Here is a 57,671-nt window from a genome sequence, read left to right as displayed (position 1 = left end):
GGACGGGTATCAAACGCTGGGTGCGATGGTACCGTTCCACATCGATCCGGGTACTAGCCTGGTATTCATCGAAGGTCGCGGCTACGCCACGAACTCTGCCGAATACGGCGGCAACGTCGGCCTGGGCTATCGTCACTACAACGAAACGATGAACCGCATGTATAGTGTCAGCGGTTGGTGGGACTACGATGACAGCAACGAATTCAACTACGATCGCTTCGGTATCAGTTTGGCGTCATTGACCGATAACGGCCTCGATTATCGTGCGAACGGCTATATTGCCAGCGACACCGGCGGAGGATTCGTCGGTCGCACGACGGGCATTCCTATATTCTCCGGATACAACATCGCTCAAGCGACCGATTCACTGTATGAGGTCCCTTACTCTGGGTTTGATGCTGAAATCGGGATGCCGGTTCCCTTCTTGGGTGATTACGGTGTTAAAGTCTACGCCGGCGGATATTACATGGAAGCCGAAGGTGAAAAGGACGCTTCCGGTCCTAGAATTCGCTTTCAAGGTGACATCACACAATCGATCTGGGGCCAAGTGGAATGGACCAGTGACAGTGTCTTCGGCAGCAACGTGATGGGGTCGATTGCAATCGACTTCCCCGGTGGCGGACGGCGTCCGATCTTGACACGCCAGCCGACCAACATGATGCTCGCACAACAAGTCCAACGGCAGTATCGCGTTCCTGTGAACGAAAAAGTGGTTCGGGAATCCAGCGTCGCGATCAACCCTGTTGATATGGAACCGTTCATCGTCTATCACGTTGACAACACCGCACCTGACAGTGGAGACGGTTCGGCAGAAGCTCCTTATAGCACCCTGCCCGGTTCGGTGCCTTCCGCAGCCGACATCATCTTCGTCAACCGTGGCGATGGCACATCGTCGGGCATGACAGGCGACTTTTTACTGCAAGACGATCAACGTCTGTTGGGTGAAGGCACGGTTCACTTCTATACTTCTACCGCAGGCACGTTTGAGTTGCCTGGATTTACACCGGGAGTCAACCCGCTATTGGGTGGCACTGTCAGTATGCTCGGTGATCGAACCGAGATTGCCGGCTTCCGCTTTGCGGTGCCGGACGGTCAACCCGCTATCTTCGGATCCGGGGATGATTTCTTGATCCGTGAAGTCGCGGTCAGTGGAGGCGGTCGCGGTATCGATCTGATGAATGCCACCGGTGTTGGCCTGATCACTGATTCGACCTTTTTCGGGACAGGTGCCGACTCGATTCGTGCGGAAAACGCTGATGGCACGACCTTGGACTTGGCAATCATCGATACGATTATCGCCGACGGCGGTGAGGATGGTGTTTACGTCACTGTCGACACCGCTGCCACGATCAACTTGCTGATGGATAACGTGGATGTCTCGGGTGTGGCCGGCAACGGTTTCGGGACGGATGTCAGCTACTTCAATACAACGCTGGCGGTCGATGTGTTTGATAGTTCCTTCTCGGATAACTTCGGCGATGGTTTCCATGTGGAACGGGTCGATGACTCCGCATTCAGTATCGATATTGCCGACTCGTTCTTCGACAGAAACGGCGGCCACGGTGTAAATATCGATAGCCGCAACGGTCGCGTGCCGAATGGGATGGTCGACATCGTACGCAGCTCGATGTCTGACAATGCCGGCCTCGGTCTCCGCCTCCATGGCGAAGCGGACGTGACGCTGGATGTGGATCTGGCGGACAACTTCATCAACCGCAACGGCTTCGGCGGTATCCAAATGACATCGGCTGAGCGTATCCTGTTGCAAGGCGTCTGGGAACGCAACGAAATCAACGATAACGGATTCGATGATCTGGTCGGCGATGGCGACGGTATCTTTCTGCAGTCGAACCTGGATTTGGTGCTCACCGACAACGACGTCCTTGGCAATAACGGCGACGGATTGCAGGTTGAAATCTTCGGAGCGGCGAGTACGATCCTGGACCTAAACGGCAACCGGATCAACAACAACCTTGGTGCTGGTTTCGACTGGGAATCGATCTTCGGTGGCTCATTGTTGCTGATGGACGTCGATGCGAGTGCGACCCGGATCAGCCAGTTTAACAACAACAATGGCGACGGTATGGAATTCCGTGCAGACGGGCTATCTGGAACCGCTGACTTCATCGTTGCCACGATCAACGATACCGAGATCAACTTCAACGAAGGACGCGGTGTCGACCTGTTGACGCAAGAAGATGCTGATGCGGAATACTACATCACAGACTCGCAGATCTCAGCCAACGGCGAAGAAGGGGTCTATCTTGTCAACACCGCATCGGGAACTCAAACGCAAGATGTTTCCAGCTCTGTGGCCTTGGCTGACGATGGCTTAATCGACACCCGACCCACGACAACGGTGGTGATCGATAGTAGCGAAATCGATGCGAACGGCGACATCGGAACAATGGGCGGCGTTGTCCTCCGCGTGGGAACATCGGACGGCGGTTATGGTACCACCTTCGACGGAGGATATGCTAGCGACGGGTTCGGTGGCGTGATCGCCGGCTTGACCAACAGTATGTTGTCAGGGAACTACGGTGAGGATCTTGTCATCGAAACCTTTACGTCGACGGTTGCTCCGCCTGATTCGGCGGGTACCTGGACCGACGCGGAATTCACGGTGGACAGTTACGAGTCCGATCCGCTGGCGAGAATCGACGTGGTCTTCTACGGCAATACGGCGGACTCGATCGATGTCATCAACTCCGGAGCCTTCTACGACAACGCTGAAGCGGTCTTCAAGTCACGGGATGTTGATCAAACCGATCCGGGACCGTTTACCGATCCGGCAAGACGTCGAAACGCAGCTCGCTTGGCCGCCAGAAATGGTTTGCCGCCGGCAACACCAGGTGGAGCATCAGACAACTTCCTCTATTCAGGTATTGGGCTCAGTGCGATGCGGGTCGAAGGGCCGCTGCCGGGCATCGAAGATGGTGTCGACATCCTGGACCCCGGCTTCGGAGGTGCAGTCCTCTTGGGTGTCCTACCCGGGGAGCTTCCGTTTACCTGGCAAGTGGTGCCGCCGGGAACAATCTTCCCCTAAGCATGACCTAACGGTCGCCTGACCAAAGAAACTGAAAACGAAAACTGGGGATGCCGATTTGCCGGCATCCCCAGTTTTTTTTGTATCAGGCTCGCGAATCAAACCTGCTTGACCCGTGCGTAGGTCAGCGTGTCCAGAAACTCATCCCATTTCTTGATCGCTTGTAAGTGCCGACCCTCGTAGGTCAGCCCCGCTTTTTCTAGCACTCGCGCCGAAGCCGGGTTGTTGGCGAAGACCGAGGCGTAAATCCGGTTCAGTCCCAGATCTTCGAATCCGAACCGCGTGATTTCCATCGCCGCTTCGGTGGTATAGCCGCGGCCCCAATAGGGGACACCGATCCAATACCCCAGCTCGGCCCGTTCCCATTCCCGTTGCACGGTCAGTCCGACCGAACCGAGGAATTGGTCGGTTTCAGTCAGCACCATGGCAAAGTGGTAGGCATTGCCGCTCGCTGTTCTCTCCAGTGCACTAGCAATCCACTCTTCCGCAACACCATCCGCATAAGGATGCGGAATCCGCAACGTCGTGGCTGCAATCACTCGTTCTCCGGCCAATTGTTGCATCCGCGGCGCATCGGTCTGTTGATACGGCCGTAACGTGAGGCGTTTTGTTAGTAGCGTAGGTTGGCGCATGCGGGACCTTTCGGATTTCGGGCGCAGAATACGACGCCCAGCCGTCGGTTGGTGTGAGAGACAGGAACAGAAGCAAGCACGTCCGCAAGGATTCGCACCCTGACCTGCCGGGTTGGAGCCGGCAATGCTGCTATTACATCACGGACGTAAGTGAGGAATTGAGGCACGCCAGCGTACGGCATGCATTCCCAAACCGACCACGTGCAGTTGAAAGCGACGCGCCTCATAAAAAAGGCGCGCGGAGACTGGTCCAAAATCGGTTAGCCGTTCTCCACGCGCGCTACTCTTCCAACTCCACGTTCCAGTACGCTTCACTAATGAACTTGGACCAACTGTCGATCCGTTGTCCGTGCGTTGCGTACAGCGGCTTCCATTGGGGTCGTACCGGTTCCTTGCGCAACAACATGCGGGCTTCTTCCGGCGTGCGGTCCGCCTTGCGGGAATTGCACTCCACACATGCCAGCACGCAGTTCGTCCAACTCGAGCCACCCCCTTGCGACCGGGGCAACACGTGGTCGATGGTCAATTCGTTGCTGCCTGGTTGGCAACCACAATACTGACACGCATAGCGATCACGTTTGAAAACGTTGCGGCGGCTGAATGTGACGGCGTTGACTGGAACACGGTCGTACTGCACGAGCGTAATGACCTCAGGCACCCGCAAGCGCAATTGGCTAGTGCGGATGACCAGTTCATCATCTTCCGGCATGACCTCGGCCCAATCGGACCAGTCGTACGTCTGGTAGTTGGCCGGGTCGACGATGCGGGCGTTTTCGCTGAACACCTTGACCAATGCGCGAGCGACAGTCGCCACGCCTACTGGTTGCCAGTTGCGATTCAAGACCAGCGTCGGTCGATCTAAAACGGCAGCTACCATCGTATCCTCCTATGAGAAGTCCTTCGGCATGCGGTGTGAGACTGCAGCCTGATCCGTCGGCATACAACCTGTTGTTATTTTCTCAGGTGTGACCTGCGAGGTCAATTGTGACGGGAAATTGTTAAATTTTTACCAAGGGTATCCGGGGGGAATCGAACCCACCACCTCGACCTTCACAGGGTCGCATGCGAAGCCACTACACTACGGATACCATATGTCCGCTAGGACACGGACCGCCGACAGTCGGTTCAATCGTTTGCCGACATTTCGGTCTCAATTCTCCATGACTGCATTTGATTTAAGTGTCACCACCGGGCCGGGATGCGCGGAACTAGTCCCTCAATGGTCATCTCCGGCATAAATCCACATCGCTGCGGTATGCCCTGCTCGCTCGAATCCACACTTGCGATAAAAATCGATCGCCCCGCCATCGGCCACCAGCATCTGTTGATGCAAGCCGGCGTATTTGTCCATGAGCAACCGCATCAAGCCAGTCCCGATTCCCTGTCCGTGATACTCGGGCCATACCAGCAAATGTGGATAATAAACCACGAGGTGACCATCAGAAATCGCATTACCCAATCCAACCAACTGCTCGCCGTCCCAAGCGGTGACCAATGCATCGGATGCCAATAGCCCCTTGTGCAAGACGTCCGGTTTGTCCGCTGACGACCAATCATTGGCGCGGTAGAGCGGCAACAGCTCTTCGACCGTTAGTTGGCGATTGTCGCTGTATTGAATTGCGAGCGGTTCCATAAAACGTGTGTGTCCTATGAGAAAGGATTGTAGATCAGTAGTCCGGCAGTTACCTAGCGGGATGATAACAAAGTGGACCTGTTGGGAGTCGAACCCAACCAACCGGGTTGCAAACCCAGTTCGCCGCCAACGGCATGCAGGCCCCGTTTTCGTTGATGGTATTTTAAGGGAATGGCCAGTGGTCGGTGGCTAGTGGCCAGACATATGGGCGAAACCAAACGGCTGTTGAATGCCAACCCTACGTTCTACGGACTATGGTCGACAGCCTTTTCCCTCACGTCTGTCGCCTCAAGCCTCAAGCCTGTGCCCCCGCGCACAATGCAGGGCGTCCTTCATTTGCCAAAAGTGATCCCGGATGGATTTGAACCATCGTTGCCAGCATGTCGCGCTGGTGTCGTACCATTGGACCACGGGATCGGGAACAGAAATTCAAACGCGTTGAATCCCCGGATGTCGTCTCGCGCTGAAAAACAATTAAGTACCCCACCGAGGAATCGAACCTCGTCCAACAGTTTCGAAGACTGTCATGCATCCATCACAACCGCAGGGCCGGGTTAGTAGGCAGTAGGCAGAAAGGAGTGGCCAGTGGTCGGTGGCCAGAGACGGTGGGGTCTGCCAAACGGCAGTTGATTGCCAACCCTACGGTCTAAGGTCTATAGCCGAAAGTCTTTTTCCCTCAGGCCTCACGCCTCCAAAATAGCGGGTCCGGGAGTCGCACCCGGCGGTCGAGGCTTATGAGGCCCCGCTGAGCACTCGCTCACCCGCGTTGTTTTAGGCAGTAGACCATAGGCCTTAGACTGTAGGGATTTATTTCCTAAGGTCTATAGCCTACGGCCTTTGTCCCCCAAGCCTGTCGCCTCAAGCCTCACGCCTCCTAAAGTGACCAAGGGGAGAGTCGAACTCCCATGCCCTAAGGCACGGCGGTCTGAACGCCGCGTGTTTACCAGTTTCACCACTTGGCCGGTATCCGCCGATACAGACGTGCTCCCGCACATTTGACCGACGTTGGTTTCTCAAAAAATAGCCCGTACGGGATTTGAACCCGTGTCTCCGGCGTGAGAGGCCGGTATCCTTGGCCGCTAGACTAACGGGCCGTGTGCTAGTAGGCAGTAAAGAGTGGTTAGTAGCCGGTGGCCAGTGGCCAGAGACGGCGGGGGTAAACCAAACGGCAATCGATTGCCAACCCTACGGTCTAAGGTCTAAAGCCTACAGCCTCTTCCCTCCTCACGCCTGTTCCCTCAAGCCTCATGCCTCCCCAGTGCGTCGAGACGGAGTTGAACCGCCATAGTCCGTTGGGACGGGTGGGTTACAGCCACCGGGGCTCGCCAATGCCCAGCCGACGCATGTTGACGGCGGTGGGCACGTTGCGTTACGTCGTCTTGGCAATCCATGCTTCAAACCATTCGCGTCCTACTTGTGATTTGTCTCCTGTTTCATTGTCGCAGCGATAGAAGGCGCGATAGAGGTCGAGGTTGTTGCCTAATCGCTCGATCAAGCGTGTTGCCCGTGTTGTCGCTGTCTTCCATTTGCCGCGGCGGTCACCTGCGACCCATGCGTTGTAGGCCTCGTCGTGCAATTCAATAATTTCCAAAACTGCATTGTCGGTGATGTATTGCTCTGCGAATCTCCGGGCATAAGCGCCATGGTGATTCGGCCCGCTGCGCTGTTTGGTCGGATCGACTTGAAACTTAAACGTGTCATGAATCAGCGCAACGAGCCGTAATGAGTGGTAGTACGGCGATGGGGCATACCACTGCTCGATGTTTTGGATCACGGCGGCGATGTGGTTTTTGATCGCCCCCTCCGGATGCCCCCGCCGCGGCCGTCCATAATCGAGCCCCTGTCGAAAGAGGGGGTCGGCGGCGAGTGTCCGTTCGATTTCGTTGATGAGTATAAATGGGAATTCCTCCATGGTATTGTTTTCGATCACGTCTTCGCCGGTGGTGACGGGGTCATCACGTAACCGCGCGGACGCGGTCGTGGCCGTTCGGCGAGCATGCTGTCTCCTATAAATAATAGAACGCTGTGCAACCGCTCTTGGATCAAATTATCTCGCTCCGGCGGAGGTGCAGTTTCAGATGCCGGAGGGGAAATCGGTAAAGGGTCGGGTTCAAAATTTGTAATATGAGTCATTGAAAATTATCTTTCGTCAGCCGCAATGGGCCGGTTCATTCTAAAGGGAAATCGATCGTATTGTCGTAACTATCGGTGTGGGAAATACCTCACGCAAAGGCGCAAAACCGCAGAGGAAAAAGTTGGCGATGTCGAAACACTAAATCCGTTTTTTACATCTCAGCATCTCTCTGTGATCTCTGTGTCCTCTGTGGCTAAAACTTTTTGTTAATGGCCTGCAGCAATAAGTTTTGGTGGGATGATCAATCGTTCTACATCGAAAGGTGTTGCGGAGTAGCACGGGTGGGAGTCGAACCCACAGACGATCACGAAGGTTTGAGCTTCGCCGCTTTTCCGTTTGCGTACCGTGCCATTTACTGCTAGGCCATTTGCTGCTGATCAAAAGCGTCTCCGATGGGATTCGAACCCACGACCTCCACCGTGACAGGGTGGCGAGCACTCCGGACTGCTCTACGGAGACTTGTTTGTCTGAAAATCAGGGGTTGGATAATTTCCAACTCTGTTATTTACCCAGAGTGAGATTCGAACTCACAATCGCTCGGGTTTAAACCGAGCCGCTCTTCCGATTGGCGTATCTGGGCGTGCAATTCACACCAATAAGTTTCAAAACCGATGACAAGTAGTCCTGGAGGGACTCGAACCCTCGATCCGCTCCGTGTAAAAGAGCCGCCTTCGCCGCTAGGCCACAGGACTTTGGGGTAGGCCTGAGGCTTGAGGCGACAGGCGTGAGGGAAAGAAGCCGTAGGCTTTAGACCTTAGGCCGTAGGGTTGGCATTCAATTGCCGTTTGGTTTCCCCCCGTATCTCTAGCCACTGGCCACCGACCACTGGCCACTCTTTTCCAAAATTGCGGGGGCAGGAATCGAACCTGCGGACACGTGGTTCAAAGCCACGTATTTCTACCAGCAGAAACTACCCCGCATTGGGAAAGGCTTGAGGCTTGAGGGGACAGGGGTGAGGACGAAGGCTGTAGGGTTGGCAATTAACCGCCGTTTGGCTTCCCCCACATTTCTGGCTACTGGCCACTCTTTATCTGCCTACTACCTACCTACTGAATAAAAGCTGCGGTGGCAGGAATCGAACCTGCGTCGTGACAGTTAACAGCCGCCCGCCCGTACCAACACAGGCCCCACCGCAATAGTTTTTTCGAGTCAGGACGGTCGGATTTGAACCGACGATCTCGTGCGCCCGAGGCACGCGGATTACCAAACTTTCCCACGTCCTGTTGAATTTCAACACGAACTACAGAGAGCGCCCAGCGGGAATTGAACCCGCGCTTCCGCCATGGCAAGGCGGTAGGCTTCCGCTACATCATGGGCGCTTGTTGTGGAGTGAATTGCCAAAGAGCAGCGTCAGAACATTATGATTCGATTTAAGTGAGGCCGGAGGGTTTCGAACCCCCACCCACCTGGTTAAAAGCCAGGGATGCTGCCGTTACACCACGACCTCGAATGTGAGTGTGGTGCCGGTGTTTATAACGAAGGTGTGTCATTGGGTTTCTCCAGATCAATGTCAATAATCGGGACGGTCGGAGTCGAACCGACGACTACGTGGTCCCAAACCACGTGGGGTACCGTTCCCCTACATCCCGCTGTTGGTCTCGCGAAACAAAACGAGACTCAATCACTCCCGTTTCAAAACCTGGCTGCGGTTGTTCTAAACATTCCAACCCTAAAATTGAGCCGCATGTGCCAGAGGGTTTTGAAACCCACAAAAAAATACTCCGTAGGGGAATCGAACCCCCGCCTGCGGACTGAAAAACCACGATCCTGCCATTAGACGAACGGAGCTTTTATTAAGTGGTCAGTGGCCACTCTGCAAAATAGGTGGGTCGGGAGGCGCTCGAATCCTCGTCTGCGGTTCTTCAGACCGCCGCTATGCCGTCTCAGCTACCGACCCGGGTTGTGTGGTGTACGACTGTCCGTTGCCTTGCTCAAAATTTTGAAACGAAAAAAGCCCGGTGTCGCGTTTGTGACACCGGGCTATGGAGAGTCTCTCCCACAATCAAAACCAGGTGTCACGTGCGCAACGGATAGACGGTCAGCATATTCGCCGGGCAGGCGATCGACTGTTGGTCCATCTCGGGTTCGCGGTGAAAACTTGGTTTTAGGTAAGACATCGTTTGGCTCGTTGGCAAATAAATCGCGTTATCTTGTGTTTTCATGCAGGCAATGAATTGGTTTTCACTGCCTCTGAAACCTAAGACGCACAGCGCGGCAATTGGTTCACGGAAATTGCGACATTTTTTAAAATACCTGGGGAGGCGTCGCCGGCGCACAAAAAAACCCCGGACATTCCGGGGGGATGTGGATTTGATTGGGCTGGCCGGGCATCAATCGACAGCTAAGCCGGTTGCTAGTTTCGCTAGCGATTCGCTTTCGATTTGCCGCACGCGTTCGCGGGTCAGCCCCAATGTTTCGCCGATTTCTTTGAGCGTGCGTGGTTCGCCGTCGTCGAGGCCGAATCGCATGCGGAGGATTGTGGATTCGCGATCGTCCATTTTTTCGAGCATTTCAAAAACGTGGCGCAGGTTGTCGCTATCGACCAGTTCCGCTTCGGGACCTTTGGTCCGCTCATCGGCGATCATTTCACCGAGTGACCAGCCCCCGTCGGTTTGGTCGGTTTGCGGGTTGTTGTTGTAGAGTTGAATCGCTTTTTTCACGATCCCCAATTTCTTCTTGGGGATATCCAGATCCTTCGCGATTTCCTCAGCTGTCGGTGTCCGTTTTAACTCATCTTGAAGTCGGGCCGATGAGCGACGCCACTTGGAAAGCAATTCCACCATATAAGCGGGGATGCGAATCGTCTTGGCCGAATTGACCAAAGCCCGTTTGATGGATTGTTTGATCCAATAACTGGCATAGGTGCTAAACCGCGTTCCCATTTCCGGGTCGAACCCTTCTACGGCGCGGAGCAATCCCAGGTTGCCCTCTTCGATCAGGTCAGGCAGCGGCAGGCCCTTACCGGTGTAACTGCGGGCGATATTCACCACCAGCCGCAAGTTGGCCCGTACCATGCGGTCCCGGGCTTCGGTATCGGATTCCGCAATCCGATAAGCCAGGTCCTTCTCCTCTTGCGCGGTGAGCAACGAGGTTTCGTTGATCTCGCGGAGGTAAGTCTCCAACGGACTTTGCACGGCCGAAGAAGATCGACGTCGCGTTTTTTTTGTAGATTCTATGTCGGTTTTCATATTGATTCTGCGAGTCGAGTGGAAGATCACGATATTGCCGGACAATCCTGTGGCTCATTCGCATTCCATGCGCCGGACCACCCTCTGCGGAAGAGCGTGCGTTCCAAACGACCGTTTAGAACACCTGCGACGATTCTCCGCTTTGGCGGCGGGCTGATACGTACCGTTAAACATTCATCCAATACCGGTAACGGAACGTTCGCCGTTTTGAGTTATCGGCCTGGGATTTGGGATAGCTGAACTAGAAAGCCTCTGGAGATCCCTTCGCCGTCATTGTGCGAATCACGTGGCGCAATAATAACGGCCTCTCATGCTGGGCAGTGTGGACCAGAGATGTTCTGACGGTTAGATGGGCGCGGATCGAGGGGGACCAAGTGACTTCAGTCATCGACGCGGGGAGGTGCTCGCAATTTGCAGCTTTTTACGAAAAAAACTCGTGGCCGCACTCAGGCGGCCACGAGTTTCTTATCAATTGCTGTTCCTAAAACCCGACAGTGAAACGTCGAAACCAAAAATTGAATCGACATTCACTTTGAGTATTCGGGTTTGTCCTACTCGGTCACCGGTTTTTCTTCGGCTTCCTCGGCAGGGGCTTCTTCGGCGTCAGTATCCGTAGCTTCCGCTTCGGCCGTCTCAGCGACGGGTTCCTCGGTCGTTGCTTCTTCCGCAGCAGGTTCTTCGGTGGCAGGTTCTTCGGTGGCAGGTTCTTCGGTGGCAGGTTCTTCGGTGGCAGGTTCTTCGGTGGCAGCTTCCTCAGTGGCAGCTTCGGCCGTCGCCGTTTCGGCTTCGGGCGAATCCATTGAGAACAACGGACCTTGTCCGCCGCCGATGCCGCCTTTGAGCGGTTCGCGTATAGCGGCCGAATCACCAGCGGTGGCGCCACCTTCGGTGCCTCCGTCGGCAGCAGCGGCTTGCTCTTCTTCCTCAGAAAGTTTGCGGCTCAAGCCGATCTTGCGATCAGCCGTATCGACACGCAGAATGCGAACTTCGATGTCCTCACCGACTTTCACCACGTCTTCAGGATTTTCGACCTTATGATCAGCCAATTCCGAAACGTGCAACAAGCCTTCCAGGTTGTCTTCCAATTCGACAAACACACCAAAGTTGGTGAGCTTGGTGACTTTGCCTTGTACGATCGATCCCGGTTGGAAACGGTCGGGGATGTCTTTTTCCCACGGGTCCTCTTCCAGTTGCTTCAGTCCCAAGGCGATCCGTTTCCGCTCTTGGTCCACTGAAATGACCTGACATTTGATCGAGTCCCCTTTTTGCAGCATTTCGCTAGCATGCGAAATTTTGCGGGTCCAAGACATGTCGCTGATGTGCAACAGCCCGTCGATCCCCTCTTCGATTTCGATAAACGCACCATAATTGGTGAGATTCCGCACGGTTCCGTCGATGTTGGCACCGGGCGGGTATTTGGCGGCGACTTCGTCCCAGGGGTTGGGAGTCGTCTGTTTCATACCCAAGGAGATTTCCTTTTTCTCCTTGTTGATCCCCAAAACCATCACATCGACGATGTCGCCGATATGGACCAGGTCGTTGGGGTGATTGATCCGCTTAGTCCAGGACATCTCGCTGATGTGCACCAAACCTTCGATACCATCTTCCAGTTTCACAAACGCTCCGTAGGTCATCACGTTGACAACTTCGCCGGAGACTTTGTCGCCGACCGGATAACGTTCTTCGACCGCGTCCCACGGGCTGGGTTCTTTCTGCTTCAGACCCAGTGCGATTTTTTCGCGTTCGGTATCGACATTCAGAATCATGACGTCGATCTCGTCGTCGATCGACAGTTTTTCCGACGGGTGATTGATACGGGCCCAGGTGATGTCCGTGATGTGCAACAAACCATCGATGCCGCCCAGGTCGACGAACGCTCCAAAGTCGGCGATGTTTTTGACCACACCGCGACGGATTTGTCCGACTTCGATCCGAGACAACAGGCTCCGCTTCATTTCTTGACGCTGATCTTCGATCAGTTTACGCCGCGAAACCACGATATTGCGGCGGGTTTCGTCGATCTTGAGAATCATGCACTGCACAGTGCGGCCGATGTAATCGCCGATATCCGAAGGACGGCGGATGTCGACCTGACTGGCCGGCAAAAAGACGTTGACGCCGATATTGACCAGCAATCCGCCTTTGATTTTGCGTACCACTTTGCCGGTGACAATGTCGTTTTCCTCGTGCTTGGAAATGACCTTTTCCCAATCACGAATCCGGTCCGCTTTCCGTTTGGAAAGCAGGACCATGCCCATCTCGTCCTCGACTTCTTCCAGGAGGACTTCGATGGAATCGCCCGGTTGGGGGAAATCTTCGTCCGCGTCCCATTCATTGCCCGGGACAATGCCTTCGCTTTTATATCCGACATCGACCAAGACGTCGGTGCCTTCTTGACGCAGCACGACGCCGGTCAGGATGCTTCCGGTTTCGTAGGAGGGCATCTCACGGTAGATCGCATCGATCTCCTGAGAATCATCCTCGCCTTCTTGCAACGCCGTGTCAAAATACGACTCAAACTCGTCGTCGGTAATACTGAATTCACGAATTAAATTACGGTCGACCATGGAGATCCTTAACTGTCGTCATCAACAATTTTTGAGCGGAACATACGGAGGCATGCACATCGGAAATTTCGCGACTGCCAAGCAAGTCCGTCGATAAAACGATATTCTCGGTTTCCGTGGGAAATCCCCGTTGCAACGGTTGGACTTCCCAAATGCTGGGAAACAACTTTTAACAACCAATTGGGAGTCGAGAGAAACGTCGTCGCGGACAGCAGTCGCCTCAAGAAACGCGCAAAATTGTGAGCCGACAGACGATTGAACGAAAAAATGTAAATGGGTTTCAGAAAAGGCTCGTTGAGCAGACAAACCTTTGCCCCCGTGGGTGATTACACAACATCACCACGAAAAACGGGAGCCAGCCTCCAGAATGTCATTGGGAAAGTACGGCGACTATAGCAAATATTCCCGTATCGAATCTAGCAACATACGCCCCATTCCCCGGTCTAGGACGAGGAATTTGTCACTTTTTCTCGCCAACAACCCTGTGCCCTCGCCGCTATGTTCATCAACTGCCGCAGTACTTTGGGTTCGGCGAACGGTGCACCTTGGCGACAAAATGTTCCTGAAGGGCGCGGATTTCGTGTTCCGTCGCGGCGACTGCTTCGGCGGTTCCGTGTATCTCAAAATCGATGCGAACTTGGTAGCTTCCCCCCGGGGGCAAGACGACCACCCGTCCTTGCTCGCGCTCAAAGGTTTTGAGATTGGGGAAATCGGTTCCCGGCTCAATCCCCGTAACATACCCGTCTGCATCGAGTTGTGTGCATTTCCATTGTGTCAGCCAGGGAAGTTGACTTTTCGCATAACGCATACTCAGTCCGCAATCCCCGGCCCGGTTGCGCAGTAAGACGCGCGTTTGCCCCGCTTCGTCAGCGGCCAGTTCGAAGAAATAGCATTGCTCCACGTAGCCAGCCGTCGGTCCCAAATAAACGTCGTAGCTGTCGATGTCGGCGGCGGCGTGGGCGTCGCGGGGGGCCATTTCCAGAATTGGAGCCACCAATTGGGCTCCTTCTTCCAGCAACGGTTTCCCGAAATTCGTGTGGTACAGCAATTCCAACTCCGCCGGCGTCCCTTGCAGGTTCCGCACCTCGTCGATGATCGAAAACGAATTGCTGCCGGCGGTCGTCGAAAATGTGGAGACCAACTGCAAACTGGGGCCGAACATCATCGTTTCGTCGACCGTGCCCGTTACGGAAATCATGCCTGCATCCGTATCGGAGATCGAAACGGCGACATGGTGCGCGGGCGTATTGGCGATTTTGCCGTGCAGCGTCAATTCCGTTTCGGTGGGGTTCCCCTCGTTGTTTTTAATCACGTCCGTCCCGGGCGCGCCGTTGGACGACAACCCGCAGCGGCACAGCAGTTCGTTGAATCCACTCAACCACCCAAGTCCACTGCGGTCGGATTGATTGACGAACGCCGGATTGACCGGTTGGGGGACGGGAGAATTCCATCCCAACGCCAGTCCGTCACACTCTCCTTTCCAGAGTCCCATGCCGCGGGTCGGCAAAATCGACATCGTCAAACGTCCGTTATCGACCTCCACCACATCCACCCCGGCCGAAACCCCGCCCTGCAAGGTTCGTTTCTGTACCGACCAATTCGTCGCCCCGGCTAAAGATGGTCCGTCCTGGGGGTCTAAGTCAAAATCATCCAACCAAATTCCACCGGCGACGTCAGTTAATACCCACTGTTTTTCAGTCATTTTCTATTCGCTTTATTTGTGTATTATTTCGAGAGCCTACATGGCACGTCGCGCACGACCGCAAGCGGTCGGTTGGGGAGATCTTTGGTAACGGTAGGTTCACTGGATTTGATCACTGTTTCCTCTGTGCTGTCATCGAATCGCTGCTCGGTCTGGACGATGCGATCACAATCGATCATTCTACGGTGATCACCGACGAAGTGCTACAATCTCGGCCGAAACGCGGAACGTTCTATCTTTCAGACTGAGCAATGCCTCTTATGACTAAAATCCTTGCCGCTGTTGTGCAACTGCAGTCTACTGAAGAGAAGTCACGAAACGTCGATACAGCGGCGCGGCTTGTCACCGCAGCGGCACAGCGCGGCGCTTCGTTTGTAGCACTGCCGGAATTATTCAATTGCATCGGTCGCTGGGAAGCCGTCGTCGCTGAGGCGGAACCGATCACCGGGCCGACGAGTCGGCGGATGAGCGAATTGGCGGCGAACTTGGGCATTACGCTGCTAGCCGGCAGCATCGCGGAGCAATCCGAGGTTGCCGGGAAAATCTACAACACCAGTCTGCTGTTCGGCCCCGACGGCCGACAGTTGGCTTGCTATCGCAAACGGCATTTATTCGACGTCGACGTTCCGGACAGGGTGACTGTCCGCGAATCGGAGTTCGTCATGCCGGGCGAAGAGATTGTCGGTACACAATTGCCGGACTTCACGCTGGGACAATCGATTTGTTACGACCTCCGCTTTCCGGAACTGTTCCGCGCGTTGGCCGATCGGCGGGCGGACGTGATCGCCGTTCCGGCGGCATTTGCATTTGGAACTGGTTGCGACCACTGGGAGGTATTGCTCCGCGCACGCGCCATTGAAAACCAAGCCTTTGTCATTGCCCCCAATCAACATGGCCGACATACGCCGACGCTGCAGTCTTATGGGCGCTCGATGATCGTCGATCCCTGGGGAACGGTCTTAGCAACGGCGGCCGATGGCGAGTCGTTCGCGCTGGCCGAGCTTGATTTTCAGCGATTGCAAGACATCCGCCGCCATTTACCGGCACTCGCGCATCGTCGCGATGGTCAATGACACCCCAGAGACTGGCCGATCAGTCACCCTGATCGGCGTTTGTAACGGCCGCGGTGTACAACGCATCGAGTTGGTCACGGTACTTGTCTATGATGAATCGCCGGCGGACCTTCAGCGTGGCGGTCAGTTCATTCTCTTCCAGTTGAAACGGCCGGGCGAGTACTAAAATGCGTTTGACCCGTTCCGGTTGGCTGACCGCCTCCATGACGCGGGCAACACGTTCCTCGTAGAACGCGACGAGCGCGTCCTCGCAAAGAAAATCGCCATCGGCGGTTAACGAGGCTCCCAATTCGGCCGCTTTGGCTTCGAGTTGCGGGAAATTGGGAACCAATAACGCTGACACAAATTGCCGCCCGTCGCCATACGTCACAGCTTGGTCGATAAACACGTCGCTGACCAACAGCGTTTCCAATTCCGTGGGCGAAATGTTTTTGCCGCCGGAGGTGATGATCAGGTCCTTCTTGCGGTCAGTGATTGTGAGAAAACCGTCGTCGTCGATTTCGCCCACATCGCCGGTATGCAACCAACCCTCGACAATGGTTTCGGCGGTGGCGTCTGGGTTTTTCCAGTACCCCTTCATCACGTGCGGGCCACGGGTGAGAATTTCGCCTTCGTCGCCGATTTTGATTTCCACGCCGGGGATTGCCTTGCCAACGGTGCCGGTTTTATTGTCATCCAATCGGTTGAAAGTAATCACCGGTGATGATTCGGTCAAACCGTAACCATCCATCAGCGAAATACCCGCAGCGATGAATCCCTCAGCAATATGCTTAGGAAGCGGCGCGCCGCCAGAGGAGAGCTGTCGTAACCGGGGGCCGAAGATTTTTTGCAATTGTTGGCTGCGTACTTCCGCGTCGAGGTGACCAACCATGGCCCACAGCTTTTCGTAAAACCGTGGCACTGAGGCCATCCAGCTCGGTTGCGTTTCTGCGAGATTAAGGACCAACGTCTCGACCGACTCGGCAATGCAGACCGTCATCTGAGCTAGAATCGCCTGATAGTGATCGACCGTCCGCGCATAAATATGGCTGTACGGCAGCCAACTGAGCGAGAGGTCCCCCGCTTGTGAGGCCCCTGATTCGAGCATTGCTTCGGAATTGGACTGCAGGTTGCCGTGGGTCAGCATCACCCCTTTGGGATTGCCGGTTGTGCCGCTGGTATAGATGATCGTCGCCAAGCTGTCGGAACCGACCATCCCTTCGCGGCTGAGCACGCGGTACTGCCCGTCCGCACCGAGGTTTCGACCTGCTTGCAGAAAGCCATCCCAAGTCCAGTACTGCAATTTGGTTTGCGGCTCTAGCGGATCAAAGGAGATTAAGAATTCCAGGTTGGGCAGATCGCCGGCGACTTCCAGGACTTTATCGGCTTGGAGTTGATTGCTGACAATCACGCCCCGCGCTTCGCTGTGGCTCAATTGGTATTCAATTTGTTTAGGCGACAACGGCGCATGCATGGGCACATCGGCGGCACCGGCAGAGAGAATGCCGATATCGGTGACCAACCATTCGTAACGATTCTCGGAGAGCAGTCCAATATGATCGCCTGCTTGAATGCCCAGACTAATCAAGTGGGCGGCAAACGCATCGGCGTCGCTGCGGTAGTCGGCGTAGGAATAGTCGCGATACCGACCATACTCTTTATATCGTAGCGCCGTGCGCGGTCCCAAACGTTCAGCAACACGGCGGTGTAGTGCCCCCAAATTGTATTCGCTCACAATGCCACTCCATCTGGGATAGCAAATAAAACACGATCAAAAAGTAGGGTGCGTCGCGACGCACCTTGTTAAGTCGTACAACAGACTTCGACCGGCAAACCGGCCTCACACGCTGCCGATTAGTTGTCCATCGCTTCAAACACCGTTGCAACCCCCTGCCCTTGCCCGACACACATGGTCGCGATTCCGTATTTCGCACCTTCGTCACGCATGCGGTGCAGCAACGTGGTGGCAATACGGGCGCCGCTGGCACCGAGCGGATGGCCGATGGCGACGGCTCCGCCGCGGGTATTGACCTTGGTTTCGTCGATGCCCAGCATTTTCAAGCAGGACAACACTTGCACGGCAAAGGCTTCGTTGAGTTCGATGGCGTCGATATCATCCAACGTCAAACCCGCGCGTTTCAGGACCTTGTGGACTGCCGGAACCGGTCCGATTCCCATTTCGACCGGATCGACACCCGCCACGGCCATCGCACGAATTTTGGCCATCGGTTTCAGCCCCAATTCTTGAGCTTTTTGTTCCGACATAATCAGCATCGCCACTGAGCCCACGTTGGTGGGAGAGCTGTTCCCCGCAGTCACCGAACCGCCGGCGGGATTGAAGACCGGGCGGAGGGCGGCGAGTGCCTCGAGGTTGGTTTCTCGGCGAATGCATTGATCGCCGTTGAGCAACACCTTGCGTCCATCGCTGTCGCGGCCCCAGGTGGGAATGATCTCGCTTTCAAACTGGCCGCTGTCGGTAGCCTTTGCCGCCAATTCATGACTGCGGCACGCATAGGCGTCCTGTTTTTCCCGCGAGATGCGATACTTCGAAGCCATGTATTCGGCGGTCATGCCCATGTTCATCATAGCTTCGGTGTATTTGCGAAACAGTCCCGGACAGGGATTGTAACCGTCGTTCATACCAACGTGGTCCATATGTTCCACGCCGCCGGCGATTTGAATGTCTTCGCATTCACTGCGAATGCTCATTGCACAATCGTTGATCGCTTGCAGACTCGAAGCGCAGTTGCGGTTGATGGTGACGCCGCCGGTTTCGATCGGCAAATCGGCCATCAGTGCGGCAATGCGGCCGATATCGAAAGCTTGTTCGCCCTGTTGTTGTACGCATCCCCATTTGACATCCTCGATCAGATTGCGATCGATACCGGTCCGCTCAACGAGGGCCTTGATGATGTCTGCCGACAGATCTTCGGCACGGACATCCCGATAATATCCTTGGTCTGCAGAGGCCCGTCCCACGGGAGTCCGCACAGCATCGATGACGACTGCCTGTTGCATGAATTTGTCCTTTATTCTTTTTCCGCTGTTTTTTCACGTAAAAGTAGGGTGCATCGCGACACGCACTACAAAATTATTCGTAGATCTTCTTGCCGCTGCTTGCTAGCTGCTTGAGCATGTCGGTTGGCTCAAAGCGTTTGCCGAGTTGCGTATACGGTTCCAAGTCTTTGAGGATTTGGTCCGCTCCGACGGAATCGGCCCAACGCAAGATGCCGCCGCGGAAAGCGGGGAAACCGATCCCCAGAATCAAGCCCATATCAACGTCGCCCGGTTCGCGAACGATGTTTTCTTCCAACACCCGCGTCGATTCCAGGAACATGGGCAAGAACAACCGTTGCGTGATTTCTTCTTGTGAGATCTCGCGATTGTCGACACGATTTTTCTCCAGAAACGGCGTGAATTCGGCATCCGGTTCCGGTTTGCCTTTTTTGCCGGTGTACTTGCGAAATCCACTGCCCGACTTTTTACCCATCCGCCCGGCTTCGACCAAGTCTTTGAGCAGCGGGGTGAGGATCGCGCGATCGGAGTAGGCATTGACCATCGTCATGCCGGCGTAATAGGACGTATCCAATCCAACAACGTCCTGCAGAGCGATCGGTCCCATCGGCATGCCGAACCTCAGTGCGGCTTTGTCGATCGCGTCCATCGAAGCCCCTTCGAGCAACAACTGCAAAGCTTCGTTCATATAGGGAAGCAACACGCGGTTGACCAAAAATCCGGGGCAGTCGCCGACCACAATCGGCGTTTTCTTAATCCGTTTCGAGAGGGCGACGATAGTGGCAATTGTTTCATCGCTCGTATCATCACCACGAATGACCTCGACCAGTTGCATGCGATCGACGGGAAAGAAGAAGTGCATGCCCACGAATCGTTCGGGGTGCGGAGCCGATTTGCCCATGCGGGTGATGGAAATCGTGGACGTGTTACTGGCCAGGATCGCATCGTCGCGCATTAGGCCGGCGAGTTCTTTGTACAACGCCGTTTTGACTTCTTCGCGTTCGGTGATCGCTTCGACCACGACATCGCAATCATCGACGTGTGATTTGTCGGTCGACGTATCCAGGCAACTCAACATGTTGGCCAGATCGTCGTAAGTCGCACGGCCGATTTTAATGCGGCCTTCGACAACCTTGCGGGCTCGTTTCATGCCATCGGCAATGCGGTCGTCGTCGACGTCCAACATCAGTGAGCGAATGCCCACGCGGGCGTGGGACGTGGCAATTCCCGCTCCCATTAAGCCCGATCCGAAAACGGCGACTCGATTCACGTCGCGGGGAACGATACTGGTGTCGGCCACACCGGGATCGCGGGCCAATCGGGTATTCATGAAGAAAATGGCAATCAGATTGGTCGAAATTTCGCTGCCGACCACTTCCAACGACGCTTCTTGCTCGACCTTTAAGGCTTCGTCGAGCGGCAAGTTGGCCCCTTTCATGATCGCCCGAATGGCTACGATCGGCGCCGGGTATTGGCCTTTGGTCTTGCCCATGATGTAGCCTTCGGCGGTCGCTTGCGAAAAGTGCAATTGATCCTCCGAGAGTCCCAGCGGCAGTGCTAGCTCCGTGCGGCGCTTTCGCCAATCATCGGATTCACGGGCGTAAGCAATCAAACGCCGGCCTTCGTCGATCAGGTGTTCGGGCGGCACCGCATCGAACGCGAAACCAAGCTCCGCCGCTTTTTTCCCAGTGATCGGATTGCCGGAGCAAATCATATCCAGCGCGGGATTCAATCCAATCAGTCGCGGCAACCGCTGTGTGCCGCCCCAACCGGGAATGATTCCCACATTGACTTCCGGCAAGCCAATTTTTGTCTTGGGCGTATCGGCAGCGATGCGGTAGTCCATCGACAACGTGATTTCCGTGCCGCCTCCCATGCAATTGCCGTCGATGAGCGCGACGGTCGGGAACGGCAGCTTGCTAATGCGGCTGAACAACGCGTGGCCGACCTTCATGCTCTCGCCGAGTTGTTCCGGTGTGGCATGCATCAGTGCGCCGAGTTCGGTGAGGTCGGCGCCGGCAATGAATTGCCCCGGCTTGCCGCTTTTGAGGAGCAGTCCTTGCAGATCTTCGCGGGCCTCGAGCTGAGTGACGATCTCGGTCAATTCCGCCAACACAGGCTGCCCGAACGTGTTGACCTTTTTGCCCGGCGCGTCAAATGTCAGCAAGGCAATCTTGCCGTCCAGTTCAGTCAGTTCAAAAACATTAGCCATGGACATCTCTCTTTTGATTATTGCAAGGTGGCCGAAGCTTAACGGCACAACCCGTTTCGACGACGCACGTTTCAAGCGTCGACTACCGCTGATTTGATTGAAAGGAAAAGCGACCGTGTTCCTGATAGAAATGTTCGCCCGCAACGTGGCGGCGAAGATTTAGAATATCGAATCGGTCGCAGAGAATCCACCGAAAACCAACCGACCGGAAGGGAGGTAAGGGAAAGTCTTATTCGCCACAGCCTGCCGACTTTCGCCCCAGTCTACCGACTGCATTCCAATCCGCGTGCCCATTGCGTCCCACTGCCTCACCATGATGGGCCTCTGCAACCGTAGTGACTGGCCATTGCTTCGCCAATTGAGCAAGAGTACCATCGGTTTTAACAAAATCATACCGTAACCACAGCCAAACCCTGCTGTCCAAAGGAACCATCACCATGCCCTGCCGCACATCGATGTTTCAGATCTGTAAACTCTCCACGATGTTTGTCGTAGTCAGTCTGGCATTTCAAGGACTCAGTCGCGCGGAGGACGGACCGGCCAACAAAAAATTTGCGAGAATCAAGGTGGGAGACAAAACCACCTTTGCGATTGTCGAAGGGGACCAGGTGCGGGAGATCAAGGGCAACCTGTTTCGCAAATGGGAAAAAACCGACACCACCCACGCGCTGAAAGACGTCAAAATCTTAGTTCCCACAACGGCGCGACACGTCTTCGCCATGGCTGGCAATTACAAAAGCCATCTCTCCGGTGCGGAGGTCCCCAAGAAATTCCAGATCCCTCAACCGTTTTTCAAAAGCCCGTCGTCGTTGTTACCCGAGGGCGGAGTGATTCGCATTCCGCCGGGTGACGAAAATGTGCATTACGAAGCGGAGTTGGTCGTTGTTATCGGCAAACGGGCTAAAAACGTTCCCGTGGAAAAAGCGATGGACTATGTATTCGGCCTGACCTGCGGCAACGACGTCAGTGCCCGCACCTGGCAAAACGATGCCGAGACCAAAGACGTACAATGGTGGCGAGGTAAAGGAGCCGATACATTTGGTCCCTGCGGACCGTTCATCGTGCAGGGGTTGGATCCGAGCAATTTGAAAATGACTTTGCGGCTCAACGGCGAAGTCCGTCAGGAAGAAAGCACTAGCCAATTATTGCACGATGTGCCCAGCACGGTCAGTTTTATCAGCAAGCATGTCACGCTGTTGCCGGGCGACTTGATCTTCACGGGGACTCCCGGAAAAACCGACCGCATGAAATCGGGAGACGTCGTCGAAGTTGAAATCGAGGGGATCGGCATTTTGCGCAATACCGTGGCTAAAAAAGGGGAGCGGGTCAAAGGCGCAAAAGGCAAGAAGCGAAAACGCAAAAAGGATTAATCTCCCGTCGCAAAAAACTCTTCGCGATCGTGATGACCTCTGCGTTGGAGCGCGTGGTCAAATCGGTTAAACTTGACAACCCATCGACGGGGAAACCGTCGTCGCATCAATGGAATTGATATACGCAGATCAGGAGCGGCAAACATGCCAACCACACCACTGGAACGTATGAAAGTCGATCTTTGCTCGCAAATCGAAGAGATGATTGCTTCATTGAGTCATGCCGAGAACTCCGTCAAGCAAGGCGATTTCAACGTCTCGGCGGAGATTCTCGAGTCGGTGTCGCAGCGCATCAATGCCGCCGCCCAGGCAGCGCGGAACTCCGGAGAGGAAGCGCACCAAACGACTTGGATTCACTTCAAACGGCCGATCTTGGAGGTGTTGGTTCGAGAGGGAGGGACCGCTATGAATTGGCAGGTGTTTCAGTATCTAGAAGAACATCTGCGACTCACGGCTGGTGACAAACAGCAGCATGTTGATGAGACGCGCGAAACCGAATGGCAGCATGAATGCCGCATTGCCGGCAAAACCATGCGGGAAGAACCGCTGAATTATATTGAGCCGGTGACGGTTCCCGGAGTTTGGACGATCACCGAATCGGGCCGCGAACATCTCGAAGAATTACGCCGCGCCGACGGCTTGGCAATGCAATGAGCGCGCAAGCGGATCACGGAACGTTCACGGAGAGTCTATGACCGGCGGCCTGCACTGGATCGACGGAGTCGTTGTCGCGAGTTACATCGCGTTGGTGCTCTGGCTGGGGTGGTACTACAGCCGCCGACAAACCGATACCGGAGACTACTTCACCGGCAATCACGCCATGCCGCCGTTGCTGATCGGCATTTCCCTCTTCGCGACACTGTTCAGCACGATTAGTTTTCTCTCCACCCCGGGCGAACTGATCAACAAAGGCCCCGTCATTTTGACCGGCATGCTGGCGATACCGCTCTCCTATATTATCGTCGGCTATCTGCTCATTCCCGTCTATATGCGGCAACGCGTCACCAGCGCTTATGAGCTGTTGGAAACGCGACTGGGCCTGCCGGCGCGGATGTTGGGAGCCGTAATGTTCGTGCTCTTGCGGCTGTCTTGGATGTCGATGTTGATCTACCTCGCCTCCAAAGCCGTACTGGAAATGTTGGACCTGTCGCATGACCAACTCCAAGTCGTGGCCGCCGCCACTGGTGCGATTGCCATTATCTACGCCTCGATGGGAGGTCTACGAGCGGTCGTGATTACCGACCTTCTGCAATTTCTGCTCCTGTTTGGTGGAGCAGTGTTGGTGATCGTGATGGCCACGGTCAAGATTGGCGGCACCGACTGGTTTCCCACCTCGTGGAATCCCGCTTGGGACACGCAGCCACTGTTCAGTTGGGATCCGTATGTGCGGGTCACTGTGTTCGGCACAATTTTGCATGGCGTGTTGTGGTGGGTCTGTACAGCGGGAGGAGACCAAACGGCGATTCAACGGTTCATGGCCACCCGCGATGCCAGCGCGGCCCGTCGTTCATTTTTAGTCAATTCGATTGCCGGAGCGGCCGTCAGCATCGTGTTGGCGCTTGTGGGATTTTCGTTGCTGGGCTTTTATCAAGAATTTCCAGCGGAACTTCCTGAGGGGAGAACGATCGCCGCCGATGCCGATATTCTGTTCCCGCGCTTCATCTCTCACGAACTGCCGGTGGGACTGTCCGGTTTGGTCGTGTGCGGAATGTTCGCCGCGGCGATGTCGAGTATCGATTCCGGCGTGAACTCGATCAGTGCGGTGGTGATGACCGATTTCATCGATCGTTTCCGCCGTCATCCCGTTTCAGAAGAACATCGTTTGCGAATCGCGCGCTGGCTGGCCTTTGGGATCGGTGTCGCTGTGGTCATGGCCAGTGCGCACCTGGATCATGTACCCGGCAATTTTTTAGAAAAGACAAAGCGCACGATCGGGTTGTTCGTTGCGCCGATGTTTTCGCTGTTTTTCATGGCGGTCTTTGTTCGCTTCGCCACCGCCTGGGGTGCGATTGTTGGGGCTGCGTGCGGATTTTTAGCTGCGGCAATTGTGGCGTATTGGAACTTTGGTGTCGATTATTTCAGCCAACTCTCCGCAGCGCCGGATACCTCCGTGATTGCATCCGAACCGATTAGCTATCAATGGATTTTTCCCGTTTCACTCGCGGCGTCCATTGTGTGCGGTTGCATTGCCAGCGTGTTGATTCGCCTATTCCGCCACGACATCGCCAGCTGACCTTTGGTTCGGAGCGCAACTTCTCAGGGTTTGGACAACGACTATGGACAACAATTCGTTATTGCGGACGTTTCGAACGAGCGGGTTTTGTGTGATCGACAATGTGATCCCCAATGACCGCTGCGACGAAATTCGTAGTCGTATCGAAGCGACGGTCAAGCGCGAATGCGGCCAATATGAGTCGCCTCAGGGTGTCGATTTTGTTCCGGGTTTGATCAACCACGATCAATCGTTCGCCCCCTATTTAGCTGAACCACGGTTATTGGAATTCGTGCAGCAGGTGCTCGGCGAGCAGGTGCGAATTTCGTTCACCTCGGCCATTATCAATCAGCCGGGAAACGTTCGCGGCAAATGGCACGCCGACTGGCCGTTCAACCAGAACAACGCCGGGCATGTCCAGGCGCCTTATGGCGATGCGGTGCTACACCTGACCACATTGTGGATGCTCTCACCCTTTGATGCCGGCAACGGCGGCACCTTGGTTGTTCCCGGCAGCCATCGTATTTCCACCAATCCCACCGACCCTGCTTGCGGTGTCGAGAGCGAAGCGCCGCACCCCCAAGAGGTCCATGTCGCCGGCGCCGCCGGCAGCGTGTTGGTTTTCGATAGCCGCTTGTGGCACACCACCGCACCGAACAGTGCCTCGAATGCGCGCGTCGCGCTAGCGGTCCGCTACGCCCCCTGGTGGTTGAATCTTGAAGTCTTGCGTCCTGAATCCGACCTGCGAAAACAAATGGTCACCGAGCCTGGAGCCAGCGAAAACCTCGTCCCCTCCGTCGATCCCGCGGTCTACAAAAAACTACCCGCCAACGTCCAACCACTCTACCGCCATTGGATCCGACCGCAGCCGTAGGTCATGCTGTGCATGACCTACGGCTGCGCTGACGTATCACTTGTCCGCTGGCAATGTCGTCAAGATGACCGGCACAATGGCTTGATTCAGGTGGCGGTGCCCTTCCGGGTTGGGATGGCACTGGTCGGTTGTCCAATCGCCGATGGTTGTGCCGGCGGTTTCGGCGTCGGTCCAGATTTGAAAATGATCCACGAGCGGAACCTCCATTTTCTTGGCGACTTTGCGGCAGGCTGCCACGTATTTTTCGAGGCGTAAATTCGGATGTTCGCCCACACCGTTCGGTCCGGCTGTTTTGCCCCATCGTGGTTCAGTCATCAAGACCGGTTGGATTCCCGCCTTGCGGAGTCGTTTGACGATCTGCATGAGGTTTTCGCGATACTCGTCGACAGTAATCCGCGATTGCGTCTTGCCCTTGTCGACGTAACTGTCATTCGTCCCGTACATCACGGTGACAATCCCCGGCTTGAGAGCAATGATTTTGTCCAACCGCTTCAGCGCCTGGTCAGTCCGTTCACCGCCGATGCCGACATTGGTAACTTCGACGTCGCGTCCCTGCTCTTGCAGCACAGCTTGCAGCAAGGCGGCGAATGTCTCTTGCTGCTTCACACCGGTGCGAACGCCTTTGGTGATCGAATCCCCCAATGTCACAATCCGCGCGGTCGGCTCAGCAGCGATCACTGTGCCGCCTAGCAGTGAGAGCACGACCAATCCCGTTAGACCCAACATCACTCGCCGCATGAGACGTCCCCTTGTCGCAATGAACTAAACCGAATCCCAAAAAACAACACCCGCTCGACCAACGGCCCAGCGGGTGTGTGCATTGTCACTATACCGTTTCGACTACAGGCTGAGGATACCGCTTTTCTCGAGATAGGCGATCACTTCGTCGGCCAATTCGTCGATTCCTTTTTTGTCGGAATCCAGCACCAACTCCGGTTTTTCCGGGGCTTCGTACGGATCGTCGATCCCGGTGAAGCCCTTGATTTCGCCGGCGCGGGCTTTTTTATACAACCCTTTGGGGTCACGGGCTTCGCAGGTTTCCAGCGGAGCATCGACCAGAATTTCGATGAAGTGTCCTTCGGGCAGCAACGCGCGAACAGCATCGCGGTCGGCGAGGTACGGCGAAATGAAGGCGGTCGTGGTGATTGTGCCTGATTCGCAGAACAATTTCGCCACTTCACCGATGCGGCGAATGTTTTCGGCACGGTCTTCGGCGGAGAAACCGAGATTTTTGTTCAGTCCCATCCGCACATTGTCACCATCCAACACAAACGTCCGTTTGCCGGCCGCGTGTAATTTGTGGTCGACCGTGTTGGCCACGGTGCTTTTCCCGCTACCGCTGAGTCCCGTGAACCACAACACCGCGCCTTTGTGCCCGCTGAGTTGGCAGCGTTCTTCCGGTGTGACTGAGTGCTCGTGCCAGTGAACATTTGTTGCTTTTTGTTCTGCCATCCGTCCATTGCTCCTTAAAGTTTCTCGTACGTTTTTTGCTTGTTTTGAATCGCGAGGCCCATACTAGGGAAACCGGGCGACGGTGAAAAGGGAATCTGCCCGTTTCCCGCGCATTCGGGCTGGAAACCAATCCGAGTCGGAATGTGACTCTGTTGGGCCCAGCAACAATTCCACCCGCCCCGCCTACAATTCAGGTGCGTTCCAACAATGACTGCACGGCCTCGAAAACCGATTTGACTGATCCCACCGTGGCAAATAGTGCGAGGAAGAAAACCAACCCCATAATTCCGTTTTCCCACCAGCGATTGCGATATTTCTCGCCAATAAACCGGCGACGAGCGGTGATCATCCACAGCCCCCCGGCAAGTATCGGGATCAGCACCACCTGAAAGCTATTCGTGATCAAAGTCAATTGCACAAAGTCCGGCATTCCCGGCATGGTCCAAACCAATGGTGACACCAGGATCCAGACCACGACGGCACGATACAGTGGATGCGTCCGGTAATCTCCCTGCAATGGACCGTTGCCCGCCTGCCAGCGCAAATAGCCATGACTGGCAATCATCCCCAATCCGACCGCATGTCCCACCAGCGAGGTAAATACGGCGGCGAAGACCCCCAGATGAAACAGCAACCGCCCGCCGCTGCCCAACACCTTGCTCAGCAGCGTCGACAAATCCTCCAAGGTCGTAATGTGAGCGCCCGTGCCGTAAATCAGCTCCGCTCCGACCGTCCAGATGGCCAAATCGAGCACTATCATGACAATAACTGCCAATAAGAAGTCGTATATTTGCAGCCGGCGATAGCGGGGCCCCTTCCAGCCTTTCTGGTCCAGAAAATAGGGATACGCCAAATTCATCAACGAACCGCCGATGGCTCCCAGCATGCCGATGGCGATCAATAAGGAATCAAATTCTCCCTTTTGCTCAGGAAGCTTGAATTCAAACACACCTTCGAGAATTCCGCTAGGACTGGGACCAACCCACGCCGCCAGCCCGATCAACGAGACGGCCAACAGAGCCAGCATGACCTTGAAGACGATTTCCAAGTATCCATAAACCGGCCAAAACACGATCGCCAAAGCGACCAAGCACCACAGCGTCGCCCATTGCCAAGTCTCGCCGAATCCCGCAATCGCCACGCAACTTTCGCCGATGCCCACAGACATATAGGACCCGTAAATGTGGCCCATCACGATAGCCACCACCATCAAAAACGGGGCGTACCAGGGATGCAGCCGGGCCAAGCCGTCCAGCACTCCTTCACCATGCTGATTGCAGAGTTGGTATTTGGCGATCAACGACACAAACAGATACCGCATGATCAGGGCCACGGCGATGATCCACATCAGCGCATAGCCGTAGTTCCCCCCGGAGATACCGCACTCAACGATGTCCCCCGCTCCCAGCCAGGTCAAGACAACAATAATCCCCGGCCCCATCGAGCGGAGATATTGCCGGAACGTCGACGGTAGCGGCGGCCCCACATCGACTTCCTTTAATTCATGCGACATATCAGCTCTCCCGACAGCCAGGGTTTGCAATACGCTCTATTCAAGGCCCGCAACGAAGCCGCGAACGTATCACAAGCGATCCTGCAGCCGCAAGCGCCTCTCCAAGGTGCTAAGCAGGATCGGCGCATGCCCCACATGCCACGAAGTCATTGACGAAGCAGAATCCCCAGGTTAAACTCCGTGTCGTTCCCCCCCAAAAACTGCCCCCGTAGCTCAACTGGATAGAGCGTCGGCCTCCGAAGCCGAAGGTTAGTGGTTCGAATCCACTCGGGGGTACTAATCAGCCCTTATTTTGCAAGGGCTGATTTCATTTCACACGGATGCGGGACTTCTCAGGAGACCCCTGCTTACCTTGCCATCTCACCTCGATTGCCCCGTAATCGTGTCTGGCAACGTCGTTCGATCGGCGACCGCACGATGGCATGGCTTCATCTCTTTGCGTCAGCCCGCTCAATAGCGCATTCGTCTACACGATTCACGCACAACTCAGCACGCTGCCGTTGCGTGAAAGCCATAGCAGCTATTGATTGCGCCCTCCATTGAATCGGACTAGTACGCAATGGAACAATCGCCCACATCGGTTGTCGAGCAGGCTTGCGATGCCCCTTTTTCTAACGCTTCGCTAACTCGAAAACTGGGGGTGGTTCAAAGCATTGCAGGGAAAGATTTTGTACAATCAGCAAACTGATTTGCAGCGGCACCGGTTGGAGAGCAGAGACGATGCCCTGTAGACGATAACATGCAGCAGTGCCTGATGCAGCAGTGCCTGAAGCCGGATTAATCTGCGGCAGGGCGGGCCGCTGATTTGATGTCCGGTCAAGTCGGTTAAAGCGGTCAGGAAAAAACGACTCGCATTCCTTTCGACAGAAAGCAAACTCGCAAGATGTCCAAGAATCCGGAACTCGATCGACTTGCCGACCACGATGCCGGAACGGTCGATTGGAAGCGATGGGGAACGTACCTAAGTGATCGAGCCTGGGGCACAGTCCGTGAAGATTACAGCGCCGACGGCGATGCGTGGAATTATTTCCCCCACGATCATGCCCGCAGTCGCGTCTACCGCTGGAACGAAGACGGCATCGGCGGGTTTTGCGATCAGAAACAACACCTGTGCCTCGCCGTGGGATTGTGGAACGAAAAAGATCCCATCTTGAAGGAGCGGATGTTTGGCCTGAGCAACCTGCAAGGAAACCACGGCGAAGACGTGAAGGAGTACTACTTCTTTCTAGACGGCACGCCGACGCACTCCTACATGAAGATGCTCTACAAATACCCGCAGGTGGAGTATCCCTACGAAGAACTGGTCGAGGTCAACGGCAATAGAGACCAGTCACAACAGGAGTACGAACTGTTTGATGCACTGCACGATGAATTCCTGGCCAATCGCTATTTCGACGTGTTCATCGAATATGCCAAGGCGGGGCCTGAGGATATTCTCTGCCGTATCACCGCCGTGAATCGCGGACACGATGCAGCGCCGATTCATATCCTGCCACACCTGTGGTATCGCAACACTTGGTCCTGGGAAACGGATCAAACGCGCCCGGCGATTCAGCAAGTGGCGCCCGGCGTGGCCACGACCACACATCCGGAATTCGCGACCCGCTCCTGGCAGATACGCGCCTCCGATGGTCGGTCGGTCGATCTGTTGTTCACCGAAAACGAAACCAATTTTAGCCGCATCGATAAATCCAAAAATCTCTCACGGTACGTCAAAGACGGATTTCACAATGCCGTCATCAACAACGACAGCAGCGCCATCAATCGTGAGCGCGGCAGCAAAATGACCGGGCATGCCCATGCGATGATTCCGCCCGGCGAGGAATTTGTCGTCGAACTCCGCTTTGCACCGGAGTCATCGGCGGACCCCTTTGAGGATTTCGACGCCGTGTTCGCCGCTCGAATCGCCGATGCGGATGAATTCTACGAGGCAATGCGACCGCCGACACTGTCTGACGATTCCCAGCTCGTAGCGCGACAAGCCTTTGGCAGTTTGCTCTGGTCTAAACAGTACTACCATTTTGATGTGTACCGTTGGTTAAAAGGGGATCCCACGCAGCCAACGCCCCCCGAATCACGCTGGAAGGGCCGTAACTGGCGGTGGAAGCAACTGCACAACGCCGATGTGATTTTGATGCCCGATGCCTGGGAATATCCTTGGTACGCCTCCTGGGATTTGGCGTTTCATTGCATCGCCATTTCGCACATCGATCCCGCATTTGCCAAACAGCAACTGTTGATGATGGGCTACGAGTGGTACCAGCACGCCAACGGTCAGTATCCGGCGTACGAATGGAACTTCGACGATGTCAATCCGCCTGTGCTTTGCTGGGCGGCGTGGCGGGTCTATCAGATTGAATTGGAGCAAAAAGGAACCGGCGATACAAAGTTTTTAAAGCAGATGTTCCAGAACGGCATGTTGAATTTCAGCTATTGGGTGAATCGCAAAGACGACAGCGGGCGGGACATTTTTGGCGGTGGGTTTTTGGGAATGGACAACATTGGTTGTTTCGACCGCGACAAACCGCTGCCCGATGGGGGAACGCTGGAACAGAGTGATGGAACGAGTTGGATGGCCCTCTACTGTGCGACCATGCTCAACATCGCATCCGAGTTGGCTGTCGAAGAACCGCTCTATCAAAACATGGCGGTCAAGTACTTCGAGCACTTCCTTAACATCGCCCATGCCATGACCAACATGGATGGCGCAGGAATCAATCTGTGGGATGCCGAGGACGAATTCTTTTACGATGTGATTTCCTTGCCCAGTGGAGAATCGATTCCGGTCAAAATTCACTCAATGGTCGGTTTAGTGCCCTTGTTCGCCGTCTTTGTCGAGTCAGCGGAACGCGAGCAGGGAAAGGGATTGGAGAAGTTTAACGAAGCGGCAAAATGGTTTATTGGCAACCGGCCCGACCTATTAAAAAATGTGGCACCGGTGAAGGAGCCTGGCCAAAACGGAGCGCATATCCTGGCCATATTGTCCACGGATCGACTCACGGCGGTGTTGCGGCGGATGCTCGATCCCGAGGAGTTCTTGTCCGACTACGGAATACGGTCCGTCTCCCGCTATCATTTAGAGCATCCTTACGAGTTCGATGCCGGCGGGCAGAAGTTTGAGGTCAAGTATACTCCGGCCGAGTCCGATAGTCGTTTATTCGGCGGCAATTCCAACTGGCGGGGCCCGATTTGGTTTCCGGTGAATTACACCATCGTCCGTTCGCTCCACGAGTTTTCACGTTATTACGGTGACAGCTACAAAGTCGAATGCCCCACCGGTTCCGGTGTCTGGATGAGCCTCGACGAAGTCGCCGGCGAACTGGCACAGCGGTTATGCAACATTTTTCTGCGCGACGCAGCGCAAGACGGACGTCGGGCAGTGTTTGGCGACAACGACTATTTTCAAACGGATCCCCACTGGCGGGACTACGTCCATTTTTCAGAATACTTCAACGGCGACACGGGTGCCGGCGTCGGTGCGAGCCATCAAACCGGTTGGACGGCCCTAGTGGTTTCGTTGCTTTATGAATATTGGAAACAACATGAGCGTGGTTGAGACGATGGCCGGTCGCTCATCACCGATCGGTGCCACCGTTGAGAACGGTGGGGTGAATTTTTGCATCTACTCCAAACATGCCACGGGCGTCGACCTGTTGTTGTTCGACAAGGCAAACGACGCGCGTCCCGCGCAGACAATCACGCTCGATTCCGCATCGAATAAGACCTACCATTACTGGCATGTCTTTGTGTCGGGAATCGGAGCGGGACAACTGTACGGATACAAGGTCTCCGGCCCCGACGATCCGGACGCGGGGCTACGGTTTGATAGGACAAAGCTGCTCGTCGACCCCTATGCGCTGGCGACGGCCAATACCGAAAACTACGACCGCGCCCGAGCCGCCACTGCGGGAGAGAATCTGGCCGTCGCTATCAAGAGTGTGGTCGTCGATCCAGCGGATTACGATTGGGAGGGGGACGAGCCGCTCAACCGACCGTTCGTTGATGAAGCGATCTATGAGTTGCATGTCGCGGGTTTTACGCAGAATCCCAACTCCGGCGTTGCTACAAAGCAGCGGGGAACCTTTGCGGGGCTGATCGAGAAGATTCCCTATCTCGTGGAACTGGGCATCAAGACGGTCGAGTTGATGCCGGTTCAACAATTCGACCCGCAGGCCTCCCCGACCGGCACTAACTATTGGGGCTACCAGCCATTGGCTTGGTTTGCTCCGCACCAAGCATATAGTTCGCAGCCCGGTGTGCTGGCAGCGGTCACGGAATTTCGCGATCTCGTCAAAGCGCTGCATCGTGCCGGTATCGAAGTCATACTCGATGTGGTGTTCAATCATACGGCCGAAGGAAATACGAGCGGACCAACGTTGTCATTGCGCGGCATCGATAATCCCACGTATTACATTCTCGATTCCGCCAACCCCGCGAACTACGTCGATGATACAGGCTGCGGAAATACCGTGAGCGGCAACAAATCGGTCGTGCGTCGAATGATTCTCGATTGCCTGCGGTATTGGGTCGAGCACATGCATGTCGACGGGTTTCGCTTTGATTTGGCGGCAAGCCTTTCCCGCGGCGAGGATGGCGAGCCTTTGGCGCATCCACCGATTTTGCTCGATATTGAAGTCGATCCCATCTTGGCGGGGACAACCATCATTGCCGAAGCTTGGGATGCAGCCGGGTTGTATCAACTCGCTCATTTTGGAACCGACCGTTGGGCGGTCTGGAACGGCGCATTTCGCGACCACGTACGTCGCTTTCTCAAAGGTGACACGGGAACCGTCGACAAATTGGCCGATAACCTCGTCGCCAGCGCCAACTTGTTTCACGAGCCGGATCGTCTGCCCAACCGCAGTGTGAACTTCATCACGGCCCATGATGGATTTACGCTCAACGATTTGGTCAGCTATGAAGAGAAACACAACGAGGCCAATGGCGAGCAAAACCGCGATGGGTCGAACGATAATTTCAGTTGGAACTGCGGCGTCGAAGGCATCACCGACGATGCCACCATCGAAGCTTTACGGCAGCGGCAGATTAAGAATTTTCTGACAATTTTGTTCATGTCCGAAGGACGGCCGATGCTGGCCATGGGGGACGAAGTCCGACGCACGCAACAAGGCAACAACAACGCCTATTGCCAGGACAACGAAATCTCCTGGTTCGACTGGGAGGATGTCGACCGGCATGCCGACATCCGCAGATTTGCCGGCGGGTTACTTCATTTCCATCAAAACTTGGTGATTTTCCGGGATCACATATATTGGGGACACAACGGAAACAGTATGATTCGCTGGCACGGCGTGCGATTGGGAGAGCCTGATTGGAGCGAAGATTCGCACGCCATCGCCTACGAATTAACTCACGATGAGACCGGAGACCATGTGCATGTGATCCTCAATGCTTATTGGGAGCCGCTCGGCTTCCAGTTGCCTCCCACGGCGGCAGGACGTGAATGGCGGCGAGTGGTTGATACCGCGCTTGAGTCGCCGCAAGATTTTTGCGATCCGCCAGCCGTGCTTCCCAACGGCCAGTCACAGTACGCCTGTCAAGCGCGGTCGTCGGTCGTGTTAGTGAGTGTTACGGTTTAACCTGCGAGAAGGAGCGAACGCATGGCCGAGAACTACGATGTGATCATCATTGGCAGCGGCGCCGGAGGCGGTACCTTGGCCCGCCAACTTGCGCCCTCCGGTAAAAAGATTTTAATTTTGGAACGCGGCGGCTGGCTGAAACGCGAACCGAAAAACTGGTTGAGCGAAGAAGTCTTCGTCAAAAACCGCTATGTCTCCCCCGACATTTGGCACGATAAAAACGGCAAGCCGTTTCAACCGGGCGTGCACTATTTCGTCGGGGGCGCAACCAAAATGTATGGTGCTGCCCTCTATCGGTTGCGTGCCGAAGACTTCGGCGAGTTGCACCATCAGGACGGACTCTCCCCCGCATGGCCGATTCCTTATGAAGAATTAGAACCATACTACACCCAAGCCGAGCAGATGTATCAGGTGCATGGGGCCCGGGGCGAGGATCCGACCGAGCCGCCGGCGAGCGCACCGTATCCGCATCCCCCCGTGTCACATGAACCGCGCATCGCTCAACTAGCCGACGATCTGACCCAGGCTGGATATCGCCCGTTTCATTCCCCTTGCGGCATTATGCTTGATGAAACGCGGATGCCCTTTAGCCGCTGCGTCCGCTGCATGGATTGCGATGGCTTCCCTTGTCTGGTACACGCCAAAAGCGATGCCGAGGTGCTCGGCGTACGTCCGGCGCTGGAACATCCCAACGTCACCTTGCTCATCGATGCCATGGCTCTCAAGTTAGAAACCAACTCCGCCGGCACCGCCGTAACGGGCGTCGTCGTGGAGCATGCGGGCCAACAAGAGGTCTATCAAGCCGGCACGGTCGTCGTTTCCTGTGGAGCGGCCAACTCGGCAAAACTGCTGTTGATGTCGGCCAACGACAAACATCCTCGGGGCTTAGCGAACGGCTCCGACCAAGTCGGCCGGAACTATATGTTTCACAACAGCCAAGCTGTATTGGCCCTCTCCAAAGAACCCAACCCCACGGTCTACCAAAAGACATTGGGCTTGAACGACTTCTATTTAGGCATGGAAGGTTACGAATTCCCGATGGGGAATATTCAAATGGTGGGAAAATCACAGGCTCCGATGTTCCGCGGCGAAAAGCCGATTGAGACCGCCCTGGCGCCGCAGTGGACGCTGGAAATGGTCGCCAAGCATTCCGTCGATTTTTGGCTATCGACCGAAGACCTTCCACGGCCGGAAAACCGCGTGACTGTCGACGCCGCAGGAAATATCACGCTCAGCTACACTAAGACCAACCAACTCTCCGCGGAGACGTTGTATAAAAAACTCAAGTCGATGCTCAATAGCCTGGGCATGCACAATCATTTGATCCCGCGCAATCTGTATATGAAGAACGAGATCGACGTAGGGGGCGTGGCCCACCAAGCCGGCACATGCCGTTTCGGCAACGATCCTAAAACTTCGGTACTCGACGCCAATTGCAAAGCGCACGAACTCGAGAATCTGTATGTCGTCGACACCAGTTTCTTCCCGAGCATCGGCGCCGTAAACCCCGCGCTCACAGCTATGGCCAACGCGCTGCGCGTGGGGGAACATTTACTCCCGCAGCTTTGATTCACTTTAGCTAATGCCTTCTGACCAGCAGGACCTTTGGAAATTCAACAGACACCGACTCAAGGATAGGGGAACAAACAGTATGAGCTTAAAAGGTAAAGTCGCCATCGTCACCGGCGGCAACAGCGGCATCGGATTGGCGATCGTCCTAGAATTGGCCCAACAGGGGGCCAATATTGTGATCGATTACATCTCGCACCCCGAAGCAACCGAGGCGCTGGAAAAACAAGTGGTCGCCTTGGGCGATCAAGCCATTGGTGTCGACGCCGACGTCAGCAAAGTCGCCGATCTAGAGAGGCTAGTCGCTGCTGCGGTCAAGCAGTTTGGCCGGGTCGACATTATGGTCAATAACGCCGGTGTCGAGACCCGGACGTCAGTGCTGGACACAACCGAAGCCCAATACGAGAAGGTCCTGGAGATCAATCTCAAGAGCGCGTTCTTCGGCACGCAGATCGCCGCCAAGCAAATGATTGAGCAAGGAGAGGGTGGACGCATTATTAACATCACGTCTGTGCATGAAGATTGGCCCATGCCCGGCAATACGGCCTACTGCCTCGCCAAAGGGGGCATGCGGATGCTGACCCGAACCGCCGGCGTCGAATTGGCGCCGCACAACATTTGCGTCGTTGGCGTCGGACCAGGAGCGGTGGCCACGCCGATCAATCTGTCTACAATGACCGATCCGGCCCTTATGAAAAAACTGGACGATGCGATTCCACTTGGCCGCATGGCGCAGCCGGAAGAGATCGCCTCTGTCGTGGGCTTTCTTGCCGGCGATGGCGCCAGCTATGTGACAGCCACCACGGTGTTCGCCGACGGCGGCATCAAACAAAGCAGCCCTGGTTTGTAAGACCAGGGCTGATGTCTTGCCGGTGCTGACTGAAGGGCGCGGACTAATTCAACGGAGGCAGCCCACCGCCATTCAGCGGCGATTGGATGTTGCCTGCTTCACCAGCGGGCGCCTTGGGCTTCGTCAGTTCGTCCCGGTGGAGGCGGATTTTCTTGAAGTCCTCTTCGGAGATCACATAGTACCAATCAGCGAAGCGGCGGTTGAGTTCTTCCACCTCTTTGCGTCCCTCCTGGGCCTTCTTGTCATAAGCGGCCACGTCGGTTTTGTACTTTGCCAACGCCTGTTCGTACTCCGCTTGTGCTTTGGCGGCATCGGCGGCGGCCTGTTCAGCGGATTTCTCCGTCGGCTTTTCCGCCTCTTTGTCTTTCTCAGCGTCGGCGTCCGCATCGTCGGCCGGTGTGTCGTCCTCAGGTTTCGTATCCGCGGCATCCGAATCGGCCGGTTGATCGTCGTCTGCTGGAGCCTCCGGTTTATTGTCGTCTTCGTTTTCTGCCGGCGGTTTGTCATCCGCTTTTTCTTCAGCAGCAGGTTCCGCTGGTTTCTCCGGTTCAACCGGCTTGGGACCTAAAGCCGCTTCGTCGAAACGGGCAAAGGCAAACAAAAACCGCCCCTGCAATTTCTCTTCTTCGACTTCCGGCTTGTCATCGTTTGTCTCGTCAGCGGCCTCGCCCTTTTTCTCGCCGTCCGCTTTGGCTTGTTTGGCATCCTTTTCGAGACCCGCTTCGATCTCCAGATCCGATCCGGTGAAGATCTCGCCGAACCGCAGCACGTATTCCACCCCCTTGTTGGTGGTGACGACCAATTCCCCTTCGTTCGATTTCAGACCTTGCTCGGTGGGAAAAAATCCGCGGCTGATCAAGTCGTTGAATGCTTCCCGTGTGCGGGGTGCGGCATCCTTGCTCAACTTCAAGTCGTTGCTCAGTCCTTCGGGCTTAGGACGCACGCCAATGAGTTTCAACTCATCCATGGCCGAGATCATAGCCGTGACTTTCGCCACATCGAGTTCCTGTGTTTCGGCATCTAAGCCGGCCAGCGTCCAGGGATCGCTCGACTTCGCATGAGAAAGCTCGCTGGTTTCTCCTTCTTTCAACGTGCCGCTATTTTCGTCGATCGAATAATCGTGAATCACCACCGACGTCAGTTCATCGCGATTCATCTTCAACAAATCGGTTTCCACCCAATCGGAGAACTTCGTCGACAGGTCGACATCCATTTTGGCAATGTAGACGGCATTGGAGCCTTCTTTGCGAACGTAGTAATACCCGTCGCGGCCTTCGACTTGTTTGCCGATGATGAAATCGACCAACATGTTGCCGTCGGCGTCTTTGAGGATCAACCGGTCGCCGCGTCCCTTAAGTGTCGACGCTTCGTCGTCCAGCGGATCGACGACCCCCAGCGCTTCATGGCTCTCAGCCGATTGGCTTTGGAATCCGTCTCGCTTGATGCCAATCAGCGATGCCGCCGTATTGGCCAACCGCTCGGCGGCGTCGGCGGGATAATTGTTGTGGGAGGGAATCGACCAGACACCGTCTTTGTTTTCCACAATGAACTGCTGCCGGCGAGCCGTGTCTTCATTGAAGACCACAACCGATAGCGAGGTTGCCTTGGTGGAATCCTCAAAGTCGGGGTAAAACTCGCTGCCCAAGTTCATATCGGCCAAGGGGTCGTTGATTGTTGGCGCGGCAAATACCGCCACCAAGAGGGAAACGACGGCCACACCGACAAACGTTAAAGTTCGTAGGGTTTCGTTCATGTTCCAGCCTCGCAATTCCTAAATCTCGCGGCCTCAAAGCCGCACCGCAGATGTTGAAGTTGTATTCCGTCTGTTTCGTGTCGTCAGGCGATAAACGCCGTCGCCCGCTTTACGCATGTTTGCCGACGTCGCGCACCAGACGCTCCGGGACGATCGTGTTCCGTTCATTGGTGACGCGGATGCACAAAATAATGATGCCCAACACCAATGCGGGAATCGGCGGCAGGAGAATCGCCCACATTTTAATACGTCCCTCAATGGCCGAGATTTCGCGTTCCGTTTCCCGTTTTTCCTGACGGACCTTCTTTTCCTTGGCACTTTCGATATTGACCTTATCCACGTCCAATCGTTGTTGCAGCGATCGCTGCGTCATTTGAATGCGGATTTGCTTGTCTTGCGCGTCGAGCGACGGGTCATTGCGAATTTTTTCGACCGCTTCGGTCAATTGGGCATTAGCAGCTGCCAATTCCTCGTCCGCTTTTTCGTTGGCGGCCTCGGTTTCCTTTTGAAGCTCTTCTACAAACGTTTGCGTCCGCGCTTCAACGGTCGTCAAAGTCCGGTGTTCGGCGCGGCGTTTTCGCAGCGGAATAAACTCTTTGTCCCCGGCCAATTCGTCGACCGCATTCAGTACGAACGTCACGTTGTCCAAATTCAAATCGTACATCTGCCGATCACGAATTTGGAAGAACATGTTGGAGATGATGTCCATGTCGGCAATGAAGACCACGTTCAGACCTGCTCCCACATCCGAGGTGATCCGTGCAGCCAGATAATAGTCCGTATTGTCGTCGACGACCCGTTTCGGGTTCGGCAGCATCTGCGGGCCGAACAACGGGTGGTTGCTGATCAATTGGTCGAATGGCAACACACCGGTCGACGATCGAGCGGAGCGGATGAGGGGAATAAACTTGGCTTGGCTCCCCTCGCGCGGCCGGATGGAACCGGGCCACAACAACAGTGTTTCCTGCAATCCCTTGCTCACTTGGCTTTCTTCACTGAAGGGCGCCAATTCTCCTTCAACATTCCGTTCGGTCACGAATACCAAATCGGGTTGCACGACGCTAGCAAACTGCGGGTGCGGATTGACCATGTCAAACACCGACTGCCCCTTGTCCCAGGCAATGCCCAATTCATTGAGCAGCAGGTTGATGTCTCCCTTGGGGGGCGCCGGTTGACGTTGGCCGAACATGCCGCCGCCGCCCGGACTCGGTTTGGGAAGCTGCGCCGCCAACTGCGGGTTGAATGCCGGCATCGGGTCGTCGAAGATCAAAGTCGGTTTGCCCGACTTCACATAGTCGACAAAGTTTTTCAACTGCGGCACCGTCAACGACGACGGCAGCGGGGCGATGAGGACATCAAAATCCCCCGTGATCGGGCCATCGGGCGAGACATCCACCACGTCATATTGCTTTTTCAATTCGGTCACGATCCGCCATTCGGGATCGCTGGAGAAGCTTTGCATATTCATGCCGCCGGCGATTTTGGCATCCGTTGTCAAAATGCCGACTTTGCGGCGATTCGTCTCGGTGACCGTGCCAATCGACCGCGTCAATTCGTATTCAATCGGTGTCCCCACGTCGAACCAGGGAATCACCACTTCGTCATCCACACCACCGGTGACGACCGCTCCTAAAAAGACGGAATCAGTAACGACCTTGCCCGCACGTTCGGTTTGTACTTCACGGGCGCTGATGCCGAACGTCCGCGCTTCGTCTGCTTCAGGTGAAAACTGTTCGGTATTGACGATCCGCACATCGAGTTGATCGCCGGCCGCTTGATCATATTGTCGTAACAATCCCAACAACGTCGTGCGGACCGGCACATATTCGCGCGGGACTTCCGGGCTGATGAACGCCTGAATCAAGATCCGGCGCTTTTCTGGCAGTTCAGACAGAACCTTTTTTGTCGTCGGCGAGATGCTGTAGAGCTGTTCCGAGGTCACATCTTCTCGGACGTTCCAATTGGCAAAGACCACATTGGCGCTGATCAAGATGACTGCCAAACAAATTGCCCGGGCGGCGAACTGCCAACCCATTTGCGTCCCTTTAGTGCCGCCGGCCCAATGTCGTCGAGCGGCCATCACCAGGTTCAAATACAGCATGAAAATGCAGATCGAAACAAAATACAGCAGGCCGCTCAAAGGGATCATGCCCAGCCCAAAATCGCGGAGTTGTTCCGATAAACCCATATTCTGAAACAGACGGCTTGCCGAAAGATGGCGGCCGAGGAAATCGGGCAGAATCGCGCCGATGCGGTCGCTGAATACCGGAATCGCGCACAGCACAGCCCCGATCACAAACGCCACCGGCGTGCTGCTGGTCAGTATCGAGGCGAACATGCCGGCCGACAATAAAGCGGCTCCCGCACACCAGTACCCCAAATAGTTGGCAAACAACTGTCCCACATCGGGATGCCCCAACATGAACAACACGACCACGTGCGACAGTGAAAATGCCAGCACCACGCTGTAGACAGCCAGCACGGACAGGTATTTGCCCAACACGATTTCCCCGTCGGAGGCGGGCAGCGTAAACAGCAACTCGTCGGTTCCGGTTTTGCGTTCATCCGCCCAAGCACTCATGGTGATCGCCGGCACGATGAACAGCAGCAACATCGGGAAATACTGGTTGAGTTGATCGAGGCTGGCGATGTTGTTGGCGAAGAATTGGTCGCTAAACGCCAATACCGATCCCAAGGCCACGAACACCACGATGAACAAATAGCCGATCACTCCTGAGAAGTAACTCAGGAAATTCCGCTTGAAGACAGCGAAGATGACATGCTTCCTCAAACTCATGAAACATTACCTCTGCCTGAATAGAGTCGATTTTTCGACAGTTTTATGCGTCGTCATTCCCGCGGCCGTTTTCGCTCAAATTCTATGTGAGCTGCTACCGAGGGATGTCGTGGTTGGATGCTGGGGTGTGGGGTATCGGCCGATGATTGCTGGTATCGTCAAGCCGCTGTGGTCGTCAATTCGCGGAACTTGGCCTCCATGTCGCCGCCGGCTGCCATCTCCGCCACGGTGCCGTCGAAGACAATCCGCCCGTTGAAGATAAACACCACGCGTCCCGCGACAGCTTCGACTTCCTGCAAAATGTGCGTCGATAGTAGAATGGTTTTGGTCTCGCTCAAACGGGTAATCAAATCGCGGACTTGGTGGATTTGGTTGGGATCCAGCCCGGCGGTCGGTTCGTCAAGAATGAGCACCTCCGGATCATGCAGTAGCGCCTGTGCCATGCCGACGCGCTGCCGATACCCTTTGGAGAGTTTACTAATCGCTTTACCGTAAACGCCTCCCAGGGCACATTGCTCCACAACGTAGTCCAGCCGGTCTTTCAATTGCTGCCGTTTCAACCCGCGGGCTTCTCCCATGTATTTCAGAAAGCTTTGCGGCGTCATTTCCGCATACAGCGGACCGTTTTCCGGCAGATACCCAATCATCTTGGCCGCCGCCATGCGTTCTTCGAGCACGTCGTGGCCGCCGATTTTCGCGGTGCCGTGTGTCGGCGCCAAAAAGCCGGTCAGGCACTTCATGGTTGTGGACTTCCCCGCCCCGTTGGGGCCGAGAAACGCCGCCACCTGACCGCGCGGTATCTGAAAGTTGACATCCGAAATTGCGGCAAACGGCCCATAAAACTTGCTCAGGCCGATCGCCTCAATCACTGCCGAATTCTCAGGTTTATTCATGATTTGTCGTTGCAACGCTAAAAGTCATGGTAAATGAAGGACTGTCGATCAACAGCGGCGCGGTGGATCATTGGCGGGTCACCCAGCAACGGCGTCCAGCCCCCCGTACGCAAACGTGTTCGTACGTAAACGTCATCGGACGCGAACGTCGTCAATCGTCTTTCGACGAATCGTATGAGCACAACACGCTACATTCCGCACCCCAAAGCGGCTCGTTCGGTGGACAAAAAATAGTCCCAGAGACGCAAATACGAATTGCTCGTAGCACAATCTTTACCGATCCAATTCTCCCCTGTCCAGTCAACTGCCGGGAAAACCGCGACCGCTCGTGTCGGGAACCTGGGATCGATTACTTGGTACAAGGCATTACGAATGGAACGCCACGAGTGTTGGCAGCCGTTTTTGATGAGAATTCGGATTTTTTGCAATCCATGCTCCGGTTCCGCCGCAATGACAAAGCGGTGCGAGCGGCGGAACACTCTCGATCAACCGTCGCTGCCGTTCTTCGCCGAATTGTTCACCCACTCAACGTCAAACGATTTTTTCAAATCCTCGCTCCACTCGTAGAGCACAACTTGTTGGGCGTGGACCGCAAGCTCGTCATACGGTGTGGACATAAACGCCCGCAGTGCCGGATGAGTGAACTTGTTCTCTCGCATGAACTGGCTGCCATCGATGTCGGGATCAGCCAAATCTCGCTGTTTGATCCGTACGACGTAATACGCCGAGAGATCTCCGCTGGACGCCACTCCGACATCGAACACTCCGAGTTCATCGAAAACGGTCTTCATGAACGTCTCATCAGCGACAGTCACCCGTGTCTGGTCGGCAATCGGCCCGCCAAATGAGACCTCCGAAATCGTTGGCGGAGGCCGACGGGCCATGGGACTGGGGTTGACGTTTTCCGGTTGATAGAGCCACGTAAACGATGTTGTCTCGCCGACAGGTGTTCCTTCAGGAAGTGCCTTGGCGAGTTCTTTATTTCCAACCGATTCGACCAAGCTCTTGGCATGTGCTTCTGCCAATTCACGGGCTTTGGCCAGTTTCCAAGATTTCAACACCTCGTCACGCACATCCGCCAGTGAAGCCGGGACGTGGTCGACGCGGTCCTGGACTTTCCAGAACAAAAAGCGGTCGCTGTTAATCATCCCTTCGACGTCGTAGGGGCCGTACAAAAGTTGCGAACTGAATGCCAATTGAATGGTCGACGTTCGCGGTTGACCGGGAAGAGCCACGCCACCCGCTTGGCGGCTATCACTAATCGAATCTTCGGTCGACGCTTCGCCATCCTCATTACGGCCCATTTCAAAGAGTTGCTGCGCCGAGACGAGACCGGTCGACGCATACGCGGCCTTGAATTTCTCGCCCAGTTTTTTCAAACTTTCAGCAGCTTTGGGTGCTTCCGCCGCAGCATTTTTTTCCGTTTCAGCCTGAAGTTCCTCGCGCGTCTTCCGGTTTTCGAAATCGTCATCGTCGAACGATTCTTCAGGGTCCGTATTCGGCAAGTGCAAGTCGACAAGATCGTTCATCTGTTCCAAGATCTGTTTGGCCAGACGATTCAATTCCGCCCGCGTCCGCTCATTTTCCAACTCCGTGCGGATCTCGTCCTTCAAGTCTTCGTCCAGTTCCCGATATTCTAATTCCGGCTTCGTTTCCGGCTTGTCCGTCCCTTCCGGGGCGGGGTCGCTCTCGGCAGATTCCGTTTTTGCTGGTTCATCTGCCGGTGCGGGCAATTTGGGTTCTGTTGTTTCAGCTGCGGGTTCTTGAGCCGGCTCAGCCTGCTTGGGTTCATCGTCCTTCGCTGCAGGTTGCTCCTCAGGAGTCGCCTCAGCAGCGGGCTCGTCCGCAGCAGGCTCGTCGGCGGCTGGCTCTTGGGCAGCAGGTTCGTCCGACGCGTCTTGCGCGAATGCAGTCAATGTCACCAACCTGCTTAGCGAGCTGCCGACTCCACTGCTGGGGAGCAGCGACGATTGATCATCGCTGTTCTCCTCAGTTGCCGGTTCTTCGGCTGTCGGCTCTTCGGGTTTCGTTTCTTCGGGAGCCGCATCGTCAGCTGCGGGGGGAGTCGCTTCCTTAGCAGCGGGAGGCTCCGCATCGTCGGTCTTCAACGCAGGCCCCTCGGCCGGTTTCTCCGACTTTTCGGCCTTTGGTTCCTCTACTTTAGGCTCTTCGGTTGCCGGTTCGTCGGTTGCAGGTTTGTCCGTTTTGGGGGCCTCCGGCGCGTCGAGTGTCGGTCCTTCCCCATCAGGACCGAACGGATTGTCTCCGTCCAGCGTCGGTGTGGGATCGATGACGTACTGAATGTCCTTGTTCGCCTCGTAGTAGGCGACGATGTCCTCATCCGTCACAGACTTTGACTCTTCGACTTGCTTACGCACGTCGGCGAATCGCAGGGTCAGGTATTGCAGCTCCACTTTGCGGGGCTGCTTAAAGCCGGGAGAGAAATCTTCGCGGCTCGTTACCGCAAAATCATCTTTGTAGGTGTCGAACCATTTTTGGAGATCGGCATCAGAATGCTCGGGGACATCTTTCACAAAGTCCTCGACAATCACCGGCGAGATTTCCATCACCTGGGCAACTTGCAGTTTTTTGTAGATGTCCCAGTATTGCTCCGGCGCCAACGGGGCCCGTGGTGACAACAACTCTCGCGCGGTCCGAGATCGCAATTCGCCACGAAGCGCGTTGAAAATATCGTTCTGGCTGACATGCATTTCGCTGACAATGTCGCGAAAATCATTGGTGCTCAGTTTGTCACCTGTGACTTGGCGGATAAAGTCCTGCACGGTGCTGTCGGCCACAGCGATGCCGATTTCATCCGCTTTCTGTGTCAGCAAATACCCAAACAGCACGTCTTTTTGGATGTCGTCGCCAGGGCCGTGACGGAAGAACATCTGTTGAATCTGGCGGAAATCGACTTCACACACGGTCGCGGCCCGTTGAATAAACCGGTTGGCCAATTGCCGTTGCCGCACCAATGCATCGATGTCGCTTTTATTTAAATCACCGGCCGACGTTTTAACAACGACCTTGTCCTGCAAGTTCGGGCCTTGCATCGAACGCGACAACGAATCCGCGATGACAAATGCGAAAACCGCCAATAGCGTCAACGCCACCATTAGCGTTTTTTGGTACTTGCGAATTAGGGCAAACGGTGATTTCATGCTAATTTCCTGATAAGTCGAATTCGCGCTGGCAGACGTTCGAAACACGCGCCGCCGGACTGGAGACCTGCTGCGGGGAACGATTGTTTTTGCCGATGTGTGCGACTGATTCCGTGGATTTCTTGTTCGATATTTTTGCCGCCTGATTTTTCAGACGACCTTGACAGCGTGTGGAAGATTTGTTTATGGATGGCCGGTCAACCCGAGGGCAAGCCAGCCATTGCCCAATGTCATCTTCCGAACGACGCTCGTTTTTCGTCTCCTCGATCCGCCCAAACTTTTTGGCCGGCCTTGGGAGCGAAACAGCCGCGCATTTTAGCTGCGAACAACTATAAGGCAAGTCCAACACTGGATTTGGGGAAGGAATCACGGCGGTGGCCAAAAAGAAAGTCAAAGGACTGGTGATTGTGGAATCACCGGCAAAGGCCCGCAAGATCAGCGGCTACCTCGGCTCGGACTACATCGTCCTAGCCAGCATGGGGCACGTCCGCGATCTGCCTGCCGGCGCTGCGGAGATTCCGGCCGCTGTCAAGAAAGAACCCTGGTCCACACTGGGAGTGAATGTCGATTCCGAGTTTGAACCGCTGTACATCATCCCCAAAGAGAAGAAAAAAGTCGTCAAGGAACTCAAGGACGCCCTCAAAAACGCCCAAGAGCTGATCATCGCGACGGACGAAGACCGCGAAGGGGAAAGCATCGGATGGCATCTCGTCGAGTTGCTCAAACCCAAGGTCCCCGTCAAACGGATGGTGTTTTCCGAAATCACCAAATCGGCCATCCAAGCCGCCATCGACAACCCCCGCGAAATGGACACCGATCTGGTTTCTGCCCAAGAAACCCGCCGGGTGCTCGATCGCCTCTACGGATATCGTCTCAGCCCGCTGTTGTGGAAAAAAGTCGCCCCCAAACTCTCCGCCGGCCGCGTCCAATCAGTCGCCGTCCGGGTCCTCGTGCGGCGGGAACTGGAACGCATTGCCTTCCATAGCGGAACCTACTGGGATCTCAAGGCCACGCTGAACACATCGCCCGAGGGGCAATTCGACGCCCAATTGTGGACTCTAGGCGGTAAAAGAATCGCCGCAGGTAAGGATTTTGACGAGGCGACCGGAAAACTCAAGCTCGACGTCGATGTCTTGTTGCTCAATGAAAAGGAGTCGCTCGAACTCAAGGACCGGTTGCTCAAAACCGACTGGAACGTCGCCAATATCGAAGAGCGGCAACAGGTCCGCAAACCGTATCCCCCCTTTACCACCAGTACGCTGCAACAAGAAGCCAACCGCAAACTAAACATGACCGCCCGGCAGACGATGCAGACGGCCCAGCGGTTGTATGAAGCAGGCCACATTACTTACATGCGGACCGACTCGGTCAATCTTTCGACCGAAGCGATCGATGCGGCACGAAATTGCGTCGATACCCGTTACGGACACGAGTACCTAAGCGACGGCCCACGTCAATTTACCTCCAAAAGCAAAAACGCCCAAGAGGCTCACGAAGCCATCCGCCCCGCTGGGACGGAGATGAAAACGGCAGAAGAATTGGGGCTTTCCGGCGGCGAGGGACGCTTGTACGGCCTGATTTGGAAACGGACCGCTGCCACACAAATGGCCGAAGCCCGTTTGCGGTTCCAAACCGTGACCATCGCAGCCGATGACGCTGAGTTTCGCGCCACCGGCCGCCACGTCGAATTTCCCGGCTTCTTCCGCGCTTATGTCGAAGGGACTGACGATCCCGAAGCCGCGCTCGACGATCAGGAAAGCAGCCTGCCGCAGATGAAAGAGGCGGACAAACTCCGCTGCGGCGAACTCGAACCGATCGGCCACGAAACCAAACCGCCGGCGCGCTTCACCGAAGCGACACTTGTGCGGGCGCTGGAAGCAGACGGTATCGGCCGGCCGAGTACCTATGCGTCGATCATCGGCACCATTCAAGACCGGGGTTACGTGCGCAAACAGGGCAGCCAATTGGTTCCCACCTTCACGGCGATGGCCGTCACCAAATTGCTGGAACAATACTTCCCCAATCTGGTCGACTACGCCTTCACCGCCAAGATGGAACAAACGCTCGACGACATCTCCAATGGGGAAATCGAATCGCTCCCGTATCTCAAAGGATTTTACGGCGGCGAGGAAGGCTTGGATTCGCAGGTTAAGACCAACGAAGAAAAGATCGATCCCCGCGACATTTGCACACTGGACCTGGAAGGCATCGAATCGAAAGTCCGCGTCGGTCGTTATGGACCCTATTTGCAGAAGGAGCAGGAAGATGGCGAAAATCTAACCGCCTCATTGCCTGCCGAAATTTCTCCCGCCGACATTACCAATGAAATGGCGGAGAAACTGATCAAGCAAAAAATCGAAGGGCCCACCCCGATCGGCATGCACCCCGACGAGGGACTGCCGATTTTCGTATTGCACGGGCCGTTCGGCTACTACATGCAACTCGGCGAAGTCACCGAGGACGGCCCCAAACCCAAACGGGTCTCGCTGCCCAAAAACGTCGAACCGGAAAACGTCACCCTCACGCTCGCGATGGACTTACTCAGCCTACCGCGAACCGTCGGGCAGCATCCGGAAACCGACAAGGTCGTCAAAGCGGGCATTGGACGATTTGGACCGTATGTCCTGCACAATAAGGTGTACGCCTCGATCCCCAAAGAAAAAGATGTGCTCACCATCGGCCTGGAAGATGCCGTTGACCTGATTAAAAATAAAAAGGTGCGAGGAGCGGCAACACCGCTGAAAGAACTCGGTCCGCACCCCGAAGATGGCGAAATGGTCGCCGTGTTCGAAGGTCGCTATGGACCTTACGTCAAGCACGGAAAAATCAACGCCACACTCCCCAAAGAAACCGAACCCGATTCGGTCACGCTGGAGCGAGCACTCGACATGATCGCCGAAAAGGCGGCCAAGGGGGGCGGCACGAAGAAGAAAAAGAAGAAAGCCACTAAGAAAAAAGCGGCGAAGAAGAAGGCCACCAAAAAGAAAGCGGCGAAAAAGAAAACCACAAAGAAAAAGAAAGCGACCAAGAAAAAAGCCGCTCCTTAATTCCAGAGCCGCTGCGGATAGCCCTCCTCTTCCGCCGAGGAGCGTATTCCGGTCGCGCCATCAGCGCTCAATCTTCCCCGCACCCGCGTCTGCTTCGCCCCAACGCCCCAGCAACGTGTGCTGCACGCCCAACTGGTCGCAGATCCGCGCCACCACAAAATCGACCAGGTCCGCCATCGAAGTCGGTGCGTGATAAAAACCAGGCATCGCCGGCAAAATTACGCCCCCCGCACTGGCCAACCGGGCCATGTTCTCCAGTTGGATCACCCCCAACGGCGTCTCCCGCGGCACAACAATCAACTTGCGGCGTTCCTTAAGATGCACATCAGCAGCGCGGTGTATTAAGTTCGACGACTGCCCGCTGGCAATCGCCGCCAACGTTCCCATCGAACAGGGGCAAATCACCATCCCGGAGGTCAAGAACGACCCACTGGCAAACCCCGCGTGAAAGTCCTGATGATGATACACACGCAACGTCCCACGCCCCGCGTGCGATACATCCAAGGCTGGGAATTGAAACCGACTACTCCCTTCCCCATCCTGCTGAGCAGAGGGCAACATCGTTTCGATACGAAATTGATCGGTGTCCAGTTGCGGATCCAACTCATCCCGCATCACCAGCGCAGCTGCCGGACTGACCACTACATGTAACGCGCACCCCGCATCAAGCAAAACATCCAACAACCGCAGCGCATAAATCGACCCGCTGGCTCCGGTGAGGGCAATCACGATGGGGGACATAGCTAGAAGACTCGCGTGGAGGAATTAGAAATCAAACGACCAAATCGCAGCACGAACTATAAAATCTGTACTTTGGATTTCGTCCTACTTAGTCCCCACATACAGCGTAGCAATTCCAAACGTCAACGGTTTGTAAATCACGCTCGCGAGGCCGGCTTGTTTCATCATGGTCGCCAGCGTTTCGCCTTGGGCGAATTCACTGACCGACTGTGGTAAATAATTGTAGGCAAACTGGCTGTTGCGGGCCAATAATTGCCCAATCCGCGGCAAAATGTGGCGGAAATACCAGCGATAACAACTGCGGAACAAGCGGTTTTCCGGCATAGAAAACTCCAACACCACCACCTTGCCGCCCGGCTGGCAGACGCGCGTCATCTCCTGCAAGCCCTGCATGGTGTCGGCGACGTTGCGCAAGCCGAATGCGACTGAGACGATTTGAAAACTGTCGTCGGCAAACGGCAATCGCTGCGCGTCAGCTTCCAGAAATTCAATCCGCGATCCGCTGGCCGCTTCTCGTTTTTTATTCGCCAGCACCAGCATCTCGTGCGTGAAGTCGCTGCCAATCACAGCGGCCCCTTGCGCCCGTTTCTCGTAGCTAAACGCCAAGTCCCCCGTTCCCGTGCAGACATCCAAAATCGGCGCATCGCCCACCGGCGGCGCCATCCGCACGGCCCGCCAGCGCCAATAAATATCCGTACCGCCGGAGAGGAAATGATTCAGGAAATCATAGCGCGGCGATATCTCGCCAAACATGCGCCGCACGCGTCCACCGGACTTATCAACTGTCATCTGCCCGTGACCCATGTGACCCTAATTTCGGTGTGGTTGATAGAGCTGTGTTTGTGTAGTGTTTGCCTGTCGCGAGGCTGGTTAGGAACGCCAATCGTACTACATAGAAAGGTGCGTCGCGACGCACTCTACGATTCTTGCTCTCCCTGAGAGGAGCGAACCCCCAACAAATCTTGCTCCCTCTCCCTCTGGGAGAGGGCCGGGGTGAGGGTTTACCCATAACCGGATTGACCAGCGAACCTTCACCGGAAAATGCAGGTTTTTTCAATTTCGAATCACCCGCCCGTTTTCAGCGTTTGAAACCGCTCCAGCAGGTCATTCGTCACCGGTCCGGGAGTTCCTGCGCCAATCTTGCGGCCGTCCAGGTCGACGACCGGAATCACCTCAGCCGCTGTGCCAGTTAGAAAACATTCGTCGGCGATGTAGATGTCGTGGCGGACCATGGCGACTTCCCGGACCGTCAAGCCGGCCTGTCTGGCCAAGCCCATCACGGCTCCCCGGGTAATGCCTTCCAAAATCCCCGCTTCGGGCGGCGGTGTTTTGAGGATGCCATCTTTGACGATGAAGATATTATCCCCGGTACATTCCGCCACTTCGCCTTGCGCATTGAGCATCAGTGCTTCGATACAACCGGTGTCGGTGGCTTCAATTTTGGCCAGGATATTGTTGAGATAGTTGAGCGACTTGATCCGCGGACTCAGCGCGCCGGCGTGATTGCGGATCGTGCTAGCGGTAATCACTTTCAGTCCGTCGCGGTACATCTCTGGCGGATACAGTGAAATCGTATCGGCGATAATAATCACCTGGGGATCGCTGGTGCGGCGAATGTCCAACCCTAGCGTCCCGGCTCCCCGCGAGATCACCAGTCGCACATACCCTTCGGTAATTCCGTTGGCGGCGACCGTCTTGTTCACCGCTTCAGCCATTTCGGCCGGCGAAAGCGGAATCTCCAGGCGGATCGCCAGCGCGCTCTCATACAGCCGCTCAATGTGTTCATCCATTAGGAACACGCGGCCATTATAAACGCGGATCCCTTCGAACACGCCATCGCCATAGAGAAACCCGTGGTCAAAAACGCTCACTTTAGCATCGGCCTTGTCGACAAGTTCGCCGGCGATATAAACCTTCAATGACATCTCGGTACCGCAAATTAAAAGGGGGGGGAATGAATTGCTTGAAGTAGAGACAAACCGGCACGCAACCTGGTTCGTCATTGCCCCGTAGTCTACATAAACAGAGAGACCGGTACCAATCATAGGCACCGGTCTCTTGTGACAAATCATCAAATTGTTAACGGGGCATGCAGATTTCGCGAGGGAGTCTCAGATTCCGATTTCAACACCACCCAGCAAACCTGCTAGGTGCCGCTTTTTTGCGTCGAAATACGCTCTAAGCAGCCTCTGCCAGCTTTTCCAATCGACCTTCCCGTAGGCGGACCGTACGTCCGGCCTGTTCGGCGATCACGTTGTCGTGAGTCACCATCACGATCGTCAGGCCTTCCTGTTCGTTCAGCGCCCGCAGCAAGTCCATAATCTCGCCACCGGTGGTTGCGTCCAAATTCCCGGTCGGTTCGTCCGCTAGGAGAACCTCCGGTTTGCCGATCAAGGCCCGGGCGATGGCCGCACGCTGCATTTCTCCACCCGAGAGTTCCGAAGGCCGGTGCGTTAACCGATGTGACAAACCGACGCGATCCAGTAACTCGCGGGCCTCGTTTTGAAATTGCTTTTTCCGTCGCAAATAGCCCAGCAGCGAATGCCGAATCATCAGCGGCGAGAGCACGTTTTCAATCACGCTCAATTCGGGCAGCAGGTGATAAAACTGAAAGATGAATCCGAACACCCGGTTGCGGAGTTCGTCGCGGCTTTTGGCCGATAGGTCATCGATACGTTGGCTGTCGAGGTGAATTTCCCCCACGCTGGGAGCATCCAACAACCCCAGCAGGTGCAGCAACGTGCTTTTCCCGGAGCCCGATTGGCCCACGATGGAGACAAACTCTCCGCGATTCACGTCGATGTTCACGCCGTGTAATACCGGAATCTTGTGGTCACCCTTGCGGTAAGCCTTTTCCACGGCGATCGCCGCGATATGACGCTGAGGCATTTTAATGATCTCTGCCGTTTCCATGAGGAGTTGTTTCCTGCGGAATTGTTTTGAGGCTACGGACTTTCGAAAGGCCGATTTGACCGGCCGGTCTTATTGTGCGAATCAATACTCAACTGATAAGGGGTGGCTGAGGACAAACGAAGTCTGGCCCCAGATCCTAACGTTCATTCATACCGTAGCGACGCCACCGGATGCAGTCGCGACGCGCGTCGTGCCGGCAAGATGCTGGACAACACGGCGATGGCGATGGCACCGACCGCGACCCAAAACACCATCCACGGCTCGATGTTGGTGGGGATTTCCGGGAAATAGTAAATCCGTTCGTCAAACACTTCTTTCCCGGTCAGCCACGTTATCTGTTCTTCAATCCAATTGATTTTCCAGACAATCAGCAATCCCATGCCCACGCCCGCACCGGAACCAACGATACCCAAGCCGAATCCGTAGGCGAGGAAAATCGACATCACGCCGCTGGAGCTGGCTCCCAAGGATTTCAAAATTCCAATGTCGCGTGTTTTCTCCACGACGATCATAAAGAAGATCGCCAAAATGCCAAAGCCGGCGACTGCGATGATCAGAAAGAGCAACACGTTCAGGATCGCCGATTCGACTTCAACCGCAGCCAACAGCGGACCTTGTTTTTGCTCCCAGGTATGCACGGCGAACCGTCCCGGCTCGAATTCTCCTCGCAACAAGCCCACAACGACAGCCGGGTCGGCCGATTCTTTTAATTTGATCTGCACCGACGTCACCGAAGTCAAGCCGGTTTGCGGATCAATCATGACGCGTTGTTTTTGCAGGTAATCCAAATTGCAGAAGATCAGGCTGTTGTCATACTCGCTCATGCCGCATTTGAAATAATCAACCACGGTGGCCGAGAAGTGGATCGCCTCGGGAGGCCGCCCAGAACCGACGGTGCTCAGTTGCACGTCATCACCAACGCGAACCATCGGCAGCGTCTTGATCTTGCCGGTCGCTTGGTCTTCGTATTTGTATGTCACCAGTTCCGAACCGATATAGACCCGACCTTCGAGTGGGGACGTCAAATCCTCAGACTCTTCTTCAAACATTTCGTCGTCGGCGCCGATGATTTCAGAGCCTGTGAACAGGTCACCGGCATCAATTGCTCCCGCGTTGTCCACCGGCGATTCGACCGGTTCCAATTCATTCATCATCCGACTATGTTCCCGCATCCGCATTTCGCTTTCTTTTTGCGCTGTGCGGTATTCTTGATCGTCGGGGTGCAAGTCAAATGAAGCCGGCACGTTCGCTACGTATCGGGGCGGACCGATCCGGTTTCCTTCTTCATCCCGTTGGGGCATGAAGTTGTACAGATGATCGGTCAGCGTTCCCATCTTCGCTTTGGATTCGGGTTCGATGCCGATGATCGTCACCGGTTTGGTGATATATTGCCCGAATGAGCGAAAGCTGAGCATGCCGTACACCTCGACGGTGGGGCTCATCGCCTCGATATGCTCGCCCGCCGCATGGCGGATACGGGCCATGATCCGGTCTGGGTCCTGTTCGCCATCGGCGCTGCCCGTTTCCAGAACCACGTCGGCCAAAATGCCGCGAATCCGTTCCTTCATTTGGCTGCTAAACCCGCTCATCACGCTGTTGACGACAATCATCGTCGCCACGCCCAACGTGACACTGACAATACAGGTCAACGCAATATACCGAGTCCGCAAATAGCGCGTGCAGAGAAGATACTTGTACATGTTCTCGCCAGTCCTTTGGCCATGTGATGAGAAGACATCCCGTCCCCTCGTATTCAATCTTAAATTCCGCCAATAGTTGTGCGCGGGTCTCCCGACCCCGCACCAAACCCGACCGAAGGTCTCCCACCGTTAAGTTTAAGGAATCAGACTCAAAACGTTCCCTAAAAAACCAACCGCAGCAGCCACAAAAATCACTGTTTATTTCTCTAGCCACTGACCACTGGCCACTGGCCACTCAAAAATGTTGTACACTAACGGATGCTTAAAATCCCTTATTCCTCAGCACCTTCCGGTCGCAACAACGGGAAGTAGATCACATCCCGAATACTGCGACTATCGGTCAGCAGCATCACCAAACGGTCGATGCCGATTCCCAATCCGCCTGCCGGCGGCATGCCGACTTTCAAGGCTTTGATGAATTCATGATCCATCTTCGCCATCGAATCCTCTTCCGTTTGCCCCTCCAATTGCGTGAGGAACAATTCCTCCTGCAAGCGGGGGTCATTCAATTCTGTATACGCGTTCGCCAACTCCATCCCTTTGATGAATAACTCGAAACGTTCGGCGATTGCGGGATTGTCTTGTTTACGTTTGGTCAGCGGACAAATCGAAGCCGGGTAGTCGATCACGAAGACCGGTCCTTGCAGATGATCCTCAACCGTCGCCTCGAAGACGTCGTTGACGATCACATCCGGGTGTTTGTCGGCTGTTTCGATGTGGTGTGTGGCGGCAACTTCAGCGACTGCGGCGCTGTCATGCATATCGCAACCGGCATGTTCAGCGAACAAGTCGGCATAGGTCTTGCGCGGCCACGGCGGGGTGAAGTCGATCGTCTCTTCGCCCCAAGGCAGCACCATTTCGTCGGAGATTTTTTTCACAGCATCGACGACAATTTTTTCCGTGAGATCCATCATCGATTCGTAGTTGCCGTACGCCTGATAAATCTCCGTCATCGTGAATTCCGGATTGTGTGTCGCATCGATCCCTTCGTTGCGAAACACGCGGCCGATTTCAAAAACCCGCTCGACACCACCGACCATCAACCGCTTCAGGTGCAATTCCAAAGCGATTCGTAAGTACAGGTCAATGTCCAGCGCATTGTGATGTGTAATAAACGGCTTCGCCGCCGCACCGCCGGCAATGGCGTGCAACACAGGGGTTTCGACTTCGACAAATCCCTCGCCCGCCAACGTTTGACGCATCGAGGCAATGATTTCCGTCCGCTTGAGCATCCGCTGCAGGACGCCCTCGTTGTAAATCAAATCGAGGTACCGCTGTCGCAGCAAGATCTCAATGTCTTTGACGCCTGAATGTTTTTCCGGCGGTTGCGACAACGACTTGGTCAAGAAGGTGATCGTCTCCACGAAGACGGTCACTTCGCCGGTATTCGTCAACCGCAGCGTGCCGTCCACGCCGATCAAGTCGCCAATATCCAGCGCGCCGATCAATTCCCACTGTTCCTCCGAGACATCCGCCCGGGAGACCATCAGTTGGACCTTGCCGGACCAATCTTGCAGAAAATAGAACTTGAGTTTGCCCTTGTTGTTCCGCGACATCAGCCGTCCGGCGATCCGCACCCGTTCGCCAGTCACGCCCGACTCCGCAGGCGCCATGCTGCGGATTTTTTCGATCGGCTGGTGGTCATCGAACCGTTGTCCCCACGGATCGATTCCAAGTGACTCGATTTTCTCGAGCTTAACCAGGCGATCACGTTCAAAACGGTCAATTTTCTGCTGCTTAGCCATCGATAAGGTGTATCTCAGTCGCGTGCAATTAACAGTGAATAGTTCGGTGAAACGTAGGGCAAGCTCCCGCCTGCCGTCGTTATCGAGCGACGCTGTTGTTAGGCTGTTGCCCGCACGTCGTCGCGTTGTTTTTGATCACAAACCGGCCGCGCCGGGCAGTTTTGAGGAGCGGCAACTATCTGCGAAATCACGATCCAGGTCAATGGCAGCCGCGCGGTTCTCACAAACTGGGCAATTTACCGGTCTTGACCTTGCCCGGCCGTCTCAAAAACCGTTCAACCTGGTGACCAAACTCACGTCGCCGTCCATGCTTTACAGAGATAAGGCACGTCAATCTCTTCCGCGCCGATCGTTTTGAGATGGTCTTCCAGATCCGCAAAAAATGCCGCCAATCGCTCTGGGCCTGCGATGGTGGTCAATTGATTGTTGCTCCGCCACAACTCTAAAAATCGTGCTTTAGGCATCCGCACCGTGTGAGGCACGCTCAGTGGCGTGACCATTGAGAAATCGCCCGTGGAGACCAACTCCTCAGCCCAGTCCCGCGTGCGATAATCGTGATCAAATTCCGGCACATGCCGACTGAGCGCCTCCTGCACCCAACTGAGGATCTCACTTTGACCGTTATTGCGCTCGTTCCACAACACGGTCAATCCGCCGCCCGGCCCCAGGATTCTGCGGATTTCGGCCAAACTTTGGGGTACGTCCGCCCAATGGAACGCCTGAGCGGCAAAGCACCATTTTTGTGACGCATCCGGCAGACCGGTCTGTTCAAACGTCGCATCCAGCCACGTGACTTGGCAGGTTTCTTCGCCGTATTTCCGCATTTCGGCGTTCGGCTCGATTGCCGTGACTTCCAAGCCCTGGTCGAGCAACAACTGCGAAAAGATTCCGGTTCCCGCGCCAAGGTCCACCACGCGATCACCGACCACGAGATCGGCCTCGTTCAAAATCTCTTCGAGCAACTCGACCGGATACGATGGTCGGGACAGTCGATAGGCCGCAGCTTGTTTTGTGAAATCTCCCCACGCCATCGCTCACCCTCCCCTTTACTTCAGTCTCCGGATTCGCCACCCGACGATAACAGGCTCGTCACATGTGCGATCAATTCTGCTTCGGGAATCGTCTGTTGCTCGCCGCTGTGTAGGTTCTTAACTTGCCACGTCCCGGCAGCGAATTCGTCACCGCCGGCAATGATCGCCAGTTGAAACCCTTTGCGATTGGCATATTTCATTTGCTTGCCAACCCCTTTGGGATCGACGTACACCTCGGTGGAAATTCCGGCAGCTCGCAACTCACGGCCGATTCGCAAATACTCGCCGCTCTTTTCCGCATCGAACAAAATTACCAACACTGGCGCCGGCGTTGAGATGCCGGGCAACATTTTCAATTCTTCCATCGCCGCCAACAACCGGTCTAGTCCCAAGCTCGCCCCGACTCCCGGCAATGCCTGTTTGCTGAACAGTCCGGTCAGATTGTCGTAGCGTCCGCCGGAACAAATACTTCCGATCCCCGGCAGGTCGCCCAGAAACGTTTCGTAAATCGTCCCGGTGTAATAGTCCAGCCCCCGGGCGATGGTGACATCCAGTGCGATACGTTCAGCCGGAATACCCGCCCGTGCGGCGCAACGAAACAACTCGTGCAGGTTGTGCACGCCCAGTTCGCCCCGTTCATTGCCGGCCAGCAAGGTGGACATTTCGGACATCACCGTTTCCGTGTCCCCTTCGGTCGTGACCAGCTTGAGGACTTGTTGTGCCTGATCATGGGAGAGACCGACCTTTTCGGTCAATTCGCTGGCGACTCCATCCGCACCGATTTTTTGCAACTTATCCAACGCGCGAAGCACACCGACTGATTGCTCGGCCAGGTCGAGTTTTTCCAGCAATCCATTGAGCACCAACCGGTTGTTCACGCGAATCGTGAATTTTTCAAACCCGATCGCACACAACAAATCGTGAATCACCAGCAACGTTTCAATATCCGCAATGTTGGCGGCGGTGCCGATCGTGTCGAAGTCGCACTGCATGAATTCGCGGTAACGTCCCTTTTGCGGGTTTTCGCCCCGCCAAACCGTCCCAATGTGGTACCGCTTAAACGGCGTCCCAATATCATTGAGGTGCTGCGATGTAAAGCGTGCGAAGGGGACGGTCAAATCGAACCGCATCGCCACGTCCCGTTTGCCTTGATCCTGAAACCGGAACACCTGCTTGTCCGACTCGTCTCCCCCTTTGCCCAGCAAAATCTCCGCATATTCCAGAGCGGGTGTATCGATCGGGCTGAAGCCGTAACTGCGATAAACCTCG

At 55.3% G+C, this 57,671-nt stretch carries 36 protein-coding genes and 18 tRNA genes (2 of these 54 only partly in view); 12 read left to right on the top strand and 42 right to left on the bottom strand.

What is annotated here, in order from left to right:
- Nucleotides 1-3,046, top strand: the 3' portion of a protein-coding gene (locus tag CA54_RS15875) for a right-handed parallel beta-helix repeat-containing protein (RefSeq protein ID WP_197532492.1). The gene continues 278 nt to the left of window position 1, outside the view; only the last 3,046 of its 3,324 coding nucleotides appear in the window; the start codon falls outside the window, past its left edge; it ends in the stop codon at nt 3,044-3,046.
- A 98-nt stretch (nt 3,047-3,144) separates the two neighbouring features.
- On the opposite strand, the gene CA54_RS15870 is transcribed toward CA54_RS15875, so the two are convergent.
- From CA54_RS15870 to CA54_RS15770, 24 genes are all read right to left on the bottom strand, one after another.
- Complete coding sequence (locus CA54_RS15870) at nt 3,145-3,678, bottom strand: GNAT family N-acetyltransferase (protein ID WP_146371792.1); 534 nt, start codon at nt 3,676-3,678, stop codon at nt 3,145-3,147.
- Nucleotides 3,679-3,958: 280 nt separating this feature from the next.
- Nucleotides 3,959-4,555 (bottom strand): HNH endonuclease, encoded by a 597-nt coding sequence (locus tag CA54_RS15865; RefSeq protein ID WP_145378724.1) that lies wholly within the window; start codon nt 4,553-4,555, stop codon nt 3,959-3,961.
- A 137-nt stretch (nt 4,556-4,692) separates the two neighbouring features.
- Nucleotides 4,693-4,766, bottom strand: a tRNA-His gene (locus CA54_RS15860).
- A gap of 128 nt (nt 4,767-4,894) precedes the next feature.
- Nucleotides 4,895-5,311, bottom strand: coding sequence for a GNAT family N-acetyltransferase (locus tag CA54_RS15855; RefSeq protein WP_146371791.1), 417 nt, complete (start codon nt 5,309-5,311; stop codon nt 4,895-4,897).
- A gap of 73 nt (nt 5,312-5,384) precedes the next feature.
- Nucleotides 5,385-5,455: transfer RNA gene (locus CA54_RS29405), tRNA-Ala, on the bottom strand.
- Nucleotides 5,456-5,657: 202 nt separating this feature from the next.
- Nucleotides 5,658-5,728: transfer RNA gene (locus CA54_RS15850), tRNA-Val, on the bottom strand.
- Between the two features lie 463 nt (nt 5,729-6,191).
- Nucleotides 6,192-6,273, bottom strand: a tRNA-Leu gene (locus CA54_RS15845).
- Nucleotides 6,274-6,332: 59 nt separating this feature from the next.
- Nucleotides 6,333-6,405 (bottom strand) — tRNA-Glu (locus CA54_RS15840).
- A gap of 275 nt (nt 6,406-6,680) precedes the next feature.
- Nucleotides 6,681-7,223, bottom strand: a complete 543-nt coding sequence (locus CA54_RS15835; RefSeq protein ID WP_146371790.1) for a hypothetical protein — start codon at nt 7,221-7,223, stop codon at nt 6,681-6,683.
- A 495-nt stretch (nt 7,224-7,718) separates the two neighbouring features.
- Nucleotides 7,719-7,795 (bottom strand) — tRNA-Leu (locus CA54_RS29400).
- A gap of 34 nt (nt 7,796-7,829) precedes the next feature.
- Nucleotides 7,830-7,904, bottom strand: a tRNA-Asp gene (locus CA54_RS15830).
- A 47-nt stretch (nt 7,905-7,951) separates the two neighbouring features.
- Nucleotides 7,952-8,025 (bottom strand) — tRNA-Leu (locus CA54_RS15825).
- A 39-nt stretch (nt 8,026-8,064) separates the two neighbouring features.
- Nucleotides 8,065-8,137, bottom strand: a tRNA-Val gene (locus tag CA54_RS15820).
- Between the two features lie 153 nt (nt 8,138-8,290).
- Nucleotides 8,291-8,365: transfer RNA gene (locus CA54_RS15815), tRNA-Gln, on the bottom strand.
- A gap of 140 nt (nt 8,366-8,505) precedes the next feature.
- Nucleotides 8,506-8,580: transfer RNA gene (locus tag CA54_RS29395), tRNA-Asn, on the bottom strand.
- Between the two features lie 14 nt (nt 8,581-8,594).
- Nucleotides 8,595-8,668 (bottom strand) — tRNA-Pro (locus CA54_RS15810).
- A 25-nt stretch (nt 8,669-8,693) separates the two neighbouring features.
- Nucleotides 8,694-8,764: transfer RNA gene (locus CA54_RS15805), tRNA-Gly, on the bottom strand.
- Between the two features lie 56 nt (nt 8,765-8,820).
- A tRNA-Lys gene (locus CA54_RS15800) sits at nt 8,821-8,892 on the bottom strand.
- A gap of 70 nt (nt 8,893-8,962) precedes the next feature.
- A tRNA-Pro gene (locus CA54_RS15795) sits at nt 8,963-9,034 on the bottom strand.
- A 128-nt stretch (nt 9,035-9,162) separates the two neighbouring features.
- A tRNA-Glu gene (locus tag CA54_RS15790) sits at nt 9,163-9,233 on the bottom strand.
- 37 nt (nt 9,234-9,270) lie between these two features.
- A tRNA-Phe gene (locus CA54_RS15785) sits at nt 9,271-9,342 on the bottom strand.
- A 433-nt stretch (nt 9,343-9,775) separates the two neighbouring features.
- Nucleotides 9,776-10,633, bottom strand: a complete 858-nt coding sequence (locus CA54_RS15780; RefSeq protein WP_146371789.1) for a sigma-70 family RNA polymerase sigma factor — start codon at nt 10,631-10,633, stop codon at nt 9,776-9,778.
- A gap of 551 nt (nt 10,634-11,184) precedes the next feature.
- Nucleotides 11,185-13,200, bottom strand: coding sequence for a 30S ribosomal protein S1 (locus CA54_RS15775; protein ID WP_146371788.1), 2,016 nt, complete (start codon nt 13,198-13,200; stop codon nt 11,185-11,187).
- Between the two features lie 505 nt (nt 13,201-13,705).
- On the bottom strand, nt 13,706-14,902 hold the full coding sequence (locus CA54_RS15770; protein WP_146371787.1) for an aldose 1-epimerase family protein: 1,197 nt from the start codon (nt 14,900-14,902) through the stop codon (nt 13,706-13,708).
- A gap of 251 nt (nt 14,903-15,153) precedes the next feature.
- On the opposite strand from CA54_RS15770, the gene CA54_RS15765 reads away from it, so the two are divergent.
- Nucleotides 15,154-15,975 carry a carbon-nitrogen hydrolase family protein gene (locus CA54_RS15765; RefSeq protein WP_146371786.1) on the top strand — a complete coding sequence of 274 codons (822 nt, stop codon included), beginning with the start codon at nt 15,154-15,156 and terminating at the stop codon, nt 15,973-15,975.
- A gap of 19 nt (nt 15,976-15,994) precedes the next feature.
- Here CA54_RS15765 and CA54_RS15760 read toward each other — a convergent pair whose 3' ends face one another.
- The 3 genes from CA54_RS15760 to CA54_RS15750 form a co-directional block, all read right to left on the bottom strand.
- A complete protein-coding gene (locus tag CA54_RS15760) occupies nt 15,995-17,689 on the bottom strand; it encodes an AMP-dependent synthetase/ligase (RefSeq protein ID WP_197532490.1) in 1,695 nt (564 codons plus the stop codon).
- Nucleotides 17,690-17,808: 119 nt separating this feature from the next.
- Nucleotides 17,809-18,972: an acetyl-CoA C-acyltransferase gene (locus CA54_RS15755; RefSeq protein WP_146371784.1), complete on the bottom strand. Its 1,164-nt coding sequence runs from the start codon at nt 18,970-18,972 to the stop codon at nt 17,809-17,811.
- A gap of 73 nt (nt 18,973-19,045) precedes the next feature.
- The gene (locus CA54_RS15750) at nt 19,046-21,181 is read right to left on the bottom strand and encodes a 3-hydroxyacyl-CoA dehydrogenase NAD-binding domain-containing protein (protein ID WP_146371783.1); all 2,136 of its coding nucleotides are present in this window, start codon (nt 21,179-21,181) and stop codon (nt 19,046-19,048) included.
- 437 nt (nt 21,182-21,618) lie between these two features.
- Here CA54_RS15750 and CA54_RS15745 point away from each other — a divergent pair, with 437 nt between their 5' ends.
- The 4 genes from CA54_RS15745 (at nt 21,619) to CA54_RS15730 (ending at nt 25,637) form a co-directional block, all read left to right on the top strand.
- Nucleotides 21,619-22,551, top strand: coding sequence for a fumarylacetoacetate hydrolase family protein (locus CA54_RS15745; protein WP_197532489.1), 933 nt, complete (start codon nt 21,619-21,621; stop codon nt 22,549-22,551).
- Between the two features lie 144 nt (nt 22,552-22,695).
- Nucleotides 22,696-23,205: a winged helix-turn-helix domain-containing protein gene (locus CA54_RS15740; RefSeq protein WP_146371782.1), complete on the top strand. Its 510-nt coding sequence runs from the start codon at nt 22,696-22,698 to the stop codon at nt 23,203-23,205.
- A 37-nt stretch (nt 23,206-23,242) separates the two neighbouring features.
- Nucleotides 23,243-24,784: a sodium:solute symporter family transporter gene (locus tag CA54_RS15735; RefSeq protein WP_146371781.1), complete on the top strand. Its 1,542-nt coding sequence runs from the start codon at nt 23,243-23,245 to the stop codon at nt 24,782-24,784.
- A 43-nt stretch (nt 24,785-24,827) separates the two neighbouring features.
- Nucleotides 24,828-25,637, top strand: coding sequence for a phytanoyl-CoA dioxygenase family protein (locus CA54_RS15730; RefSeq protein ID WP_146371780.1), 810 nt, complete (start codon nt 24,828-24,830; stop codon nt 25,635-25,637).
- A gap of 36 nt (nt 25,638-25,673) precedes the next feature.
- Here CA54_RS15730 and CA54_RS15725 read toward each other — a convergent pair whose 3' ends face one another.
- From CA54_RS15725 to CA54_RS15715, 3 genes are all read right to left on the bottom strand, one after another.
- Nucleotides 25,674-26,375, bottom strand: coding sequence for an SGNH/GDSL hydrolase family protein (locus tag CA54_RS15725; RefSeq protein ID WP_146371779.1), 702 nt, complete (start codon nt 26,373-26,375; stop codon nt 25,674-25,676).
- A 102-nt stretch (nt 26,376-26,477) separates the two neighbouring features.
- Nucleotides 26,478-27,089, bottom strand: a complete 612-nt coding sequence (cysC, locus tag CA54_RS15720) for an adenylyl-sulfate kinase (protein ID WP_146371778.1) — start codon at nt 27,087-27,089, stop codon at nt 26,478-26,480.
- A 190-nt stretch (nt 27,090-27,279) separates the two neighbouring features.
- Complete coding sequence (locus CA54_RS15715; protein ID WP_146371777.1) at nt 27,280-28,602, bottom strand: Nramp family divalent metal transporter; 1,323 nt, start codon at nt 28,600-28,602, stop codon at nt 27,280-27,282.
- A gap of 202 nt (nt 28,603-28,804) precedes the next feature.
- On the opposite strand from CA54_RS15715, the gene CA54_RS15710 reads away from it, so the two are divergent.
- From CA54_RS15710 to CA54_RS15690, 5 genes are all read left to right on the top strand, one after another.
- Nucleotides 28,805-28,878, top strand: a tRNA-Arg gene (locus CA54_RS15710).
- A 607-nt stretch (nt 28,879-29,485) separates the two neighbouring features.
- Complete coding sequence (locus tag CA54_RS15705; RefSeq protein WP_146371776.1) at nt 29,486-32,158, top strand: MGH1-like glycoside hydrolase domain-containing protein; 2,673 nt, start codon at nt 29,486-29,488, stop codon at nt 32,156-32,158.
- Nucleotides 32,145-34,202 carry a glycogen debranching protein GlgX gene (glgX, locus tag CA54_RS15700; protein ID WP_146371775.1) on the top strand — a complete coding sequence of 686 codons (2,058 nt, stop codon included), beginning with the start codon at nt 32,145-32,147 and terminating at the stop codon, nt 34,200-34,202. Before CA54_RS15705 ends, glgX begins: the two co-directional genes overlap by 14 nt.
- Nucleotides 34,203-34,223: 21 nt before the next feature.
- The gene (locus CA54_RS15695) at nt 34,224-35,771 is read left to right on the top strand and encodes a GMC oxidoreductase (RefSeq protein WP_146371774.1); all 1,548 of its coding nucleotides are present in this window, start codon (nt 34,224-34,226) and stop codon (nt 35,769-35,771) included.
- Nucleotides 35,772-35,853: 82 nt separating this feature from the next.
- Nucleotides 35,854-36,621, top strand: a complete 768-nt coding sequence (locus CA54_RS15690) for an SDR family NAD(P)-dependent oxidoreductase (protein WP_146371773.1) — start codon at nt 35,854-35,856, stop codon at nt 36,619-36,621.
- A gap of 43 nt (nt 36,622-36,664) precedes the next feature.
- Here CA54_RS15690 and CA54_RS15685 read toward each other — a convergent pair whose 3' ends face one another.
- The 4 genes from CA54_RS15685 to CA54_RS15670 form a co-directional block, all read right to left on the bottom strand.
- On the bottom strand, nt 36,665-38,374 hold the full coding sequence (locus tag CA54_RS15685; RefSeq protein WP_146371772.1) for a DUF4340 domain-containing protein: 1,710 nt from the start codon (nt 38,372-38,374) through the stop codon (nt 36,665-36,667).
- 109 nt (nt 38,375-38,483) lie between these two features.
- Complete coding sequence (locus CA54_RS15680; RefSeq protein WP_146371771.1) at nt 38,484-41,171, bottom strand: Gldg family protein; 2,688 nt, start codon at nt 41,169-41,171, stop codon at nt 38,484-38,486.
- A 158-nt stretch (nt 41,172-41,329) separates the two neighbouring features.
- Nucleotides 41,330-42,064, bottom strand: coding sequence for an ABC transporter ATP-binding protein (locus CA54_RS15675; RefSeq protein ID WP_146371770.1), 735 nt, complete (start codon nt 42,062-42,064; stop codon nt 41,330-41,332).
- A 485-nt stretch (nt 42,065-42,549) separates the two neighbouring features.
- On the bottom strand, nt 42,550-45,225 hold the full coding sequence (locus tag CA54_RS15670; RefSeq protein ID WP_146371769.1) for a hypothetical protein: 2,676 nt from the start codon (nt 45,223-45,225) through the stop codon (nt 42,550-42,552).
- Between the two features lie 374 nt (nt 45,226-45,599).
- Between CA54_RS15670 and topA the strand changes: the two genes are divergently transcribed.
- Nucleotides 45,600-48,272, top strand: coding sequence for a type I DNA topoisomerase (gene topA / locus CA54_RS15665; protein WP_146371768.1), 2,673 nt, complete (start codon nt 45,600-45,602; stop codon nt 48,270-48,272).
- Nucleotides 48,273-48,332: 60 nt separating this feature from the next.
- Here the strand turns inward: topA and CA54_RS15660 are convergent, their stop codons facing one another.
- From CA54_RS15660 to hisS, 8 genes are all read right to left on the bottom strand, one after another.
- Nucleotides 48,333-49,013: a UbiX family flavin prenyltransferase gene (locus CA54_RS15660; protein WP_146371767.1), complete on the bottom strand. Its 681-nt coding sequence runs from the start codon at nt 49,011-49,013 to the stop codon at nt 48,333-48,335.
- Nucleotides 49,014-49,097: 84 nt separating this feature from the next.
- Nucleotides 49,098-49,802 carry a bifunctional demethylmenaquinone methyltransferase/2-methoxy-6-polyprenyl-1,4-benzoquinol methylase UbiE gene (gene ubiE / locus CA54_RS15655; RefSeq protein ID WP_146371766.1) on the bottom strand — a complete coding sequence of 235 codons (705 nt, stop codon included), beginning with the start codon at nt 49,800-49,802 and terminating at the stop codon, nt 49,098-49,100.
- A 275-nt stretch (nt 49,803-50,077) separates the two neighbouring features.
- Nucleotides 50,078-50,938, bottom strand: a complete 861-nt coding sequence (gene ilvE / locus CA54_RS15650) for a branched-chain-amino-acid transaminase (protein WP_146371765.1) — start codon at nt 50,936-50,938, stop codon at nt 50,078-50,080.
- 253 nt (nt 50,939-51,191) lie between these two features.
- A complete protein-coding gene (locus CA54_RS15645; RefSeq protein WP_231963081.1) occupies nt 51,192-51,926 on the bottom strand; it encodes an ABC transporter ATP-binding protein in 735 nt (244 codons plus the stop codon).
- Nucleotides 51,927-52,069: 143 nt separating this feature from the next.
- Nucleotides 52,070-53,626: an ABC transporter permease gene (locus tag CA54_RS15640; RefSeq protein WP_146371764.1), complete on the bottom strand. Its 1,557-nt coding sequence runs from the start codon at nt 53,624-53,626 to the stop codon at nt 52,070-52,072.
- 272 nt (nt 53,627-53,898) lie between these two features.
- A complete protein-coding gene (lysS, locus tag CA54_RS15635; RefSeq protein WP_146371763.1) occupies nt 53,899-55,371 on the bottom strand; it encodes a lysine--tRNA ligase in 1,473 nt (490 codons plus the stop codon).
- 293 nt (nt 55,372-55,664) lie between these two features.
- Nucleotides 55,665-56,402: a class I SAM-dependent methyltransferase gene (locus tag CA54_RS15630; RefSeq protein WP_146371762.1), complete on the bottom strand. Its 738-nt coding sequence runs from the start codon at nt 56,400-56,402 to the stop codon at nt 55,665-55,667.
- Nucleotides 56,403-56,422: 20 nt separating this feature from the next.
- On the bottom strand, nt 56,423-57,671 hold the 3' portion of the coding sequence (hisS, locus tag CA54_RS15625; protein ID WP_231963080.1) for a histidine--tRNA ligase. Its footprint extends 98 nt past the window's final position; only the last 1,249 of its 1,347 coding nucleotides appear in the window; the start codon falls outside the window, past its right edge — the gene reads right to left on this strand; its stop codon occupies nt 56,423-56,425.

Origin of the sequence: Symmachiella macrocystis (genome assembly GCF_007860075.1) — a bacterium.
Classification (GTDB): domain Bacteria; phylum Planctomycetota; class Planctomycetia; order Planctomycetales; family Planctomycetaceae; genus Symmachiella; species Symmachiella macrocystis.
The sequence above is the reverse complement of the archived record's forward strand: the minus strand, read 5'-3'. Positions and strand labels throughout refer to the sequence as shown.

Excerpts from the sequence above, each read along its gene's own strand:
- CA54_RS15870 (WP_146371792.1), bottom strand. The coding sequence starts at position 3,678 with ATGCGCCAACCTACGCTACTAACAAAACGCCTCACGTTACGGCCGTAT.
- CA54_RS15865 (WP_145378724.1), bottom strand. The coding sequence starts at position 4,555 with ATGGTAGCTGCCGTTTTAGATCGACCGACGCTGGTCTTGAATCGCAAC.
- CA54_RS15855 (WP_146371791.1), bottom strand. The coding sequence starts at position 5,311 with ATGGAACCGCTCGCAATTCAATACAGCGACAATCGCCAACTAACGGTC.
- CA54_RS15835 (WP_146371790.1), bottom strand. The coding sequence starts at position 7,223 with ATGGAGGAATTCCCATTTATACTCATCAACGAAATCGAACGGACACTC.
- CA54_RS15780 (WP_146371789.1), bottom strand. The coding sequence starts at position 10,633 with ATGAAAACCGACATAGAATCTACAAAAAAAACGCGACGTCGATCTTCT.
- CA54_RS15775 (WP_146371788.1), bottom strand. The coding sequence starts at position 13,200 with ATGGTCGACCGTAATTTAATTCGTGAATTCAGTATTACCGACGACGAG.
- CA54_RS15770 (WP_146371787.1), bottom strand. The coding sequence starts at position 14,902 with ATGACTGAAAAACAGTGGGTATTAACTGACGTCGCCGGTGGAATTTGG.
- CA54_RS15765 (WP_146371786.1), top strand. The coding sequence starts at position 15,154 with ATGCCTCTTATGACTAAAATCCTTGCCGCTGTTGTGCAACTGCAGTCT.
- CA54_RS15755 (WP_146371784.1), bottom strand. The coding sequence starts at position 18,972 with ATGCAACAGGCAGTCGTCATCGATGCTGTGCGGACTCCCGTGGGACGG.
- CA54_RS15750 (WP_146371783.1), bottom strand. The coding sequence starts at position 21,181 with ATGGCTAATGTTTTTGAACTGACTGAACTGGACGGCAAGATTGCCTTG.
- CA54_RS15745 (WP_197532489.1), top strand. The coding sequence starts at position 21,619 with ATGCCCTGCCGCACATCGATGTTTCAGATCTGTAAACTCTCCACGATG.
- CA54_RS15740 (WP_146371782.1), top strand. The coding sequence starts at position 22,696 with ATGCCAACCACACCACTGGAACGTATGAAAGTCGATCTTTGCTCGCAA.
- CA54_RS15735 (WP_146371781.1), top strand. The coding sequence starts at position 23,243 with ATGACCGGCGGCCTGCACTGGATCGACGGAGTCGTTGTCGCGAGTTAC.
- CA54_RS15730 (WP_146371780.1), top strand. The coding sequence starts at position 24,828 with ATGGACAACAATTCGTTATTGCGGACGTTTCGAACGAGCGGGTTTTGT.
- CA54_RS15725 (WP_146371779.1), bottom strand. The coding sequence starts at position 26,375 with ATGCGGCGAGTGATGTTGGGTCTAACGGGATTGGTCGTGCTCTCACTG.
- cysC (WP_146371778.1), bottom strand. The coding sequence starts at position 27,089 with ATGGCAGAACAAAAAGCAACAAATGTTCACTGGCACGAGCACTCAGTC.
- CA54_RS15715 (WP_146371777.1), bottom strand. The coding sequence starts at position 28,602 with ATGTCGCATGAATTAAAGGAAGTCGATGTGGGGCCGCCGCTACCGTCG.
- CA54_RS15705 (WP_146371776.1), top strand. The coding sequence starts at position 29,486 with ATGTCCAAGAATCCGGAACTCGATCGACTTGCCGACCACGATGCCGGA.
- glgX (WP_146371775.1), top strand. The coding sequence starts at position 32,145 with ATGAGCGTGGTTGAGACGATGGCCGGTCGCTCATCACCGATCGGTGCC.
- CA54_RS15695 (WP_146371774.1), top strand. The coding sequence starts at position 34,224 with ATGGCCGAGAACTACGATGTGATCATCATTGGCAGCGGCGCCGGAGGC.
- CA54_RS15690 (WP_146371773.1), top strand. The coding sequence starts at position 35,854 with ATGAGCTTAAAAGGTAAAGTCGCCATCGTCACCGGCGGCAACAGCGGC.
- CA54_RS15685 (WP_146371772.1), bottom strand. The coding sequence starts at position 38,374 with ATGAACGAAACCCTACGAACTTTAACGTTTGTCGGTGTGGCCGTCGTT.
- CA54_RS15680 (WP_146371771.1), bottom strand. The coding sequence starts at position 41,171 with ATGAGTTTGAGGAAGCATGTCATCTTCGCTGTCTTCAAGCGGAATTTC.
- CA54_RS15675 (WP_146371770.1), bottom strand. The coding sequence starts at position 42,064 with ATGAATAAACCTGAGAATTCGGCAGTGATTGAGGCGATCGGCCTGAGC.
- CA54_RS15670 (WP_146371769.1), bottom strand. The coding sequence starts at position 45,225 with ATGAAATCACCGTTTGCCCTAATTCGCAAGTACCAAAAAACGCTAATG.
- CA54_RS15660 (WP_146371767.1), bottom strand. The coding sequence starts at position 49,013 with ATGTCCCCCATCGTGATTGCCCTCACCGGAGCCAGCGGGTCGATTTAT.
- ubiE (WP_146371766.1), bottom strand. The coding sequence starts at position 49,802 with ATGACAGTTGATAAGTCCGGTGGACGCGTGCGGCGCATGTTTGGCGAG.
- ilvE (WP_146371765.1), bottom strand. The coding sequence starts at position 50,938 with ATGTCATTGAAGGTTTATATCGCCGGCGAACTTGTCGACAAGGCCGAT.
- CA54_RS15645 (WP_231963081.1), bottom strand. The coding sequence starts at position 51,926 with ATGGAAACGGCAGAGATCATTAAAATGCCTCAGCGTCATATCGCGGCG.
- CA54_RS15640 (WP_146371764.1), bottom strand. The coding sequence starts at position 53,626 with ATGTACAAGTATCTTCTCTGCACGCGCTATTTGCGGACTCGGTATATT.
- lysS (WP_146371763.1), bottom strand. The coding sequence starts at position 55,371 with ATGGCTAAGCAGCAGAAAATTGACCGTTTTGAACGTGATCGCCTGGTT.
- CA54_RS15630 (WP_146371762.1), bottom strand. The coding sequence starts at position 56,402 with ATGGCGTGGGGAGATTTCACAAAACAAGCTGCGGCCTATCGACTGTCC.